Consider the following 57,671-nt stretch of genomic DNA (forward strand, 5'->3'; position numbering starts at 1 on the left):
GCACGTCATCCGCACGCTGGCGGCGAGCCCAAAGCAAATCGAGGCGTGGCCGGCGCGACTGACGGCAATCCCTGAAGCGCAGCGCGGGCTGGTGCGCCGCATCGAGTTTCGCCCCGGCATCTTTCTCTTCCCCGTCAAGACGCCGACGCTGCCGCCGGCAACGCACACCAACTGCTACATCATCGGCGGCGACGAAATCGTGATCATCGATCCGGCTTCACCGTATGAAGAAGAGCAGCGCGAGCTCGATCAGTTCATTGATGCGCTGATTGGCGAAGGTCGGCGAGTGCGCGAGATCATCCTGACACATCACCACCCGGATCATACGGGCGGGGTCGAGCATTTGCGGCGGCGGCTCGGCGCGCCGGTCGCCGCTCAGAGATTGACCGCAGACCGCATGGCGCGCTCGCTTGCGGTTGACCGGTTCATTGAAGACGACGAGATGATCGAGCTGCCGGGGGAGCCCGGCTGGCGGCTGCGCGCCCTGCACACGCCTGGGCACACCCGCGGCCATCTCTGCTTTTATGAAGAGAACAGCGGCGCGATCATCACCGGCGATCTGGTTGTCGGCTTTGGCACGGTGGTCATCGATCCGCCCGAAGGCAACATGCGGCAGTATTTCGATTCCCTTCACCGCTTGCTGGCGTTGCCGAAACTGTCATCGCTTTTCCCGGCGCATGGGCCGGCTATCGGCAATGCGCGTCACAAGCTCGAAGAATACGTCACGCACCGCACCGAGCGCGAAAACAAGATACTCGAAGCGGTGCGCGCCGGCGCTACGTCGCCTGAAGAGATTGTGCCGGTGGCGTACACAGACGTGACGCCGGCGATGTGGGGCCTGGCCGAGCGCTCGACGATGGCGCACCTTGAAAAGCTCGAAGAGGAAGGCCGCGTCACGCACGACTCGGGCGGCTACTGCGCGGTAGAATGAGGCAGGAGGCAGCAACATATGAGTCACACGATCAAAGCCGTCTATCACAACGGCGCTTTCATTCCGCAAGAGCCTTGTGACCTGCCCGAAGGCGTCCAGGTAGAAGTGGTGGTCAGTGATCCCTACACAATTCCGCCGCAGATTACCGATCCGAAAGAGCGGGAAAAAGTGATGGCAGAATTGCTAAAGAGAATGAGCGAGAATCCAATTCCAGAAAACGCGCCGCGTTTCACAAGAGATGAGCTACATGAACGCCGTTGATACGAACGTATTGATTTATGTTCATGATCCGCGTGACCCAGTGAAACAGGCCATTGCCAATTCCCTGGTACACTCACTCTCTGATGGCGTATTACTCTGGCAGGTCGCCTGTGAGTTCATTGCGGCAAGCAGAAAGCTCGCGCCTTATGGGTTCAGCCGAGACAAGGCATGGCAAGAACTAAATATGCTTCAAGCACTCTGGGCGACGAAGTTGCCCCGGTGGGCGGTGCTGCAAAGAGCCGAAACGCTGCAAAACAGATATAATCTTTCTATTTGGGATGCGATGATTGTCGCCGCGTGCCTGGAAGGCGGCGTGGCCTATCTTTATTCTAAAGACTTCGGTGCGTACTCGCAGATTGAAAGTTTGACGCTCATCAATCCTTTCAAGACACCATAACTGTTAAACGCCGTTGGACAGAATCACGATTCCGCGAAACACGCTCGTCTTGCTGGTCGGCCCGGCGGGGTGCGGCAAGTCGAGCTTTGCCGCCCGCCACTTCTGGCCGACACAGATTGTCTCTTCAGACCATTGCCGAGCGGTGATCTGCGATGATCCGGCCAATCAGAATGTCACGCCGCTCGCTTTCGATTTAATGCATTCGATTATCGAGATGCGCCTGCGACTCGGACGCCTGACCATTGCCGACGCGACCAGTCTCAAACGCGAAGACCGCCGCCCGCTGGTGCGCCTGGCGCGACGGGCCAGATTCAATAGCGCCGCCATTGTTTTCAATCTGCCGCTCGAAGTCTGCCTGGCGCGCAACCAGCGCCGCCAGCGCGTTGTCCCTGACGACGCCATCGCAGCTCAACATGAGTTATTGCTCGAAACGCTTCCGATGATCTCACGCGAAGGCTTCGGCTACGTCTGGGTATTGGACGAAGTCGCCGCGTCGAATGTGAGCGTGAAGGTCACGCGTTGGACTAATCGCCGGCCTGTGTTGCCGGCGCGGTCATAACCGCCGGGCCTCGCAGCGCCCGCCGCCAGCGCATCACTGAATCAATGATGACAATCACCACACAGGTCATCATGATGGCCGTCAGTGCCGTGTTCAGGTAGCCGCGAAAGGCGGTCTCCGGCTTCAAGGTCTCGCGCCAGAAGTTGTCGAAGATCGAGCGCCAGCCGGCGGTCAGCGTCGTTGTCGCGACGAAGACCAGCGGCGTGATCGTCACCCAGGCATAACGCGCCCGGCCCATATTGATAATCACCGTCGTGCCGACGCAGAGCGCAATCACCGCGAGCAACTGGTTGGCAATGCCAAACATCGGCCAGATGGTTGACACAGAGCCCGTGCGAATGAAGTAAGTCCAGCCAAAGACCACCAGCAACGAGGTGAAGATCGCGCCCGGCATCCAGTCGGGCCGCTCCAGTCGCTTATCCAGCCGGCCCATGAATTCGCCGACGCAGAAGCGTGCCACCCGTGTCCCCGCGTCAATCGTCGTCAAGATGAACAGCGCCTCGAACATGATGGCGAAGTGATACCAGTACTTCATCAGCCCGCGCATGCCCGGCAGAGCCGAGAAGATCTGCGCGATGCCGACCGCAAGCGTCACCGCGCCGCCTGTGCGACCGCGCAGGTTCTTTTCGCCGGTCTCCTGGGTCAGCTCTTCGAGCTTCTGTTCGTGCAGGTCGAAGCCTTCGACGCTGTGCGTTTCGACGAACGCCGAGTAATCGGTGCGGGCGCGGTCAATGTTGATCGAGAAGTAATCGCCGGGCAGCAGCGAGGTTGCCGCGACCAGCGCGACGACGCCGACCAGCCCTTCCAACAGCATCGAGCCGTAGCCGATCATGCGCGCGTCGGTCTCTTTATCCATCATCTTCGGCGTTGTCCCCGAGCTGATGAGCGAATGAAAACCGGAAATCGCGCCGCAGGCAATCGTGATGAAGACGAAGGGGAAGAGCTTGCCGGGAATGATTGGCCCGCCGCCGGCGACGAAGGGCGTGGCCGCCGGCATTTGCAAATGCGGCGCGACGAAGATGACGCCGATGATCAGAAACGCGACCGTGCCGAGCTTCATGAAAGAGCTAAGGTAATCGCGCGGCGCGAGCAACATCCACACCGGCAGCACCGAGGCGATGAAGCCATAAGCCGCCATCATGTAGGTGATCGTCGTCTCGGAAAAGGTGAACGACGAGGCAAGCGAGCTTTCGGCGATGCGTCCGCCGGCGATCACCGCAAAGAACAATCCGATGACGCCAATGATCGTCGCCTCGCGGATGCGCCCCTTGCGGAAGCGGTACATATACCATCCCATAAACAACGCCAACGGGATTGTGAAGCCGACAGTAAATGTCCCCCAGGGACTTTCGCCCAGCGCCTTGACGACGACCAGTCCCAGGCCGGCCAGCGCGATGACGACGATGAACAAGATAGCGATGCCCGTCAGCACGCCTGAAAGCGGGCTGATTTCGGTGCGGGCGATTTCGGCAAGCGACTTCCCTTTGCGGCGCACAGAGGCGACGAGAATCACAAAGTCATGGACGGCGCCGCCGAGTGTGACGCCGATCACCAGCCAGAGCAATCCCGGAAGGAAGCCGAACTGTGCCGCCAGCACCGGCCCGACCAGCGGCCCTGCGCCCGATATCGCCGCGAAGTGATGGCCAAACAACACCCACTTGTTCGTCGGAAAGTAGTTGTGCCCATCATTCATCGTGTGCGCGGGCATCTCCCGCGTATCGTCAAGCGCCAGCACCCGCGCCGCGATAAAGGCGCTGTAATAGCGGTAAGCGATAGCCAGCACACAGAGCACGCCGATCATTATGGGAAGTGCGCTCATCCGGGTCTCCTCAAGCGATTTTGGATTTTGGATTTTGGATTTTGGATTGGCAGATTGAGGCTTTGGCATTGTCCCTCAATCCAAAATCCAAAATCCAAAATCCAAAATTCCTCATGTTGCAATCCAATTTGAAATGGTGGCGTAGAGATGCGCAAGGATGCTAAGCGATGCCCGCGCCGACTGTCAACGCAAGCGTTCGCGCCAAAAAAATGAGGCTGACCGTCGGTGACGGCCAGCCTCGCTGGTTTATGCTGCTAGTGCCTTGCGAGCGTCAGGGTTTAGCCACTTTCGTAGCGACCGGACACACGCAGGTATTGTTTGCCATGTTCTGATCGGTGATGGTGCAGGTCGTCAAGTTGGCAATGATCACGGTCGCCGTGCCGCGCTTCACGGCCATATCGGCAGTGATCTTGACCCTGCGATTGCCCTTGCTGTGGTCGAAGGACACTATGCAGCCGCGCACCGTCAAAGTGGCCGTGCCGGTAGCGATGACCACGCCGTTGCAGCAGAACTGGTAATCGCCCGTCTGCGCATCGAATAGGCAGACATTGCCGGGGTTCGACTCATCCTGTAGACAGCCCGTCCAGACGCGCACCGCGAACGAGCAGGTCGCCGTGTTGCCCGAAGCGTCGGTCGCCGTGCAGGTCACGCTCGTCGTCCCTGTCGCGAAGACCGACCCTGAAGGCGGCACACACGCTACCGTCGCCCCCGGACAGTTATCCGAAATCGCCGGCGTCGCGTAGGTCACCGTCTGCGTCGTCGTGGTCGGGCAGGTGATCGGCGTCACCGTGCTGATCGCCGCCGGACAACCGTTGGTGAAGACTGGCGGTTGTGTGTCGTTGACCTTCACTGTGAAGCTGCACGTCGAGTCAGGCGCAACCCCATTGCTCGCCGTACACATCACCGTCGTCATGCCCACGGGGAAGCTCGACCCCGAAGGCGGCGTGCAGGTCACCGTCGGCGTCGGGACGCCGGTCGCCGTCACGTTAAAGGTGACATTGGCGGCGCACGAGCCGGCGGCGGCGCTGGCGACCACAGGGCTGGTCGGGCAGGTGATCGTCGGCGCAATGCCGATCTGAATCGTCACGTTGGCGAACGAGCTCGGACACGGCGGGTTCGAGATCGTCCAGCGCAGCACGATCTGGCCGGTGCCCGTCAGGTGTGTGAACGTCGCATTGGGCGTCGAAGCGTTCGGGTTGAACGTACCGGTGGCGCCCGCCGTCACAATCGTCCACTGGCCGGTGCCGCTGGTCGGCGTGTTACCGCCGAGGCCGGCAGTCGTGCCGCCCGGCGCGATGGTCTGATTCGGCCCGGCAGTCGCCGTCGTCGGCGGCTGCGTGATGGTAATCACCACATCAGCCGTGGCATTCGAACAAGGCGCGTTCGATACCGTCCAGCGCAGGGTGATCGGCCCGCTACCGCCCGTATGCGTAAACGTCGCGTTGGGCGTCGAAGCATTCGGGTTGAAGGTGCCGGTGCCGCCGCCCTGGATTGACCAAACGCCGGTCGCGCCACCCGCCGGCGTGTTGCCGCCGAGGCCCGTTGTCGTGCCGTTTGCGCAGACGGTCTGGTTCGAGCCGGCTGAAGCCGTCGGCTGCTGCTTGACGGTGATGGTCACCTCTGCGAATGAGTCAGGACACGACCCACTTGAGATGGTCCATCGCAGCACGAAAGTGCCTGCGCCGCTTGTCGAGGTGAAGGTCGCGCCCGGCGTGTTAGCGTTCGGGTTGAAGGTGCCGGTGCCGCCGCTCTGAATTGACCAAACGCCCATGCCGCTCGAAGGCGTGTTGCCGCCGAGACTCGCAGTTGCGCTGGTTTCACAGATCGTCTGCGGTCCACCCACCTTCGCCACGGTCGGCGACTGCGAGATGGTGATCGTCAATTCAGCGAACGAATCGGGACACGGCGCATTGGAGATCGTCCACCTCAACACGATTGGCCCGCTGCCGCCAGTGTGGGTGAAGGTCGCGCCCGGCGTGTTAGCATTCGGGTTGAAGATGCCGGTGCCGCCGCTCTGCACTGTCCACATGCCCGTGCCACTGGTCGGCGTGTTGCCGCCCAGGCTCGAAGTCGTGCTCAACGCGCAGATGCTCTGATTCGAGCCGACCGTCGCCGTCGTCGGTGACTGCGAGATGGTGATCGTCAATTCAGCGAACGAATCGGGACACGGCGCATTGGAGATCGTCCACCTCAACACGATTGGCCCGCTGCCGCCAGTGTGGGTGAAGGTCGCGCCCGGCGTCGCGGCGTTCGGGTTGAAGATGCCTGTGCCGCCGCTTTGCACTGTCCATATGCCCATGCCACTGGTCGGCGTATTGCCGCCCAGGCTCGAAGTCGTGCCCAGCGCGCAGACGCCCTGATTCGAGCCGACCTTTGCCGTTGTCGGCGGCTGCGTGACCGTAATAACCACATCAGCGGACGAGCTGGCGCAAGGCGAACTCGAAATCGTCCACCTGAGCGTGATCATGCCGGTCCCACCGGTGTGGGTGAAGGTCGCGCCCGGCGTGTTAGCATTCGGGTTGAAGGTGCCGGTCGCGCCTGCCGTGACAATCGTCCACATTCCCGTACCACTGGTCGGCGTGTTGCCGCCGAGCGCGGCCGTCGTGCTGCCGGCGCAAATCGTCTGCGGGCCGCCCGCGGTTGCCGGCGTCGGCGACTGCGAAATGGTGATCGTCAATTCAGCGAACGAATCAGGACACGGCGCGTTGGAGATCGTCCAGCGCAGCACGATCTGGCCGGTGCCCGTCAGGTGTGTGAAGGTCGCGCCCGGCGTGTTAGCATTCGGGTTGAAGGTGCCGGTGCCGCCGCTCTGCACTGTCCACATGCCCGTGCCACTGGTCGGCGTGTTGCCGCCCAGGCTCGAAGTCGTGCCCAGCGCGCAAACGCCTTGGTTCGGCCCGACCGTCGCCGTTGTCGGCGGCTGCGTGATGGTGATCGTCACATCCGCAGTCGAGTTCGGACACGGGGCGTTAGAGATCGTCCACCTCAACACGATTGGCCCGCTGCCGCCGGTGTGCGTGAAGGTCGCGCCCGGCGTGTTAGCATTCGGGTTGAAGGTGCCCGCGCCGCCACTGACCACCGACCACATTCCCGTACCACTGGTCGGCGTGTTGCCGCCGAGCGCGGCCGTCGTGCTGCCGGCGCAGATCGTCTGCGGGCCGCCCGCGGTCGCCGTTGTCGGCGGCTGCGAAACGGTGATCGTCAATTCAGCTGTGGCATCCGTGCAAGGCGCATTCGACACTGTCCATCTCAACACGATAGGCCCGCTGCCGGCCGTGTGCGTGAAGGTCGCGCCCGGCGTGTTAGCATTCGGGTTGAAGGTGCCCGCGCCGCCGCTCTGCACTGTCCACATTCCCGTAGCGCCGCCCGCTGGCGTGTTGCCGCCCAGGCTCGAAGTCGTGCCCAGCGCGCAGACGCCCTGATTCGACCCAACTGTTGCCGTTGGCTGTTGCTTCACCGTGATTACGGCGTCAGCCGTCGCGCTCGTGCTACAAGTCGAGTTGGTAACCGTCCACCTTAACGTGATTGTCCCTGCCCCGCTGGTCGGGGTGAAAGTCGCGTTCGGGGTGGTCGCATTCGGGGTGAAGGTGCCGGTCGCACCCCCGGTCACGATAGACCATGTGCCCGTCTCATTCGCCCCCGGCGTGTTGCCTCCGAGCCCGGTCGTCGTGCCGGTTTCACAGATCGTCTGCGGCCCGCCGGTACTCGCCGTCGGCGCCGGTTGAATCGTGATGCTGACGTCAGCCATGGCGCTCGTGCAAGGCGCGTTCGTCACCGTCCAGCGCAGCATAATCGTCGTGCCGATGCCGCCGCTGGTGTGCGTGAAGGTCGCGCCCGGCGTCGTGGCGTTCGGGTTAAACGTGCCCGTCACACCCGCCGTCACGATAGACCATGTACCGGTCGCCCCACCCGATGGCGTGTTGCCGCCGAGCGGAGCCGTCGTGCCGGTGGCGCAAATAGTTTGCGGCCCGCCGACGGTTGCCGTCGGCTGCCCCTTGACGGTAATCACGACATCGGCGGTCGCCGGCGAGCAAGGCGAATTGGAAACCGTCCACCGCAGGGTGATCGTCCCGGGGCCGCTGGTCGGCGTGAAGGTCGCGCCCGGCGTCGTGGCGTCGGGGTTAAAGGTGCCGGTCGCGCCACCGGTCACGATTGACCACATTCCCGTAGCGCCGCCCGATGGCGTGTTGCCGCCGAGCGAAGCCGTTGTGCTCCCGTCGCAGATCGTCTGCGGCCCGCCGGCGGTTGCCGTCGGCGCTGTCTTAATCGTGACGCTCACATCGGCTGTCGCAGCCGTGCAAGGCGCATTCGTCACCGTCCAACGCAGCGTTATGGTCGTGCCGACACCGCCGCTGGTGTGGGTGAAGGTCGCGCCCGGTGTGTTGGCATCGGGGTTAAAGGTGCCCGTCACACCCGCCGTCACGATAGACCATGTACCAGTCGCCCCACCCGACGGCGTGTTGCCGCCGAGCGCGGTCGTCGTGCCGAGCGCGCAGATCGTCTGCGGGCCACCGGCTGAAGCCGTGGGTTGCTCCTTGACAGTGATCGTCACGTCAGCCGTGGCATCCGTGCAAGGCGCATTCGACACTGTCCAGCGCAGGGTTATGGTCGAACCGATGCCGCCGCTGGCGTGTGTGAAGGTCGCGCCCGGCGTCGTGGCGTTCGGGTTAAAGGTGCCCGTCACACCCGCCGTCACGATAGACCATGTACCAGTCGCCCCACCCGACGGCGTGTTGCCGCCGAGCGCGGTCGTCGTGCCGAGCGCGCAGATCGTCTGCGGCCCGCCGACGGTTGCCGTCGGCTGCGCCTTGATGGTGATCGTCACTTCCGCAAACGAATCCGCGCAAGGCGAATTCGAAATCGTCCAGCGCAGCACGATTGGCCCGCTGCCGCCCGTGTGCGTGAAGGTCGCGCCCGGCGTCGTGGCGTTCGGGTTGAAGGTGCCGGTGCCGCCGCTCTGCACTGTCCACATTCCCGTGCCACTGGTCGGCGTGTTGCCGCCCAGGTCCGTCGTTGTGCCAAGCGCGCAGACGGTCTGGTTCGAGCCGACCGTCGCCGTCGTCGGCGGCGTCTTGACCGTCACCATCGTCGCTGGCGAGCTGGTGTTGTTGCTGGGGTTGGTGTCGGGCGTCGAGGAAGTGACGTTCGCGGTATTCGACAGCACCGTGCCGTCCGCGACACTGCCGCTAACGCCGACGACAACTGTGAAGACGGCGTTTTCACCATTGGCCGAAGACGCCCTGGTGAAGGTGATCGTCCCGTTGCCGCCGTTGGGAACGGAATCGGTGCGGTTCCAGTTGGCCGGCGGGGTGGCCGAGACCAGCGTCGTGCCCGTCGGCATCACGTCGCTGACAATCGGGTTGACCGCCGCGCCGGGGCCGGCGTTGTGGTAGGTGATCGTATAGGTAATGTTGCTGGTCGAGCAGACCGTCGCGGCGCCGGCCATCTTGGTGACGCTCAAGTCAGCCGCATCGAGCGTCAGGCAGGTCGGATCTGCCGTCCCGCCGACACTGGGATCATCGGTCTGAAGCCCGCCCGCTGGACCGCCTGTGTAGTTGACCGTGCCTTGATTGCAAACCTGCGTCGTGCCCGGCGGGAAGGTGTTGGCGGCGTTAACCACCACGCTGAACATGATCATGACCGATTCGCCCGCCGGCAAAGTGAACGGCCCAAGATCGGGCGGGCCGCCGGTTGGCGAGAATGCCGTCACGCGCCTTGCGCGATTCGCTCTGTAAGCGATTGCCGCGTTGGCGTTGCCGGACTTCAGCACCGCATTAGCGGCAGTCGGCTGATTCGCCGCCGGGTGGTACACCGCGTAACGAACGTCCGCGGGTATCTTCGCCGCATTGGCCCGGCTTGCAGTCGCATCACCCTCGATTTGCTTGCCAGCCGATGCGCCGTGGCGACGACCCGCGCTTTCCTGATTCGCCGCCAGTGAGCTGTCAAGCGCGCCCGTCGTCCGCGCCGGCGGCGTCCAGACCGGCAGTTGGGTAATGACGAATTGTATCTGAGAAGCATCCGGTAAGCGCCTGATGCCCGGCGCTAACGTGTTTTCCATCAGCGGGCGCAACACCTTAGGCGTCTTCGCACTGCCGTCAAGGTAGACCTTGCCAAGCTCGCGCATCAAGACCGTGAGCAAATCGATCTTGTCGTGGGCGTAGCTGATATCGATTGTCTGTAACTCTCTTCCGGGAACGCCGACGGTGAATTCGCTGTCGTCTTGCGGCGACTGGTCGATGTACCAGCCATAGCCGGCGGCGGTCGGGTCTATCTTGACGTGTGTGCCATTGGCCGACGCGACCTGCCCGGCGGGCAGATCGGCAAGCTCGAAGGTCACGGCCTGGAGTCGCGCCAGGGCGTCGGCGGATATCTCGGCCTGTCGCCACCGCTCCACCGCGGCCTGCGCCATCCATAATAATTCTGGCGTCGACAGCTTGATGGGGTCGCCGGCCTTCGGATCGCCGATGCTTAAAGCGTCCTCCATCGGTTGCGCGTCATCAGACGTGCCGACATTGGCCGCCGTAAGCTCTGACGGCACCGACGCAAAGCTCGGCAAAGTGCAACTGGCGACGCTGCCGATGCTACCGGCGCCGATGGTTTCAGTCCCGACGTTGCCGCCACCGTTGTGGCGGTTGAACGTGCCGGTGCTGTTGTGAACCAGATTGAACTCCTTCGAGGCGTCAGCGACATCGGCGCTGTTCTTCAAGGTGTTATTCGAGTAGTCGAGGCAGATATTTCCTGCGCTGACCCCCGAGCCAAGATTGATCGTCTCGGCGCGGAACCAGCCGCCGGTGCCCGCACTGGTATTGTTCTTGATCGTGTTGTTGGTGACGGTGGCGTTGATCGTTCCGTTGGCAGAGCCCTCACCGTTGTCGGTGCCGGCGCGGATCGCCAGCGCCGAGTTGCTATTGCTCGTGCCCTCATTGACGATGGTGTTGCCATTGATGGTGGCGTTGATGCTGCTGGCCGCCTGCGTTTCGATCTCGACGCCGCGGCGGTTCGACCTGCCGACGGCGGCGGCGAGCGTGCCGATGGTGTTGCCGAGCAGCTGGAGCTGGACGATGGATTTGCCGCGCGCGGAGACGTAGACGCCCCGCTGGAAGAAGTTCGTAATCGTGTTGTTCTGGATCAGAACCCGGTGCGTGACCGTGCTGACGCCGCAGGGTGCGGGGCTGCCGTCCAGGTTGCAGTTGTCCGGCGCGATGCGGATACCCATGTAGCCAATGAACGTATCATCAATTCCGCTATTCGAAAGGGTGTTGTTTTGTATGGTCGCGGCATTGTTCGGCGAGCCGATGCGCCCGCTGCCTGTCGCATTCACGTTGATAATGCCGGCAGCAAAGGTGGCGCCGTTCGGAGTGTCGAACGTGTTGTTGTGGATGTTGTAGTTGAGCACGGAGTTCTGCTGGGTAGTCATCTCCAGGTTATTGACGCCGTTCGCGGCAGGCGCGACGAACTTCGCGTTGGAGACGTCGACGGTGGCGGTGCCACTCGCGCCCGTGTTATCACCGGCAGCGACGATGACGCCGCTCCCGAACAGGTTCGTGAACTTCATGTCGAAGGTGTCGCCCGGGTTGCTGTCCTGTATGTTGAACGTGACGTTCGCGGTGTCCTGCAAGGAGACCGCGACCGCCGTACCGCCGTCCTTCTTGTTGTCAATGAGGCAGCCGTCGAGGGTCAGCGTCGCATTGCTGCTGTGATTCTCGAAGCGCACGGCAAACGAGTTCGTAATGTTTGCGTTGTTGTGATCGATGGTGGTCTTTTCGATCAACGTCGTGCCGGTGGTGTTTGTCACCATGAAGCCGTTGCCGCTCGGGGCAAGAACCTTCATGAACTTGAAGGTCGCGGTGAGGCTCTGCCCGCCCCTAATATCAACGGCGCCGGTGCCGTTTTGGGACAACGTGCCGGGCACGCTGGCGGTGTTCTGAATGATGCCGCCGGAGTTCGCGGTGCTGCCATCGCCGCTGACCACGAAACTGCCACTAATGTTATTAAGCTTGATGCCGTTCGCTCCACCGTTGTCCGCAACGCTGCCCAGAGCGATCTGTAATGGCGTGGCGCCGCTGCTCTTCGTAATCTCGACAGCGACCGCACCGCTCGCGGTGACCGAGCCGCTCGTGATCGTTATCGTGTTGGTATTGTCTTGTGCGAACAATCCCCGCTGATTCGCGTCAGGCGTGAGAGTGAACGAGCCGAAGGTGATCGTGCCGGTGTTGCCGGCCCCCGAGGTGCCCAGCACGACGCTCGTGCCTCCCGAACCACTGACCGTCGTGGTGCCATAGTTGACATTTGCGCTGGAACCGGTTTCCGAGATGCCCACCCCGCTTGAGTTCGAGATGCTTGTTGTGGTAATCGCCAGGCTGCCGGTGACGCTCACCAGGTTGATGCCCGTCGTGCTGCTGTTAGTAGAAGACACGGTCGTGAACGTCATTCCGAGGGTGGTCGCCGCGGTAATATTCAGGGCAGCCCCCGGAGACGCATTGGCATTGCCGTTTGAAGTAATCGAGCCGGTGGTGACATTGACCGTGCCGCCGCTTGCCGTCAGGCCAACTCCGGCGCTGGTGGTAACGGCGAGCGACGAGAAGGAGATCGTCCCGGAGTTCGTCGTCAGGTTCAAGCCGGTCCCTGATGTCGAGCCTTTGTTGACGGTCGTCCCCCCGAAACTGAAACTACTGCCAGCGGGCGCGCTCTGCACATCAATACCTGTGAGGGTTGGGTTGACAATGTTGGTCGTCGTCGAGGTAAACGACCCGCCGACCGTAGCCAGCTTTACACCTTCATTGCTGTCGCCGCCGGTCGTTTCGATCAAATCGAAGGTTGACCCGGAAGCGATGGTGCCGGTCGCGAGACTGAGCGCGCGGCCCGTGCCTTTGACCGATACGTCTTTGATCGTCACCGTGCCGAAGGTCGCGCCGGCAATGTCGGTGCCGGCAGCGCCCGTGTCGCCGACGGTGAAACCGTAAAGGCCATTGGTGCCGCTGGCGCCAGTATTGTTCAGCGTAATCGCGGTCGTGCCCGCCGTCGTAATGATCGGGTCACTGGCGTTGCCGGTCGCCGGCAGCAGGTTGCTGCCCGATGGCGCCGTGAACCCGGTTATCGTCAGAATGGATTGGCTCGCGCCCTGGCCAATGATGATCTCGCCGTTGTTCAGCGTGATGCCACCCGTGTAGTTCGTGCCGGATGTATAAAGGAAGATCACGTCGTTGGCGGCGTCAACCGTGTCGGCGCTGCCCGCACCGGTCAAGAACTTGAATGGCGTATTCAGCCGCCCGTCACCGTTAGTTGCCGCCGCGCTGTTGACGAACCATATCCTGCCAGCGATGTTGATGGTCACAGTCGCCGTGTCGGTTTTGCCCGTGCCGTTGCCGAGCGTGTAGATGAAGGTGTCATTGGCAGTCGAGCCGACGGCGGGCGTAAAGTCGAAGCTGCCGTCGCTGTGCATAGTGACGCTGCCGCCGTTGGTGGTCGCGCCCGTCGCCATGCCGCCGCTGGGGACATTGGTCGCGCCGATTTTCGTCACTTCGAGTGTGCCGCTGCCGTTCGGGTTGAGGTCGTTGGTCTGGATGACGCCCTGCGCGGCGGAAATTGTGATCGGCACGTTACCAATGGTGTTGTACGTGTCGTTTACGGCGATGGGCGAAGCCGCCAGCGAACCCGCCGTGTAGGTTGTGTTCGGATCGACCATGTCGGAGAAGACGACGTTGTTGAGCGCACTGCCCGAGTTGTTGGTGATGGTGACTGTGTACATGATGGTTTCGCCGGGGTCGGCCTTGCCATCGCCATCGTCGCCGACAATCGTCGCCGTCTTGGTCGCGGTGACTGTGGCAACCATCGGGCTGGCCAGCGAGGCTTTGATTGCCGCTCTCGCCCAGGGGGTGGACACACCGCCTCCTGGTCCGCTCGCTTTGCCCTTCATCAAGAGGCTCTCAGGCTGCCGGGAAAGGCTGCCATCGAGGGTCGCGTCGGCTGACGGCGCGGAGCGCGGGTTGCGCACGTCGGCGCGCGACGGGCCGGTCCAGCTCGACGAACTGGTCAAGGCGGAAATGTAAATCAGGCCCAACAGTCCCAGGAAGGAAAAGCGGATCGCGCGAGCGCAGGTTTTCAGCATGACGACACTCCTTGAAGGTAAAGCAAACGGGCTGCGGCCTGGCGGAAGCAGCCGACGGTTCGATTCCATAATTTAGCCGAATAGACGCATACACCTGAGACCACACCGGGCGCGACACATCATGCGGCTTGAACTTCTTAGATAGGGGCAGGCGGCGTCTGCCGGTTAAAGACATTGCTTAGCCTAGAGGCACAGAATTCTATCGGCTCGCGGCTATGAACCTTGACCATCGGATATTGAACCAGCACTGGGGGGACTTTCAACTGGTTCTCAACCTGCGAGCGGCACATCACGGCTAAAAGAGCAATCATCTTAAAAACGGTATCACTCGTAAGAGCGAGGGAACCAACCGGGCAACGTCGCCGACTCGGGCCCGACCTGAAAAGCGACGCGAAAACTATACTAGAAAATCGCGTGACTTGCCAAACTAAAATTCATGGTGCGCGCCAGCAAAGAAAGGGCATGGGCGTATTTTAAGCAACCTGGCTTGGTACAATGACCAACCAAGTTTGCCCGCCGCCATGCCCGCTAGCGGTAATCGGGCCGGTCGCGGCACACGACCGGCCCTACACCTTACAGCCTTCTACTGCTTGTGAATGAACAAGCCTTTCGACGATTCGTTCCGGGCCACTGATAAACGGTCTGTGAGGCCGCCTTAGCGGCCTCACAGACCATAGCTCAGCGAGTTAAGGGCACGTGCCGTTGACGGTGTAGCCCGGCCCGGGCCCGGCGATGGCCGCGCCGTGGCCCTGGTTGGCAGGCACGGTCACCGTCCGCGACGCCGTGGTGACGTTGCCGGCGGCGTCTTTCACCCTGAGGACGATGGTGTAGACGCGACCGTTGCCGCCGCCCTGGCGCTCGGCGCGCAGTTGCACAGACTTGCAGTTCCCAGCAATGACTATGTCGTTTACGGTGTTGCCATCGCCACCGCCATTCTCCGGCTCGTCGCTGCTGACGCTCGCAATGACAACGCTGTTGAAGAGGTTGCCGCTACAGTTGTCAGTCGCGCTGGCCAGGAGCTGGCTCATGGTGATGGTTTCATACTGGTGATTGGGTGGCCACAGCTCGATAGTCTGAGTCGTGACCGTAATGGTCGGTGCTTGCGTGTCTTGGACCGTCACGCTGAAGCTGCACGCCGGCCCAGCCTGCGTGGTGCAGGTTACGGTCACCGTGCCGACCGGGAAGAACGAGCCCGAAGCCGGCGAGCAGACGACCGTGCCGCAGCCGCCGCCGTTGACACTCGGCGCGAAGTTGACCACCGCGCCGCACTGGTTCGGGTCGTTGCCAACCGTGATGTTCGCCGGGCAACTGATGGTGCAAGGCACCACCGTCACCGTAAACGAACAGCTGGAATTGGGGCTGTCGGGGCTTGAGTCAGAAGCCACGCAGGTCACAGGGGTTGTTCCCGACGGGAAGCAGAAGCCCGACGGCGGCGTACAGGCGACCGAAGCTGAACCGCAGTTGTCCGAGGCCGTCGGCGGCGTGTAGTTGACCACCTGACAGGCACCGCCCGACACGACGCTGATGTTAGCCGGGCAGGCGCCGATGGTCGGCGCTTGCGTGTCCTTGACCGTCACGCTAAAGCTGCACGCCGGCCCGGTCTGCGTGGTGCAGGTTACGGTCATGGTGCCGACCGGGAAGAATGAACCTGAAGCCGGCGAACACGCGACCGTGCCGCAACCGGCACTGGTGGTCGGCGAGAAGCTGACCACCGCGCCGCATTGGTTCGGGTCGTTGCCAACCGTGATGTTCGCCGGGCAACTGATGGTGCAAGGCACCACCGTCACCGTAAACGAGCAGCTCGAATCCGGGCTGTCGGGGCTTGAGTCAGAGGCCGTGCAGGTCACGGTCGTCGTGCCTGCCGGGAAGCAGAAGCCCGAAGGCGGCGTGCAGGTGACGGTTGCGCTGCCGCAATTGTCGGTCGCCGTCGGCGAAGTGTAAGTGATGACCTCGCAGCCGCCGCTCGACACGGTGCTGATGTTGGCCGGGCACGCGCTGATGGTCGGCGCCTGCGTGTCCCTGACCGTTACGGTGAACGAGCAGCTAGCCGAATTACCCGACGCATCCGTCACCGAGCAATTCACTGTCGTGACGCCCCGCGGGAAGGAAGAGCCGGAGGCCGGAGAACAGGTCGGCGACCCCGCTCCCGGACAGTTATCGCTGACCGTCGGGGCTGCGTAGGTGACCACAGCCGTGCAGACATTCGGGTCGGTGTCGTGAACACTGCTCGCCGGACAAGTGATTGTCGGCGCTTGCGTGTCGTTGACAGTCACCGTGAACGAGCAGCTCCCGGCATTACCCGAAGCATCCGTCACCGAGCACGTCACGGTGCTGACGCCCTTCGGGAAAGCCGTGCCCGAAGCCGGCGTACAAGTCACCGCGCCGACCCCTGAGCAGTTGTCTGTCGCCGTCGGCGTCGCATAGGTGACGACCGCCGTGCAGGCGTTGGCGTCGGTGCTCTGACTGAAGCTGGCCGGGCAAGCGACCTGCGGCGCTTGATTGTCACTCACCGTCACCGTGAAGGTGCAGGTGGCGTCGGGAGAACTGCCGTTTGAGGCCGTGCAGGTCACGGTCGTCACGCCCTTCGAGAAGGCCGAGCCGGAGGCCGGGTTGCACGTTACCGTCGGCGCGGGGCAGCCCGATGCCGTCGGCACCGCGTAAGTCACCTGTGCCGTACATTGTCCGTTGTCGGCGTTCGTCGCAATGTCAGCCGGGCAGGCGCTGATGGCGACCGGCCTGTCAACGGGTGTCACCACGCTGTTGGTATCGACCGGGCTGAAATTGCTGCCGGTCACGTGGGCCTGATTGGTCACCGAGCAGACCCCGCTCGGCAGCGAATTATTAATCATCACCCGGAACATAATGGTGACGCTCTTGCCGGCAGGCAGGGTGCCGATGTTCAAGGAGACGGTTTCGCCGCTCGGCGCCAGTGTGCCGACGCGCAGCGCGCGACTCGCCAAGTAATCGCTCGCCGTGTAACCGTCCGCCGGATTCAGCGCGGCGTGCCTGAGTGATCGCCCCATCAAGAAGCCCTCGGCATTGGACTGCGCAATCGCCGGGCGGCTATTTTCAAAGGCGTAGCTTCGGACAGAGCCGCCCGCTTGAGCCAGTGATCCGCTATCGGTCGGCGACTTGATCACGCTTCCGGATAGAGGAACACTCACTCTGTAGAGGCTCAGCGGCAACCGCCTAACTGACGGGGAAAGGGTCGGCGCCATCAGCGAGCGCAGATTCTTCGGCACGCGCGTCTTGCCTTGCAAGTAGACGCGGCCAAGCTCACGCATGACGACGGTGAGCAAATCAACTCGCCCGTAGGCCGGACTAATATCCAAGGCTTCATAATGTGTGCCTTGAACCGGGACCGCGAATTCGCCGTCTTCCATCGGCGTCGTATCGTAGTACCAACCATGACCGGCTGCCGTCACATCGAGCCTTGCTCCGCTCGTGGTCGGCACGGCGACTTGGCCCTCTGGCAGGTCGCTGATCTCAAACCTCACGGCCTCCAGACGCGCCATGTCTTCAGCGGAAGAGCCCATCTCCCTCCACCTGGTGAGCGCCGCCTGCACGATGAACGCCACTTGAGTCTCCGACAGACGGTCGCCGTTATCAGGCATCTGGTTCATGATCAACGAGCCATCCAGGCTGACGGATTGATCCGTGACGCCCTGACCGGCGGCCGCAACATCCGCGGGCATAGACAGCAGGTTCGGGGCCGTGCAAGAGCCGGTGCTGCCGATGGTTCCTGAGCTGGTAATCGTCCCGGTGTTGCCGCTCTGGTTGAGGTTGAAGGTACTCCCGCCTAGACCATTGTTCAGCAGGTTGAATTCCTTCGTGCCGTCCGCGGCGTCCCCGGAGTTCCTGAGCACATTGTTGCGCAGGTCGAGGCACATATTGGCCGGCCCGGGCGCGAGGGCGACAGTCTCGGCTCTGAACCAGCCCCCGGTTCCGGCGCTGGCGCTATTTTTGATCGTGTTGTTGGTGACAGTGGCGTTGATCGCGGCGTTCGATGGGGTATCCGTACCCGAACGGAGGTGCAACGCGGAATTGGTGTTGCTTGTGCCCGCGCCGACGATGCTCGGATTGTCTTTTACCTCAAGGTTCATCGTCGAACTCTGCTGCGTCTCGACTTCGACGCCGCGCCGATTCGACCTGCCGACCGGTTCGGCCAGCGTGCCGATTGTGTTGTTATTGATGCGCGCGTTCACTACCGCCTGACTGCGCCCGGAGAGCAGGATGCCCTGCCGCCAGACGTTCTTGATGATGTTATTCGAGATGATCACTTTGTGGGTGACGGCGCTCGAATTGTCGGGCGCGATGCGGATACCGACGTAGCCCGGCGCAGCCGAGCTTATGCCGATATTTTGGATCGTGTTGCCATCGATTGTCGCCGGATTACCGACCGAGCCGATGCGCCCGCCCCCCGTGGCGTTGACGTTTATCACGCCGGTGATGAAGCTCGACCTCCCCACCGTGTCGAATGTATTGTTCGAGACGTTGTAATTAAGCACGGCGCTCTGCTGCACGATCATCTCAAGATTATTGACCCCGTTGGCCGCCGCGTTGATGAACTTGGCGTTCGACACAGCGACGTTGACGGTGGCGGTCGAGCCGGCGTCGTCACCGGCGCCAACGATGATGCCGCTGCCGAACAGGTTCGTTAATTTCATGTCGAAGGCATCGGCGGTATTGCTGTCCTGTACGTTGAAGGTGATCTGCGAGTTGCCCTTCGCCGAGATCGAGATAGCGGCCGTGCCGTCCGACTTATTCTGAATCGTCGAGGCGTCGAGCGTCAGGCTGCCGTTGGTGCTGGTGTTATCCATCCGCAGGGCGAAGGTGCTGGTGATCGCCGTGGCGCCGTACTCGATTGTGCTTTTCTCGACGAAGTTCGTCCCGGAGAGGTTGGTCGCCAGGATGCCGCTGGCGCCCACGTTGGCCGCATTGTTTGCGCCGGGCTGGAGTATTCTCATAAATTTCAGCGTCACGCCGCTGGCTCTGGTCAAGGTGACGGCGTGGCCGGTCGTGTTCTGGATGGTGCCGCCGGAATTCGCCGTCGCGCCGTCGCCAGTGACAGTGAAACTGCCGGAGGTGTCGTCCAGGATAAGGCCGTTTACCCCGCCGCTGGCCGACACGCTGGTCAGCGACATCACGAGCGGGATCGTTCCCGCGGACGTGCGGTCTATCTCGACCGCCGGCGCGCCGCTGGCGGTGATGGTTCCGCTCGTCGTCGTGATCGTGCCGCTGTTGGCCACGCCGTTCGTCGCATGCAAGGCGCGCTGGTTATTTTCGGGAGTGATATTGAGCTGGCCAAACGAGACATTGCCCGCGTTATCAATCAGCCGGACGCCTGTGTTGCCAATTGTATCCGCGTCGGGGTTGGTGATGCTGGTGTTTCCGAAATTGACCGACGCGCCCAGAGGCAGGTTCTGCGCCAGGATGCCGATGCCTGTGGCGTTCGTCACGGTCGTCGAAGCGATCATCAGGCTGCCGCCCACCGCGTCTAGCAGCACGCCCTGGTTGACGCTGCCAACTGATTCTACGGCGGCGAACGTCGACCCGGCAGCAATCGTGCCGTTTGCAAGATTGAGAGCCTGCCCCGTCCCGTTCACCGTCACATCTTTAACCGTCAAGGTGCCGAAGCCATTGCCTGAGATGTCGGTTCCCGCGGCAGTCGTATCACCGACGGTGAACCCGTGAAGCTGGTTGTCCTGACCGAGCGTGATCGCCGTCGTCCCTGAGGTGGTGATGACCGGGTCGGTGCCATTCGTCGCCGGCAACAGATTGTTGCCCGACGGCGTCGGCAAGCCGGTTATGGTCAATATCGAATCCGGCGCCCCCTGCCCGATCAGTCGCTGATTGTTGAGCAGTGTCAGCCCGCCCGTATAGTTGCCGCTGAATAAGAATATGTTATCGCCCGCCTGGTCATTGGCCGCGGGGTCGAAGCACCCCACGCCGACCAAACAATTGTAGGGGCTGGCCAAGGTGCCGTTGCCGCCCGCCGCCGCGTTGTCATCAACGAACCAGATCATTCCGCTGACGTTGATGGTGACGGTTGCCGTATCGGTCATGCCGCTGCCGTTGCCGAGCGTGTAAGTAAACGAATCGGTGGCGCCGGTGAAGCCGGCGTTCGGCGTGTAGGTAAAACTGCCGTCGCTGCTCATCGTGACGCTGCCGTTTGCGGTGCTCGCGCTGGCGCTGCCGCCGCCCGGGACCGCCGTCGCGTTGACCTGGGTGACGGCCAGTGTGCCGCCGCCCGGGTTGACATCGTTGGCAATGACGCCTTGCGCGACCGGGACCTGTATGTGGACATTGCCGATGGTTTGGTAGGCGTCGTTGGCGGCAACCGGAGAAGCCACCACCGAGCCGGGGACCAGCGTGGTGTTCGGATCAATCGTGTCAGAGAACATCACGTCCGTAGCCGGGTCAGACCCACTGTTGGTGATCGTCACGGTGTACTTCAGCGTGTCGCCGGGATCTGCTTTTGTATCGCCGTCAACGTCCGTGTCCAACTGGTAACTCTTGGTCGCTGACACGAGTGCCGCTAGTGGCGCGGTCGCCGCGGCTCGCAGCGCCCGGCTTGCCCGCAAATCGGCTAAGCTGCTTCGCATCGGGGCCGCGCCGTTGCGCGCTGTCGCAAAGGCTCCGGCGAGCTGACGCGGCTGCCGGGCTTGATCGGCGCGGAGCAAATCTGAGCGCGACGTGTCGCTCCGGCTCGACACGCCGGGCAGCACCCAAACGAATAAGAGACAGAGGAATCCACATATCAGAAGGCGGTTGAGAGAGGCGAAGTTTTTAGGCATGACGACACTCCTTGTGGGCAAAGTTACGAATAGCCGTTGGGTTGAAGCTGCACGCTTAAAGCCAAGGCATGGAGAAATTGAAGATGAATCATCTACCCGAAAGAGGCCGCACGTCGTGACAGAGCCGCTGCACGAAGGCTACGGAGGAGCCGGGTACGCTGGTCTTTCGGATTCGGCTACAAACTGAAAGAGCGACGCGGTGACTATACTGAAATCGAACCTACAGATGCAAGTGATACTGCTGTTACCGGAAGCCCTTGGCGGAAAGGCCAGAGATGGCCGTGGTTCGCCATGTCGGACAGGACTTCAGCGGCGCGTAGTAAAGTCAGCGGCGCAGCCTGCCCGGCGAGACATCGAGGTCGTTCACCCGCCCTGCTGAAGGGCGGGTGAACGCGTGGAGTCTGCCACTTTATGTACGCGGCGGGAATACCCCTTGCAGCGCAATACAGAAGTAGAACGTCAGGTAGGGCTGCATGTTGTTGTGCGGCTGGTCGCCGCCAGCCGGCGCCAACATCGCATCCGACATGTTCACCTGAGGGCTGCTGGCCGGGGCGAAATCGAGGCTCCTCGCTGGAGCGCGGCCCGCGGGCTGAGTATTGTTGGGGTCTTCATTCGAGGTGCTCAGCGAATGACTGTGAGAGGGGATTTCAGACTCCAGCAGGCTGACGGTTTCCGAGCCGCCCGTTTCCCCCAAATCATGCAGCGACAGGCCAGGCCCCTGGCCCGGATGCATCGGCGCGCGGCCTTGCAGGTCCGGTAGCGCAAAGTTGCTCTTGCCATTGCCGCCGTAGGTCGTGCCGAGCAGCGAAAACAAGGCGGTGTTCTGCGAAAGCGGCAACAACTGGCCGTCGCACCAGGCCCAGCCCTTCGGGGCGAAGTTGAAGGGGAAGATTCTGATTTCAGCAACAAAAGGATCCATTGTATGTTCTCCTTATTTTTTATCTGAGAAACCTCACGTCGGCAATGACCAACGCCTCGCAGCATCACGGCTGTGCCTCATTTCAAGTGGGGCTGGGGAAGAGCCCGAACAGCGAAATGATGAAGTCCACGCACAGGTAAGGCTGGAAGTTCGTGTGTGGCTGACTGCCACCGGTCGCACTTATCGACTGCGGGCTCAGGAGTATGGCGTCAAAAGCCTGCACATACGCGTCTCCCGAAGCCGTGCCGAACATATTGTTTCCCGGGTCTCTGGTCGTGGCGGCGGCTGTTGTGGCGAGGGGGGGGTGAGTGTGTGCGGGGATCTGAGAGACGGTGAGCGTAATCTCTTCAGCCCCCCCGGTCTCGGCCAGGATGAAGCCGTTGCCCTGATGCAGGGGCAGTCGCCCGCGCAGGTCGGGCAGCGCGAAGGTCGATTGCCCATCGCCGCCGTAGGTCGTGCCGATCAGTTGAAATAGCGTCTCGTACTCTGAAATGGGGAGCAACTGCCCTTCGCAGAACATCCACCCGGCAGGGGCGAAATTGCCTGCGAACATTCTGATTTCACCAACATATGGTTGTGCCATCGTTCTCTCCTTAGGTTGCTGATGGGAAGATCCCTTGCAGCGCGATGCAGAAACTCAATGTTAGAAACGGCTGCATATTCAAGTGCGCCTGGCTGCCGCCGGTGTTACCCACCATGGCGGGATTCATCGCCACCACGCCCGCAGGCGCGCCGAATTCATTGCCGCCGGCTTGCGCGATGATGTTACCCGTCCCGTCGTCTACCGTCGCGGCGTTATTCGTCGCCCTGACGATATGGGAGTGAGTCGGGAGCTCACTGATGGACAGGGTGTGCGCCTGCTCGCCGCCGCGCTCGCCCAGCGTGTGGCCGCTGCCAACATGAATGGGCACGCGGCCGCGCAAGTCGGGCAGCGCGAAATTCACCCGCCCGTCGCCGCCGAAGGTCGTCCCCAGCAACGAAAAGAGCCCCTGATTCTGATTAATCGGCAGCAACTGCCCATTGCAAAGCGCCCATCCCTTTGGCGCGAAGACAAACGACATGATGCGTATCTCTGAAAGGAAGGGTTCTGCCATTATTTCTCCTTTTTTTGAGCCACTGCTCCGCGGGGCCGGCCGTAGGCACACTCACGACAGATACTATCTTTCGACCCACTTGGAAGACCGAATGATCCCCTGAGGCCAGCCCAACGCCGAGGAAATGTGTTTACCCAACTACTGTAATGCTACTCGCGGTGGCAGCGATTGTATCCACAAGCAGGTACGAAGTCAACGTCACGACGAAAAAACTTGTATTGAATTCGATGCCGGGCGATCTTAGGCTAAAAGCCCCACACTGCCCCATCACACTCACCTGCCGCTGCGCGGCAAACGATAAGGCGGCGGCCTCTTTGTCGAGACTCCCGCGGGCCGGAAGCTTGCACATGGCCAATCTTATCTATACATTGTCCTCGTTCCTTTGCTTATCCGCAGCACCGGGTTATCTCCTTCGTTCGATTGTTTTACCGCTCAGTATGCCGTGGGCCGAGCTTCAGGGCGGGGCTCGTATAGGGCGCAGCACCGTTTGGTAGGGGTGTGCGCTCTCAGGCTCACAGACAAACCACTCAGGAGAAAAAACCAATGACGACATCACGACGCAGCTTTCTACGCGCAAGCAGTCTCGCAGGCATCGCCACCGCCATCGCGGCAACCTTTCCCAGTCTTGCTTTCGGCAGGCAGAAACGCTATGGCAGGCCGGTTATTGAATCGGTTCCTAAAGCGGTCTACGACAGCCCGCTTTATAACCTCTCGCGGGCAAATTTCTATAGCCATATCGGCACCACTTTCTCCTTTTCAGGGCCGGCGACCGGCAGGGGTAGCCTGAAGCTGGTCGAAGTCGCGGACTTGCGCCCGATGTGGGGTCCAGACCGCCCGGAGGAGAAGGAATGCTTCGCGCTATCATTTGTCGGGCCGCTCCAACGTCCGCTCAAGCAAGGGACCTATTCGCTGATGCACAACCGGCTTGGGCCGTTCGAGCTGTTCATCGTACCAAGTGACCAGGGCGATCCGCGCGGCCTGCGCTACGAAGCCAACATCAATCGCCTCTACCCGTAGTCGCGGCGGCGAGGCACAGGCGGCGCCCCTTAGAGATGAACCAGAGCGCGCCACAAAGGCACCAGGGCACCAGGGGTCACAGGTATTTTTGTGCTCCTTTGTGCCCTATGCCTTTGTGGCCACGGTAAACGCGCCCGCAAACCGTTTCCAGCATGAAGAGCGACTTGCTTCGTGGCCTCCGGCGGCGGCGTCCGCCGCTTCAATCAGTGCGGCGAGGTCGGCGGTCGCGCTTTTGTCAGCGAAGCCCGCGCATGTGACAGTCATCACAGACAGGCCCATTCTCACACTACTATCATGGCGGGCAATGCCTCGACGTTTATGGCAAGGGTGTGATAAAAAGCGTTCAGCATCTGAAAGGGACCTCGGGAATGAGTCGCAACGCTGTCGCATTCGCAAAGCCAGGGGGTTATAGAGTCGCCGCATTCTTCCTCCTGCTATGTCTGCTCTGCTCTGCTCTGCCCCAGCTCGGCGGCGTATCCGCGGCCTCTCGCGACAAGAAGTGGCGCAAGGACTTGAAAGTATTGAAGAAGAGCTTGCCTGGCACGCACCCGGACCTTTTCTTTAAGGTGACAGCCGACGAGTTCAACCGGGCGATTGATGACCTGGATAGCGCGATACCGTCCTTGCAAGACCACGAGATCATCGTCCGTATGACGCGCATCGTGGCGATGGTCGGAGACAGTCACACACGGCTAGACTGGGAGCAGACGGCCACCGGCTTCCGCACCTTCCCGCTGCGGCTCTGGTGGTTCAGCGACGGCCTCTATGTCATCGCGACGACGGCGGACTACCGGCGAGCCCTGGGGACAAAGCTCGTGCGGGTCGGTGATTCCGATATTGAACAGGCGTTTGCCGCGGTCAGCTCCTTGATCCCTCATGAAAATGAGCAGTGGCTGAAGGCGAGAAGTCCGGACTACCTGGTGGTGCCGGAGATTCTTAACGCGCTGAATATCTTGCCGGACATGGAGAGAGGCCGCTTCGTCTTTGAAGAGGCCGGCGGGGCTCAGTTCGCGGTTGATCTTTCGCCGCTGACGAGAGGCACGCCCGCCGCCTGGCTGCAATGGCCTGACCCGTCCGTGGTGCCGACTCCGTGGTATCGGAAAAAGCCTGATGATTACTACTGGTTCGACTATCTGGCAGACTCGCAGGCTTGCTATCTGAAGTACAATCAGTGCGCCGAAATGAATGCGCTGCCCGTCGAGGTATTCGCCCAACAACTGACTTCGTTCGTCAATTCGCACCCGGTCGCGCGGTTTATCATTGACATGCGAGACAACACGGGCGGCAGCACGGAGATACTATTCCGCATCGTCGCGGTGTTAAAGGATCGGCCCGATTTGACCCGGCGAGGTCACTTCTTTGTGATCGTCGGGCGCAGGACATTTTCTTCGGCGGTGCTCAATGCAATCACCATAAAGGGAAGCTCGGAGGCGCTCTTCTTCGGCGAGCCGACGGGTGGCAAGCCGAACAGTTATGGCGAGGTCCAAACCATCAGCTTGCCGCGATCCGGCCTCGCAGCGACTTGTTCTACCAGACTCTTCAAAGTCGTAGACGGTGATCCGCCTTCTTTCACCCCAGACATCACCGCGCAGATTTCGTCTACTGATTATCTTGCCGGGCGAGACACGGTGCTGGAGGAGATTCTGAATTACGGGAATCAATCCGTTATCGCCGCTGCGATCAGGCGATGAGATTTGATCTCGGTGGTTCAGCTTCGCTACGCCTGCTTGTCAGCCTGCCATTCCAATAGCAACAGGTAGCCTTCCGTCTTAATGACAGTGAAGCCCAGGCGCTCGAACAAGCGCAAGGACGGGTTGTAACTCTCAACAAAGATGCGCGCCGGCTTGCCCGAGGCGGCGGCCTGGTTGAGCAGCCGCTCGATCTGCGGCGTGCCGATCCCGCGGTTGCGGTACTCGGGAAGGATAGTGATGTCTAAGAAGTGCAGCTCATCTTTGAGATCAGCCCAGTAGACGCGCCCTACGGGAAGGCCATCGAGCAGGATGATCTGATGGACGCCCGTCGGGTAATGCGTGCGGTAATGCGTCTGCTGGGCGGCGAACTGCATGCGGATGAAGGCATCGCGCTGCGCCGCGTCCCAGCCCGTCAGGTCGAGTTCCTGCTGGCGCAGGCTGCCATACAGGCCCGCCAGAAATTCGTCGTCTTCCGGCGTCGCCTCGCGCAACGCGACTTGCGGCGTGTCGCTGGTCATTCGATTCACCGTTCGCGGTTCACAGGCCGACGCGGTTGAACAGAGCTTCGTATTGCAGGCCCTGCGGGTCGCGCCCCACCGGCACCAGAAAGATGCCGAAGGTGCCGAGCTGCGGATGCTCAAGTTGATAAACGCCCTGCGCCATGGGTGCGTTGAGTGGCGCGAGGAAGATCACCGAGAATTGATCTTGCCCCGGCGCGCTCGGCAGCTCGGTGACGCTGACCAGTTCCAGTTCCAGCGGCTCGGCATTCGCCGGGCGCATGAGAAACTTGCTGTTGAGCTGTTCGAGGAACGCTTCGCGTGTCAGGTCTTCAGTCATCTTCATGATCATTCCCTCGTTCTGGCGGGCCGCCATTCCATCTTAAAATGGCTGCCGATGTCGCCGGTGATAATAAAACCGAGCCGTTCATAAAGCCGCGCCGCACGGTTGTCGCGGGTGACGTGCAAGCGCAGCGGCAGGCCGGCGCGCTCGGCTTCCTCTTGCAACTCGCCGATCAGCGCCGCGCCGATTCCCCGCCCTCTTTGTTCTGGCAGCAAAGCAATATCAGCGAGGCGGATTTCGTCTGCCGTGCGGGCGACGAGCAAACGGCCTATCGGCCTGTCGTCGTGCAAAATGATCTGGTGGTCGCTGACCTCGCGCTCGGCGGCGTAACGCTGCTCAAGGGCACGATACTGCATGCGCAGAAACATGTCCTGCTGCGCCGCCGGCCAGCCCCACGCCGCCATCTCCTCGGCGCGCGTGCTGGCATAGAGCGCAAATAAGAAGTCTTCGTCTTCGACACGCGCCGGTCGCAATCTAACGCCGACGATTGCCCTCTGTGTGTTGCTCATCGCCGCAATCCCTGAAAAGCCGCCCAAGGCAAGCGATGAGTCTACTGATTCACGCGACCCCAGGCAAGCCCGCAACACCAAGATAATGATGAATGAATTGACACGCGCTGTTTGCGATAGTATGTTAGTACTTACTTACTTAACAAAGGCGGGAGAAGAGATGACATCAGCGACTTCGGAACGTACCCCGGCAGGACGGATGTCTGCCGAAGAGCGGCGCAATCAGATTGTCCAGATTGCCGCCGAGCTGTTCTCGCAGAAAGGCTTTCGCGGCACGACGACCAAAGAGGTTGCCGAGCGCGCAGGCATCAGCGAAGCCATCATCTTTCGCCACTTCGCCACCAAAGACGACCTCTACGCCGCCATCCTCGGCTTCAAGATACAGCAGGCGGGCGAGCGCTTGACCACGCAGCTCACCGAAGCCGCCAGCCGTAAAGATGACCGCGCCTTTTTTGGCTCGCTGGCCTTCGAGATGCTCGAATTCCATTGCAAAGACGAATCCTTCATCCGGCTGTTGTTGTACAGCGCGCTCGAAGGCCACGACCTGTCGGCCTTTGTCTTCCACTCGGCGGCGCGCGATTTCAAAGAACGGATTCACCGCTACATTCAACAGCGTATTGCCGACGGCGCTTTTCGGCAGATCAATCCGGCGGTGGCCGCGCGCGCCTTCGTCGGCATGGTGATACACCAAGCGGAGATGCGCACGATCTTTAAAGGCACGGACGACATCAAGCTGTCGAATAAACAGTGCGCCGACCGCTTCGTGGAAATCTTTCTTGGCGGCATGCTTCAGCCATCGCCCCGCTGATGGTCGCCGCTTCGCTCACAACGGCTGGAATCCTAACAAGGTGAATAGATCATGAACCCGGCAAGCATGAAGAAAACATTTATCACGCTCGCGCTCGTCTCGACTCTGGCCTTTGCCGCCTGCGGCAAGAAGGCGGTCGAGAGCGCCGAAGCGCAAAGCAACAGCAACCGCGCGCCCGAGCGCGTCGAGGTCGCGGTTGCGCCGGTCGTCGAGCGCACGGCGGCGCGCGGCATCGAAGTCGTCGGCTCGCTTTCAGCCGAAGACGAGGTCACGGTGTCGAGCCAGGCGTCTGGTAATCTGGACAACATAACCGTAGATGTCGGCTCAGCGGTGCAGCGCGGCCAGAGCATCGGGCGCATTGACCCGCGAGAATTGAATCTTAAAGTCGAGCAGGCCGAAGCGGCGTTGCGCCAGGCGGAAGCGCGGCTCGGACTCGCTCCGGGTCAGCGGCTTGACCCGGAGCGCACGCCTGACGTGCGGCAGGCGAAAGCCGGGCTTGAGCGGGCGCGCTACGATCTGAACGCCGCCCGCAATCTGGTGGACAACGGCGACATCTCGAAACAGCAAGTCGACGTTTATCAAAAGACCTTCGAGCAAGCCGAGGCGCGTCATCAGGCGGCGCTCGAAAACGTTCGCAACCTCGCGGCGCAGATCGAAGAGAAGCGCGCGGCGCTGGCGCTTGCGAAAAAACAGCTCGGCGACACGGCGATCATTTCGCCCATCAGCGGCGTCGTCAAAGAAAAGCTCGCCTCGCGCGGCGAGTATATGCAGCCGGGCAAAGCGATCATCACTATCGTGCAGATCAACCCGCTGCGCCTGAAGCTCGAAGTGCCCGAAGCTTTTGCCGCCAACATCAAATCCGGGCAAGAGGTGTCATTAAAAGTGGACACCTTCGGCGACCGGCAGTTCCGCGGAACGATTCGCCGCATCAATCCTTCGGTTGACGAAAAGAACCGCTCGCTGATCGCCGAGGCCGAAGTCCGCAACGACGGCGCGCTGCTCAGGCCGGGCATGTTCGCGCGCGCCGAGATTGTCTCGAACCGCCAGGGCACGGCGCTGATGGTTCCCGAAAAGGCGGTTGTATCGCTCGCCGGCATCAACAAAGTCTTCGTGCTGGACGGCGATCATGCCGCCGAGCGACAGGTGAAACTCGGCGCGCGCGACGGCTCGCTGGTTGAAATCATCGAAGGCGTTAAGCTCGGCGACCGCGTCGTTACAACCAACGCTGACCGTCTGCACGACGGCGCTATGGTTTCGGCATCCTGAGGTTCTCATGCAAAAGCTCGCAGAGATATGTATCAAGCGGCCTGTGTTTGCGACCATGATCGGCGTCGCTTTGATCGTCATCGGTCTGTTCGCTTACCTGAAGCTCGGCGTTGATCTCTTCCCGAAGGTCGAGTTCCCGACGGTCACGATAACCACCGTGCTGCCGGGCGCATCGCCCGAAGAGGTCGAGACGCAAATCACCAAGCGCGTCGAAGAAGCGGTGAACACCATCGAAGGCATTGACGAATTGCGCTCGGTCTCTGCCGAAGGCGTGTCGCAGGTCTTCATCACTTTCGTCTTGGAGCGCCCGGCAGACAGCGCCGCCTCGGATGTGCGCGACCGCGTCAACCGCATCCTCCGCGACCTGCCCGAAGACGTCGAGCCGCCGGTGATTGAAAAGCTAGACGTGGACGCCGCGCCGATCCTTTCCATCGCGGTGTCGGGCAAACGCAGCTTGCGCGAGATTACAGAGGTCGTTGATAAGCGCGTCAAGCAGAACATCGAATCTATGGGAGGCGTCGGTCAGGTGCGCTTCATCGGCGACCGCAAGCGCGAAGTGCAGGTCTACCTCGACCCCGACAAGCTGCGCGCCTACAACCTGAGCGTTGATCAGGTAAGGCAAGGGCTGGCCTCTCAGAACGTCGAGATTCCCGGTGGGCGCATCGATCAGGGCGCGAAGGAATTGACGCTGCGCACACTGGGTCGCATCGAACGCGTCGAAGATTTCAATAGCCTGATTATCGCCAATGTCGGCGCCGCGCCGATTCGCGTTCGCGAGATTGGTTATGTCGAAGACGGCGTCGAAGAGCCGCGCACCGTCGCCCGCCTGGACGGCGAACAGGCCGTTGTACTTGAAGTCCGTAAGCAATCGGGCACCAATACAGTCGAGGTCGTTGACGCCGTCAAGCAGCGTTTGCAAGAGATCAAAAAAGAATTGCCGGCGGATTTCCGCATCCAGATCGTTCGCGACCAATCGGTCTTCATCAAGGGCTCGTTCGAGGCGATTCAAGAACACTTAATTCTGGGGGCGCTGTTTGCCGCGCTGGTCGTGTTGGTCTTTATCCGCGATTTCCGCGCGACGCTGATTTCGAGCGTCGCCATCCCGACTTCGATCATCGCAACCTATGCGTTAATGCTCTATCTCAACCTGACGCTCAACAACATCACGATGCTGGCGCTCGTCTTGTGCGTCGGCATCGTCATTGATGACGCCATCGTCGTTCTGGAAAACATCTTCCACTTCATCGAAGAAGAAGGAATGCCGCCGATGCAAGCGGCCATCGCCGGCACCAAAGACGTGGGGTTGGCGGTCATGGCGACGACCTTTTCGCTGGTGATTATCTTCCTGCCGCTGGCCTTTATGACCGGCATTGTGGGCCGGTTCATGAGCGGCTTCGGCTGGACGTGCGCCTTTGCGATCATGGTGTCGCTGTTCGTCAGCTTCACGCTGACGCCGATGCTGGCTTCACGTTTCATCAAGCGCAAGCCCGGCGGTCACAAGACGAAAGAGTCTCGCCTCTACCGCTACATTGATGGCCCTTACTCAGCGATGCTCCGCTGGTCAATGGCGCACCGCAAGACGGTGATGCTCGGCGCGCTCATCGTCATGCTTTCGACCGGCTGGCTCTTCAAGCACATCGGCGTGGACTTTCTGCCGCAGGACGATCAGTCGCAGATGGAAGTGACGCTGAGACTGCCCGAAGGCACATCGCTGGAAGCAACCGACGCGATGGTGCGCGAGATCACCGACAAGATGCGCGGCGATTTGCCGCAAGGGCTCATCGATCACGTGTTGACCACAGTCGGCGGCGACCAGCAACAGCGCGTCAACCGCGCCTCGATCTTCTTCGAGTTCATCCCGATGGATAAGCGCAAGGTCACGCAAGCGCAACTGATCGAAGCAGCGCGCGGCTGGTTCGCCGGGCAAGGCAAGTACAAAGATTATCACCCGGCGGTGATGCCGCCGGCGGCGTTTTCCGGCGGCGGCAATCAGAACGTCGAGATCGTCTACGTCATTCGCGGCCCGGAGATCGCTAAGCTGAAAGAGTACTCGGCGCGCGTGACAGACTTGCTGCGCCGGACGCCGGGCGCGGTTGACGTCGACACCTCGCTCGAAGAAGGCAAGCCCGAAGTGCGCGTCAACATCAACCGCGACAAGGCGAGCGACCTCGGTGTATCGGTCGGCTCGATTGCTACGGCGTTGCGCACGATGGTCGGCGGCCAGGTGATTTCGTCATACCGCTCGGGCGATGACAGGTATGACGTGCGCCTGCGCGTCGACAAGACCTACCGCGACAGCCCCGAAGCGATTGCCAAGCTCTTCGTGCCTTCGATCAAGGCCGGCAATGTTCGGCTCGATAGCGTGGTCGCTCTCGACACAGGCATCGGCCCGGCGCAGATTGATCGCTACAACCGCCAGCGCCAGGCGATCATTACCTGCAACGTGGCGCGCGGCCATGCGTCGTCGGAAATCATCAACGCGCTGACCACGCAACTGCCGAGCATCGGCCTGGAAGCCGGGTACGACGCCGGCTTCAGCGGGCGCTCACGCGAGATGGGCCGCGCGATGGGCGCGTTTCTGCTGGCTTTCCTGCTGTCGCTGACGCTGATGTACATGATTCTGGCGGCGCAGTTCGAGAGCTTCATCCACCCGGTGACGATCCTTTTGAGCCTGCCGCTGTCTGTGCCGTTCGCCATCTTCTCGCTGATGGTCACGGGGCAGAATTTCTCGATCATCTATTCGTCCATCGGCGTGCTGATGTTGTTCGGCATCGTCAAGAAGAATTCGATCTTGCAGATCGATCACGCCAATAATCTGCGCCGGCTCAAAGGCATGCCGCGTTACGAAGCGATCATCAAAGCCTGCCGCGACCGCATGCGCCCCATCCTGATGACGACGTTTGCGCTCTGTGCAGGGATGACGCCGATGGCCTTTGGCACGGGGCCGGGCGCGATGTCGCGCCGCTCGGTGGCGATTATGATCATCGGCGGGCAGTTGCTCTGTCTGTTATTGACATTACTGGTGACGCCTGTGGCCTATTCACTGTTTGACGACGCGGCGACTTCACCGCGCTGGGCGCGCTTCGGCCGCGTCGTGAGCTGGCCATTTGCCTGGGCGCGCCGCAAAGCGGCGTCGGTGACGTCTTCGTTTCTCGGCCTGTTCAGGTAAGCACTCAGAGGTTGACTTTATGGTGAATCCTAAACGGTTCTTCTCTCATCGTGTCGCGTGTGGATTGCTATCGCTGACGCTCGCCGTTGCGACCCCGATGGCAACCGCCGCACAGATCGTCAAACTGCCGCAGGCGGCGGCGCAAGAGCCGAAGCCTGCGACCGTCGAAACGCCCGCCATACCGCGCGTCGGCGTAGACGAATCGCAGGCGCTGGCGCTCACCTTATTCGATGTCGTCAAGCTCGCCTTGCAGAACAACCGCGAGATGGAAGTCGAGCGCGTCAACGTGCAACAGGCCGAATACGACTTGTTTGCGGCGCGCGGCGCGCGTGACCTGACGGTTAGCAACGCGACTTATTACGAGAACCGCACCGTGCCGGTCGGCTCGATTCTTTCCGGCGGCCCGAACGGCAGCCTGACGACAAAAACGCTGAACTTTGATTTCAACGCGCAGCAGCTTTTGCCGACCGGCGCGACCTGGCAGGCGCAGTTGACGAACGCCCGCGGCGAGTCGAATAGTCAGTTCGTCTCGCTCAATCCGCAGTACAACACGGCGCTGACGTTTCAGATTCGCCAGCCGCTGCTGCGCAGCTTTTCCATTGATGACGCGCGCCGCCGCATTCGCATCGCCAGCCGCCGCCTCGATATGACCGACAGCCAGTTCCGCCAGAAAGCCATTGACATCGTTGCCCGCGCCCAGCGGTCATACTGGGACCTGGTCTTCGCGCTGCGCGACGTGCAGATTCGCCGCGAGTCGGTCGAGCTGGCGCGCACACAGCTTGAGCGCAACCGCCGCATGGTCAACGAAGGCACGCTGGCGCCTATCGATCTGGTCTCGGTCGAAGTCGAGCTTGAGCGTCGCAATGAAACCTTGCTCACGGCGACCGAAGCCGTAACCCGCGCTGAAAACGCTTTGAAGCAGTTGATGCTCGGTGACCGCACGGCGGCGGAGTGGAACAAAGCCCTGATCCCGACCGACGCGCCAGAGATGCGTGAGGAGCATTACAGCTTGAGCGACGCCGTCACCGCGGCCTTCGCCAACCGCCCGGAGCTGGCGCAGAACAGCCTGCAACAGGAGATCAACAAAGTTGACGTGCGGTTTTTCGAGAATCAGACGAAACCGCAGGTTGACCTGATTGCGCAGTACACGACGACGGGCTTGAGCGGCACGGTCACTTCAACCGCCAACCCGTTCGCCGGCTCGACGCTCTTGCTGGTTGATCGGCTCAATCAAATCAGCGACACGCTCGGATTGCCGCCGGTGGTATTGCCGCCGAGCGGCGCGCTGCCCGGCTTTCTGGTCGGCGGTTACGGGCAGAGCTTATCGAATCTGTTCAGCAATGATTTTCGCGCCGTGCGCTTCGGCGTCTCGTTCAGCTTTCCGCTGAAGAACCGCACCGCCGAAGGGCAGCTCGGTCATGCCCTTGCCGAAAGCCGCAAGATCGATGCGCAGCGCAAGACGATTGAGCAGGCCATCGAGGTCGAAGTGCGCAACGCCCTGCAATCGGTCGAAACGACGCGGCTGCGGGTCGAGACGGCGCGCGCTTCACGGGTGGCGGCGCAGAAACAGCTAGACAGTGAACAGCGCCGCTTTCAGGCGGGAATCTCGACGACCTACTTTGTGCTTGAGCGCCAGAATGCTTTAAGCGAAGCGCAGGGCCGCGAGCTGCGCGCGACGACCGATTATAACAAGTCGCTATCGGAGCTTCAGCGGGTGATGGGCACAACCTTGACGACGGCGAACGTCGAATTGAAACCCGCGACAACGGCGCAAAAATAATTTTGATTGGATTAAGCCGAGAAGCGACCGCCGCGCCGCTGCTTGATCAGCTCGCGGAAATCGTCGCCTTCAATCAGGATAGAGCGGCACATTTCGTGCAGCCGCGAGCGCAGGCGCACGCCGACGCGATCCGTCAGCGTTTCGTCGTACGACGAGCCGATGGGTATGTCGAGATAGTTGGAAGTGAAGAGCGTGACTTTCTTTTCGTTGTATCGCTTGTTGATGATGTGGGTCATCGTCTCCTGCACCCACTCGGTCGGCTTGCTGGCCCCCATCTCGTCGAGCACCAGGACTTCGGCCTCGAAGACCGGCGCGAGAATCTTCAGCTCCGAATTGTGGGTGTTCGGGTTGTAGCTGTCTTGAATCTCTTTGAGCAGGTCGCGGAAATCGTAGAACAGTCCGGGTATGCCTTTGTTGATTAGCTCTTTCAGCGCGGCCACCGCCAGGTGAGTCTTACCAACGCCGCAGCGCCCAAGATAAAGCAGGCCGACGTCAACGACCGGGTACTCTTCGACGAACTTGCGCGTCGTCATCAACGCGCGCGCCAGCGACGGCTGCAACACTTCGAAGTTATCGAAGTTGCAATGCAGGAAGCGGCTCGGGATACGCGAATGTTGCAACAGCACATCGGCGCGCCCCGTCTTCTTGCATTTGCATGGGCGCACGCCTTTGCCTTCGACAAATTCCCAGCCCGTGCCGCCACAAGAGGCACACGGCACCGGATTCAAATTTGCCGCTTCTGGTAACATTCGTCTTCTCTTCGACTACCTGCGCTGTGATGACCTGCCGGAGAGGGGGGTCTCTCTGCTAGCAATCGTGCGGCATTATATGGCCACGCTCATGAAAAATCAATGGCAATCTCACATGCCGACGATCAAAACTATGTTGTTTTTTTGATGCGCGCTCTTGTTGCGCTTATCAACGCGACATGCGGCGCAGCGCGCGCTTCAGCACCGCTTCAATCGAGCCTTCGCCCGCCTCTCCCAGCGCGCGCTCGACGGCCTTTTCAGCGACCGCCTTCGGATAACCGAGCGCCAGCAGCGCGGCGACCGTGTCATCGCGCACCGCCTCTCGGCTGACGCCCGCGCCTTGCGCCCCCGCGGGCTCGACCTCGCCGGCTTCAAAAGTCATCTTCGCCAGTTTCTCGCGCAGCTCGACGACCAGTCGCTCGGCGGTCTTGCGCCCGACGCCCGGAATGCCTGTGAGCCGCGCCAGATCATTATTCCTGATCGCCGCAATCAAATCGTTGGCCGCTAGCCCTGACAACATCGTGACGGCGAGCTTCGGGCCGATGCCGGTGACGCTGGTGAGCTTTAAGAACAGTTCTTTTTCGTTGAACGTGCGAAAGCCGAATAGTTGAATCGCATCTTCGCGCACGTTGGTATGGATGCGCAGCGAAATGTCCGAGCCGGGCTCGCCCAGCTCATAAAACGTCGAAAGCGGCACGGTCACTTCATAGCCGACGCCGCCGACATCGATGATAATGCTGTTGGGTTGTTTGTGAGCCAGCTTGCCGGTCAGTTGCGCGATCAATTCCCTGCCCCCGTTTTCTTGAAGCTTGAGTTTAAGCAAGCGCGGCGGCACTGTCAAACTACGGCGCGGACGGCTATCTGCGAGCAGATGAGCGTCTGCTGAGAATCACGGCCTCGCCGCTCTTTCATTCCTCATTCAACTATGTATAATGGCTCCGCCGTAGGATGAGCGATTTCACCTCCTAAACAGCATCCTTTTCAGGGGCGTTCAGGCAGCCCTGTGATTGCGTGAGGCTCCATGGTTTCCCGTAGCATCTCGCATTACCGCGTCCTGAGAAAGCTCGGCGAGGGCGGCATGGGCGAAGTCTATCTCGCCGAAGACACGCGCCTTGCGCGGCAAGTGGCGCTGAAGGTTTTGCCGCCCCATGTCGCCGCAGATGAAGATCGCGTGCGCCGCTTTGTCCTGGAAGCGAAGGCGGCATCGGCGCTCAATCATCCGAACATCCTGACCGTTTACGACATTGGCGACAGTGAGAATTCACGATTCATCGCCACCGAATTAGTCAATGGCGAAACCTTGCGCAGCCGCCTGAGACGAGCGCCATTCTCTTTGCGCGAATCCGTTGACGTCGCCATGCAAGTCGCTTCGGCGCTCACCGCGGCGCACGGCGCAGGCATCATCCATCGCGACATCAAGCCGGAAAACATCATGGTCAGGCCCGATGGTCTGGTCAAAGTCCTCGATTTCGGCCTCGCCAAACTGCTCGCGCCGATTCGTGGCGCGGCTGACTCGGAAGCTGAAACGCTCGCTAAGGGAATGACACGGCCCGGCAGCATTCTGGGGACGCTGCAATATATGTCGCCTGAGCAGGTGCGCGGGCAATCGCTTGATGCGCGCTCAGACCTCTTCAGCCTTGGGGCTGTGCTTTACGAGATGCTCAATGGCAAGGGGCTTTTCGACAAACCGACACAAAGCGACGTGATCGCTGCCATTTTGATGGAAGCGCCAATATTGAGCGACCTTCCGCCCCAGTTGCAGAGTATCGTCGCCAAGTCGTTGCAGAAGGATAAAGCGAAGCGCTACCAGACCAGTCAGGAACTGCTGCTCGACCTCAAGCGCCTCAATCGCGAGCTGGAACTGAGCGACCAGCCAGTGGCGGTCTCGCCGCAAACCGGAGAAGTCGCGGCCTTCGCCACCAGCATAATGACGGCGCGGCGTTTTTCGCTGCGTCAGACGCTAGCCATTCTACTGCTGGCGTGCCTGGCTCTGATCGCGGTGTGGTGGTTTGCCGTGCGGCGTCCGGCGACGACTCCGGCACCGCTGAAAATAACCGAGGTCGCTACCTGGCGTAGCGCGCCTGGCGAAGGCTACAGCGTCGGCTCCTTATCGCCCGACGGCTCACGGGTCGCTTTTGTTACCAATATCGGTGGCGCTCGTAACATTAGTGTCAAACAAACCGCCGTCAATGACTCACGCGTGCAGACGATCAAAGACGGGCCCTACACGGATCAGCCGATCTGGTCGCCTGACGGCCAGGAGATCGCCTATTTTTCGACGCGGGGCAATCAACATGGCCTCTGGCGCGTGGCTTATTTGGGCGGCTCGCCGTCACTGATTCAAAGTGTCCCGGCCGCCGATACTAAACCGCGCTACTGGTCAAAGAGCGGCGAGCTTTACTACGAAGCCAAGCAAAACCTATTTGCGCTCAACGTCAAATTGGGACAGACGTCACAATTGACGAGCTTCGATTCGGCAAGCACTTCGGCTTACTCTCTCAACATCTCGCCCGACGAAAAGCAGATTGTTTATATCGCCGTAGAGGGCGAACAGTGGGGCGTTTGGACGATGCCGGCGCGCGGCGGCGCGGCGCGGCAAGTCGTCAACAGCGCGGCGGAAATCCGCAACGCCGTCTGGCATTCCGACAGCCGGCGGATTTTATACAGCGCGCTGGTGGACGGAGTATTTCAAATCTTCGTGACCGACACCGATGCCAGTCAGCCCGCGCAAATCACCTTCGGCGATAGTGACTGCTTTGTGCTCGACGTGGCGACCGATGGCGCGAAGATTCTTTACGGGTCATCGAAAGAAGAATCCGACGTCTGGAGTGTCAGCATCACCGGCGAAGAGACGGCGCTCACCTCTGACCTCAACTCTGAGTTGTGGCCGAGCATTGCGCCCGACTGCAAAACGGTGGCCTACTTGTCGGTCAAGAACCTGAGCCAGGGCGATAAGCTTGCCAGCGGCGCGATACTGCTCAAGCCAACCTATTCCGATGCGTCGCCGACGCAGCTCGCCGCCGATGCTTTTATGCCCACATGGTCGCCTGACGGCAAACAGGTGGCCTTCATGCGAGAGGCGGACGGGGTATATAACATCTGGGCCATTCAAGCGGTGGGGGGCGAAGCCAGGCAACTGACCAATGGGGGCGTACTGGCTGTTCCCCTCTCGGTTATGCCCTATAATCGCACGCAAACCAGTGATTTTGGCTGGTCGCCGGATGGCAGGAGAATCGTTTATCGCTCGAAAAAGTCGGGAGCGCCAAACCTCTGGCTGGTCTCGGCAGACGGCGCAAACGACACCCAAGTCACTGACAACCGCGATTCCAACCTGCGTTATTACAGCCCATTGTGGTCGTCGGATGGCAAGCGTCTGGCTTATACCTCAAAGCCAGATAACGCGGTTGATGGCAAGACGATCAATCGTGTCTGGGTGGTCGACGTCGAAACCCGGACGGCGCAAACGGTCTTTCAGTCAGAGAACTTTTTGCGCCTGCTCGGGTGGTCAGAGGATGGCAAGAGGCTAATTTTTGCTACTCTTAATGCCAAGCCGAGTGCGGCGTCTTTACCTGACATCAGCATCGCCGAAACCTCTGTCGCTCCTGGCGAGTCGCATACGCTGGCCAAGCTTCAGTCAGCTTATCTGTACAACATTCACCTGTCGGCAGACGGACGAATGATCGCCTATGTCGGGCAACCGGATGGCAAAGACAATCTCTATACAATGCCGACGGGCGGCGGCGCGCCCAAAAAGCTGACAGCGAACACCGATGCGAGGCTGTACTTCTCCAGCCTCGCCTGGTCGCCCGACGGCAAGGCGATCTATTTCGGCAAGCAGTGGCGTCACAGCTTGCTTTCGATGATCTCCAACTTCAAATGAGAGGCAAACACATGGCTAGACGAAATCTCTTGATAACCCTGATGGCACTTTCTCTACTGCTCGGTGGCACGGTCGCAACCACCGACACCGGCCTGGCCAAAACGCCACGGCAGACGGCAGTCTCCAGCCGGGCGCAGAACCCTTGCGCCACCAAAACGGATGCCGAAATCGTCGCCGAAATTAATGGAAAGATTAAGGCCGATAAACGCTTCAATGGCCAATGGAGGCATTTCAATGTCAGCTCAATTAACCACGTTGTTACGATCAATGGTTGGGTCAATGGGCGGGTTCAATACAACGACTTCCTTAAGTATGCCCGAACCAAGTGTGTCAAGAAGCTAAGAATAAAGGAGGGAAAAGACGTTTTCTTCTTTCCCTACCTCCATGTGGGATGCCCAACCGGGATGAAATTCTGTGGCGACATCTGCATTGAGCGGAATCAGGACTGTAACCTGATTCAATAGCTCGACACGCAACCGCCATGTCACCGTCAAGATGCATGCTGCCAGCGCGCGGCGGGCGTGATCGAGGCGCGTACGCGATAGTGAAAAGAATGGTACAGAAAAACAGGGAGGGATTGTCATGATGGTCAAGAGATTGTCCTACGCACTCGCCGCAGCAGTGATCGCGGGCGTCTTGAGCGCGCCATCACATGTTCACTCACAGCAAAACCCGCCTTGCGACAACCTGCCGACCGCAGGCAAGACCAATAAGCAAAAGAAGATGGACGCTTGCAACTGCGAGCAAGCGTCTGCCCAGGAGAAGCCGACCTATCGCGTCGGCGCAGCGCCTTTCGGTGGCAATGCCAAACCGCCTGCGGTCCGGTCGGCGCGGGTCGGGACGCGGCGCGACCAGGAAGAGGAGGATGAGAATCTTTATCACGGGCTGGAAGTCCCCGACCTCAAGGACAGGCGATCACCGGAAGTCGTCGGCTTGCTCGAACAAGTGGGGCGCGCCAGAAAAGCCGCGCGGCAGGAGGTGGAGGACACCCTTGAGAAGGCCCGCAAAATCCTGCAACTGAATCCCCAAAATTGGTACGCCAATATGGTACTGAAATCCCCCAAAGTGAAGAAAGCCTATGAAAACTTTATCGCTTTGCAAAACAGCGGCTCGTGGGTGAGCCGGCCCCGTTTTGATTGGCGCGAGCAAGGTATCGATGTCGGCCCGGTGCTGAATCAGGGCCAATGTCAGAGTTGCTGGGCGTTCGCGGCGATGTCGGTCTATCAAAGCAGTTGGGACCTGGAGCAGCACCGGCTCGGCGTCGGGTTTTTGGAGGTGACGGTGCCGGAGTATTCCACTTACCAGCGCATCCCCTCTGTCCAGCAGTTGCTCAACTGCATTGGCAAAGAGAAAGGCAACTGTAAGGGCGGCGGCTGGCACGGGACGGCCTTCGCTTTTATGGTCAGCACCCATGTCCCGCACATCCCCGACGATGTCGTCTGGAAGAAAGGCGAGCGCTCGCCAATCGAAGAATACACGGGCCGGGTGTCACGTTGCGAAGACACGCTACAGCATCGCAGAGTAGAACGCGGCGGCAAAACCTTTATAGAGCTCGAAGGGCCTGATTCTCATCCCCACTTGCCCGACGACAGCGAGCGCATACTGACGGCCTATGACCGCGCCCTCGCGTGGGGCTACGTCAACGAAAAAACACCCGATCAATTGCCCACGGTGGCCCAACTCAAGAAAGCCCTGATTGAGCATGGGCCGCTGGCCATGCCCATCCGCGGCGACAATTGTTTCAAAGTCTATCAGGGCGGCGTCTTCAACGGCCATAACATGGGCTTTCCCAATCACGTCATGGTCTTGATCGGCTGGGATGACGCGAAACAGGCGTGGCTGATCAAGAATTCGTGGGGCGTAAGGTGGGGCGAGAAGGGATTCGCCTGGGTCGCCTACGGCAGCAACAGCATTGGACTGGGCGCGGCCTGGATTCAGCCGACGCCTTCGACAAAGGACCAATAACGCCTGCCGAGGTTGCCGATAAAGACTCTTGAAAAGCGCCGCGCCTGCGGTATACTCGCCGGGAGTGATCCATAACTCCGGCGCATCTCTGCCCTATGCGTTGCCCCTGTTGGTTCACCTGCCCCGCTGGGTCTAGTTTTATGCTCATCTCGAAAAAGCACCGTGTGCTGTTCAAGCGCATCTTCTGGGTCTTCGTGCCCGCAGTCCTCGTGCTGGTGGTCGGCGTCGGCGCGCTCGGATTCTACATGATCCATCGCCTCAGCCACCCGGCGCGCACGGCACTATATGGCTCGCCGCGCGACTTCCAGCTCATCCTGCAAAAGCCGATGTGGTACGAGGAGAAATGGAAGAATTCCGACGGCACACAGGCAGTCGGCTGGCTCTTGCTGCGCGAGCGGCCCGCGCCCGTCATCATCCTCAGTCACGGATACGGCTCGAACCGCTCGGACCTGTTGACCATGAGCTTCGAGCTATGGAAGTCGGGCTATCACGTCCTGCTCTCCGACCTGCGCGGGCATGGCGAAAGCCCTGTGAAGTGGTGTGGGCTCGGCACCTATGAGCGCGATGATCTGCTGTCGGCGATCAAGTTCCTGAAAGAGCGCAAGAATGAGAGGGGCGAGCTGGTGCTGGATGGGCGCGTCGGCCTGTATGGCATTGACCTCGGCGGCTATGCTTCGCTGGCGGCGTCGGCTGAAGACCCCATCATCAAGGCGGTCGCCGTTGATTCGGTCTTCCCCGACGTCAATCATTTCGTCAACGCCCAGCTCAAGAGCGGCGTCGGAACCAATGAGATGGGCAACAAGCTGGTAGATTCGCAATGGACAAAGCGACTGGCGCAACTGTCCATGCAGATGTACCTGCTGCGCCGTGAAGACGGCGAGCCGGCGCTCGAAGCCGTGTCGACTGCCACGGGCCGCAGTCTGCTCTTTATCACCGCCAGCGACACAGGCGTTTACGACCTCATGACCCGCGAGCTTTATAATGCCGCGCGCGGCCAGAAAGAACTGGTCGAAGTCCCGCATTCACATATGAGCCGGCTCTACGAGAAAGAGGCCGCCGCTTACGATGCGCGCATCACCGCCTTCTTCCAGCAAGCAATGCCGGTCGCAACGGATAAGAAGAAGTGATGAGTGGTGAGTGATGAGTAAAACCCGGATGAATGCTTATCACGTCTCCCTTTCTACTCATCACTCATCACTTCAGACTGACTCGCATGGCCAGGGTGTCGCGTTGCCGCGCCAGCACCTCGGTTGTAAAGCGGCCGTCGCGCTCCAACCCACCGCGCCACTTCTCCAGGGTAATAACGACAAAGCTCGGCTCTGCTCGCAACGCCTCGGCGAGCTGGTCCTCCGACATCGCCATGAACACATCGTTTTCCCCGATGCCGCAGGCGACGCGGCCCTCTGAGTAAAAGACCGGCCCGTACTCTTTAAGCAGGATGAAAAAGGCGATGCGCTCGCCCGGCCTGAGCGCCGCCGCGGCTTCGAGTGATAATTGTTTCCGCGTCTGTTCCTCGTTCAACTGCGGCACCAGCGCAATCGCCGCGGAAGCAATGACGCTCAGTATCACGCCAGTCGCAGCCGTGATGAACAGGCCGCGCTTGCTGGCCAGGAGTGCCGCAATCGCCGCCAGCGCAAGGGCCACAGGTATTCCGTAAGCCATCGCGGATAAGCCGTCTATGCTGATGCCTTCGCGGCGCAGATAGTAGGCAAAGCCGCCGGCGATTGAAGCGATGAGCAGGGCCGTGATCCATGTCGCGCAAGCGGTTAACTTGCGCGAGATGTCGCGCAAGTTAACCGCTTGCGCGACATCTCGACTTGGGCGAGCGTCGGCGATGAAGGCTTCGATTTCAAATCCGACGATGATGGCCAACGCCGGGAACGCCGGCAGGATATAGCCCGGCAGTTTTGAGCCGGAGAACGAAAAGAAAAAAATCACGACCGCCGCCCACACCCAGGCAAAGGCCAAAAGCGCATGGCGCGGCTCGCGGCGCGGGCGCAAGCTTTTGAGCCGAGCGATGGCCGGCAGCAGAAACGCCGGCCACGGCGCTAACCCCGCAAGGGCAACCGGCAAGAAAAAGTAGAAGGGCTGCGGATGTCCGAACTCGTTCGACGTGAAGCGCTGAAAGTGGTGACGGACAAAGAACTCGTAAATGAACCCCCTGCCATGGCGCAGCATCACCGGCGCATACCAGGTTGCGGCGATCAGCAAGAAGACCGCCGAGCCCATCAACACTTCGCGCCAGCCGATTAAATCGCGCCGCCCCATCCAGGTGAAGTAGAGCAGAAAAATCAGAACGACGAGCGCCACCCCCGGCAAGCCTTTGGCCAGCACGGCCAGGGCCATTGCCGCAAACGACGCGAGCCACAGCAGCAGGCGCTTGCGTCCGCCGGCCTGCGTCGCCATAAAGCCTGCGAGCAGGGCCGCAGTCATCGCCGCCGTCAGCGGCATGTCAGGTGAAGTCACCCGCCCGTAGCCAATGAACATCCCGCAGGTCGCCAACACCAGCGCCATAATGAATGCCGCTCGCGGCGAGACCAGGCGTCGAGTGACGAAGTAAACCAGCAAGAGGGTCAAGGTTGCGGCGGTAGCGATAGGCAAACGCGCCGCCAGCTCGCTGACCCCAAACAGGCGGTAGCCGAGCCCCGCCAGCCAGTAGACGAGCGCCGGTTTTTCAAACCACAGGCAGCCGCAAAGGCGCGGCGAAATCCAGTCGCCGCTCATAAACATTTCGCGGGCGATCTCGGCATAGCGCGGCTCGTCCGGCCCCAAGAGCGCCATTCGACCAAGTCCGAAAAAGAAAGTGACCAGCGCAACCGCGATCAAGGCGAGCGGCGCAAGGAGTGATTGCTTGGCAGTCGGCAAGGGTTCATCTAAACTAATGGCTTCGTCCGCGGCGGGCCGCGCCGATGAATTCTCGGAAGGGTTCATGATGTTTCGTCGCTTGCGGCGATGGATTACTCAGTCTAGGCAGCCGCGCCCGCCCGGTCAAGCATCGCCACCGCGAAAGGCAGCCTATCGAGCTTATGATTCGAGCCGGAGTCATCGGCGTCGGCAGTTTCGGGCGTGAGCATGCGCGCGTCTACGCGCAGGCCGCCGACGCTCAACTCGTCAGCGTTTGCGACATCAACGAGACCAGCGGCCAGCGGGTCGCCGCAGCATTCGGCTCGGCATTCTGCGCCGATTACCGTGAGTTGATCGGCAAAGTGGACGCGGTAAGTCTCGCCGTGCCGACCGTCGCTCATGCCGAGATTGCCTGTGCGCTGCTCGACGCCGGCATTCACGTCCTCGTCGAAAAACCGGTCGCGCGCACGCTCGACGAAGCCGACGCAATGATCCGCGCGGCACGGCGCGGCGGCGCGGTGTTGCAGGTCGGCCACCTCGAACGCTTCAACCCGGCAGTCATCGCCGCCCGACAGATTGTTACCACGCCGCGCTTTTTCGAGGCGCACCGCCTGAGCCTGTTTACGCCGCGCAGTCTCGACGTGGACGTGGTGATGGACTTGATGATTCACGATATTGACGTGGTGCTTTCGCTCGTCGGCAGCCCTGTGCGCGAGGCGCGCGCCGCCGGCATCCCAATCCTGACGCCGCGCATTGACATTGCCAACGCCCGCGTCGAATTCGAGAACGGGTGTGTAGCCAATCTTACAGCGAGCCGCGTGTCGCTGGAGAAGGTCCGCAAAGTGCGCTTCTTTCAACCGCATGAATATGTTTCGATTGATTACGCGGCGCAGGAAGCCACCACGGTGTCGGTCAAGCCTGACGCCCAAGGCAGGATGCAGTTCGATGCGCGCTTGCTGGCAGTCGAGCGCGGTGAGCCATTGCGACTGGAGATTGACGCCTTCCTGGCGGCCGTTCGCGGCGGCGAGCTTCGCGTCAGCGGCGATGAAGGCCGCCGCGCCCTGGCGCTGGCCTTAGAGATTGTCGCCAGAATTCGCGAGCACGCCGAGCGCGCCGGCGTGCCATTTGCCGGTTGACCGAGTCGCGCCTGATGGATTGCTTGTGCCCAAAGATTTTCAAGGTCGAAAGGTTGGCCTGTGCCAATGAGAGAGAGAAAGACTTTCCGTCGCCTCATCACCGTTTTGCTCTTCATCCTGACCGCCATTGTGCCCGCTGCGCGCGCGCAAGACAAAGCGTTCCGCATTGACTATACGGTCGCCATTGCCAATCAGGAACAGCATCTCTTTCACGTCACTGCTGACGTGCAGAACATCCATGAAGATCAGTTGAGCCTGCAACTGCCGACCTGGGCGCCCGGCTGGTACACGGTCGAAAATTACGCCAAGAACATTCTGCGGTTCGCGGTCACAGACGCAAAGGGGGCGCGGCTGCAACCCGTGATGACTCGCAAGCAGACCTGGCGCGTTGACACAAAAGGCATGGACCGGATCAAGGCCGAGTTCGATTATCGCGCTGACATTCTGGCGCTCAATCAGGCGAAGATCGCTAACGATTATGCCTTCTTCACCGGCATTGAGCTGTTCTTGATGGCCGAAGGCCACCGCGACCGCCCAAGCACGGTGCGCTTCCAGGTGCCGGGCGGCTGGAAGATCGTTTCCGCGTTGAAAGAGACCGCCGAGCCGAATACGTTCACGGCGGCGGACTATGACACGCTGGTTGACGCGCCGACCGAGATGGGCCGTTTCGACCTGTTGCCGTTCGATGTCGCGGGCCACCCGCATTACCTGGTGATGACGCCCGCGGGCGCTTTCGCCAAAGATAAGGCCGAGCGATTCAGCGACATGATACGCAAGGTAGCGATTGCCGAAGCGGCGATCTTTGGCGAGATTCCTTACGAAAAGTACGTCCACTTCTATTTCTTCTCGCGGCCTGAATCGAACGCCGGCGGCGCGCTCGAACACCTGAACTCGTTCGTCGCTTTCGCTTATTCGAATGAGCCCGATTACTTGATCGGCACCGCGGCGCATGAGTTCTTCCATCTCTGGAACGTCAAGCGCCTGCGCCCCGCAGAGATGTGGCCTTACGATTATTCGCGCGAAAACGAGACGCCGCTATTGTGGGTTTCGGAAGGCTTCACGAACTATTACAGCAACGTCGCGCAACTGCGCACAGGCTTGCGTAACCGCGAGCAGTTCTTGCAAGCCGCCGCGCAAGCGATTAGCGGCGTTGAAAGCAACGAGGCGCGGCATTATGTCTCGCCGGCCAATTCTTCGGCCTCGACGTGGCTTGGCTACGACACGCCTGTGGCATTCGGCATCTCGTACTACACGCAGGGGCAGAACCTCGGCGCGCTGCTCGACCTGTCAATCATCCATGACACGGCGGGCGCTGTGGGCCTCGACGAAGTCATGCGGGCGCTTTATAACGAGCACTACAAACGCGGCAAAGGCTTTACGACCGAAGACATGATCTCGACCATCAACCGCCTGACGAAGCGCGACTACCATGATTTTTATAAGCGATATGTCTGGGGCGTCGAAGTACCGCCTTATGACGAGATTTTCGGCTACGCCGGCTATCAGGCGGGAAGAAGCTCGCAGCAAACGCCGCGCCTCGATTTTGAAGCCACGGCGACCCCCGAAGGCGACATACAACTGACGCGGGTGCGGCCCGGCACGACGGCGGCGGCGGCAGGCTTGCAGGCGGGCGACGTGCTGGTCTCCTTTGATGGCGTCGAAGCGCGGCGCGGTTTTACCGCTGCCTACCAACTGCTGTCGCAGCGGGTCGGCAAGCCCGTCAAGGTCACTATCCGTCGCGGCGGCGAAAGCAAGACCGTCGAGATGATGGTGGCTGCGGACGAGCAGGCCGCTTATCGTCTGGCCGAAGTGTCCAACCCGACGCCGCAACAGTTGAAAGTCCGCGACCGCTGGCTGACGGCCGGCAAGTGAGCCGCGGCTTCGCGATTCTTTTTGAAAAGAGGTCTCCGGGGATTCGCGGCCGTACCGTCGCGCCGCAAATATTTACCGTGACTTTTTTTGGAAAGTGGCGTATTACTGAGACCGTCATTGCTAGATCGCCCTAAGTTGAAAGGAGACACCTTATGCCTATCTCTCGACGAATGGCTGCCGAGTTTATCGGCACGTTCTGGCTGGTGCTTGGCGGTTGCGGCAGTGCCGTGCTGGCCGCGGCGTTTCCCGGCGTCGGCATCGGCCTGCACGGGGTTTCGCTAGCGTTTGGACTGACGGTGCTGACAATGGCCTACGCCATCGGCCACATTTCCGGTTGTCACTTGAACCCCGCGGTGACGGTTGGCCTGGTCACGGCGAAACGCTTTCCCCTCTCTGAGCTACCGCACTACGTCATTGCTCAGGTTGCCGGCGCAGTGGCCGGCGCGGGCGTCCTCTATATGATCGCCAGCGGCAAGGCGGGCTTTTCATTGACCAATGGGTTCGCTGCAAACGGCTACGCCGAGCATTCGCCCGGTGGCTATACGCTGGCGGCGGCGCTGGTGGCTGAAGTCGTCATGACGCTCATGTTCTTGATGGTCATTCTCGGCGTTACCGACAAGCGCGCGCTGCATGGCTTTGCTCCCATGGCTATCGGCCTGGCCCTGACGCTGATTCATCTCATTAGCATCCCTGTAACCAACACGTCGGTCAACCCTGCGCGCAGCACCGGCCCGGCCCTCTTTGTCGGCGGCTGGGCGCTCAACCAGCTCTGGCTCTTCTGGGTCGCGCCTTTGGTCGGCGCGGTAATCGCCGGTCTGATTTACCCGATGGTCTTCGGCGAAGAGACTGTGGAAGAAGCGGTTGCCACCAAGCAGGTCGCCGCCTAGAAAAGTAAGCAGTAGGCAGTCCCGTAGGGACGCCGTGTTTATAGCAACCGGTGTGGAAAAAAATCGAAGCTCCGTAGGAGCGCGATGTCAACATTGCGCTCCTACGGAGCTTCGATTTTTTCAACGTCTCGACTATAAACATCACGTCCCTACGGGACTTGCTAACTGACAACTGACAACTGGCTACATCACCGCGAAATCGTATTGCTCCTGGTGCAGGTTCGGATCGGGCTCCAAAGTGATCGGCGAGTTGAAGTAAGCTTCAATCTCTTCAAACACGGCGCGCTCGCTTGCGCGCAGCGCCTCGGCCACCTGCGGCGACACCCGCAGCATGACTTCGTTGTTGCCGCTGACCTGTTTGGAGATGGCCTTGGCTTGCTCCAGTATCTCGAAGCACATGGTCTGCGCCGATTTGACCATGCCCGCTCCGGTGCAATAAGGGCATGGCGAGCAGAGCGTTCGCTCAAGCGATTGCTTGACGCGCTTGCGAGTGATCGCCACTAATCCGAAATCGTTGATCGATAGAATCTTCGACGGCGCGCGGTCGTGCGCCAGCTCTTGCTGCAAGGCAGTCATTACGCGCTGGCGGTTCTTGCGCTCCTCCATGTCAATCAAGTCGAGAACGATGATGCCGCCGAGGTCGCGCAAGCGTATCTGCCGGACGATCTCTTTGACGGCTTCGAGGTTCGTGCGCGTAATCGTGTCTTCGAGCTTGTCGGATTTGCCGACGAACTTGCCGGTGTTGACGTCTATGGCCACCAGTGCTTCCGTCTGGTTGATGACGATATAGCCGCCCGACTTCAGCCAGACGCGCGGGCGCACCGCTTTGTCAATCTCCGGCTGCACGGTGTACTTCTCGAAGATCGGCTGGTTACCGGTGTAGAGCTTGACGCGGTTGACGAGCCGCGGCTGTACGCGATGCACGAACTCGACGATGCGCGCGTATTCGACTTCGTTATCGATGCGAATCACCGAGAACTCTTCGGAAATCTGGTCGCGCAGGATGCGCTGCACCAGGTCGAGGTCCTGATGCACCATCGAAGGCGCCTTCGCGCGGTCGGTCTTCTTGCGAACATCGGTCCAGGTTCGCAGCAAGTAACGCATATCGTCGTGCAACTCCTGCTCGGTGTGGCCGGCGCAGGCGGTGCGCGCGATGAAGCCGCCCGTGCCACCCTCACGCTCGCGCAAACTGCTGACGATGCGCTTCAGGCGAATGCGCTCCTGATCGCTGGGAATCTTGCGTGACACGCCGACGTGATTGACTGTCGGCATGTAAACCAGGTAGCGGCCCGGCAGGGCGATGTGCGAGGTGATGCGCGCGCCTTTCTTGGCAATCGGCTCTTTGGCGATCTGCACGAGAATCTCCTGGCCTTCGTGCAGAAGCTCGCTGATGGTGGGCGGGCCGCTGCGCTCCGGGCGACGTGAAGGCGGGCGCTGCTCCTGGCGCTGATCTGTGCGTTGATCGCTACGCTGATCGCTGCGTTGATCGCTACGCTGATCGCTACGGTGGTCCGGGCGCGAATCGGGACGACGTTGATCGCCGCGACGGTCAAAGCGCTGGCGTCCAGCCTCTGCGCGCGGCGCGTTGGAGCGCAGTGCGCCGCTTGAGCGCGGCACTTCACTGGAGCGCGGCACTTCACTGGAGCGCGTGGCTTCGCTGGAGCGCGGCACCTCATCTTTTGGAGGCGCGCTTGCGCGCACAGTTTCTTCTTTCTGTGGCTCCGGGCCTTCTGCGTCAGCGTCGCCATCCGTCGCTTCGTCGCCCGTGCCGCCTGCGGCGTTTGGCGGCGGCCCTTGATGGCGGCGGCGACGCCCGCGCCCACCGCGACGCTGCGAGAATTCACCGCGCGGGCCGCGATCACGCACCCCGGCTTCGCGGTCTTCGTCAGCCTCGCCGTCGTTAGCGGTCGCCTCACCCTCGGCCCCGGCACCCTGAGAAGTTTCGTTCAGGCCGACGGCATCCAGGCGCTCGCGCAGCCAGCCGGGCAGCACTTCGCCGATGTGGCGGAAAGGCGTGCCGCTCGCGTCTTCTGACTCCTGAACATCTGACGGCTCGCCGGTAGAGCTTTGAATGGCCTCATCGCGGCTTCCCGCCGTCGGTGCAGACTCGTCAACGACGCGTTGAAAGCCTTCGTCTTCGTCAATCGCGCGAAAGCTGCCGACGCGCCATTCAGGCTCCGGCTCGCGCACGACTGACGGCGTCGCGTACTCGGCCTGGTGAACCCGCTCGATGATCTTCTCCTGCACCATCGCGTCTTTCAACAGGTCGCCGGCATCACTGCTCATGTCTTCATCGGTGATCCGCTCGAAGTTCTCTTCGATGGCGGGCGGGGCATCCGTAGCGGCGTCGGCTGAAGCGCTGCGCCGTGATTTCTTAGCCGTCGTCTTACTGCTCGACTTGCGGGCGCTGGCTTTTGCGGGCGCGGCTTCCGGCGGTGCCTCGGCTTTGCTCGCCTCGACTTTGCCCGTCTCGGCCTTGGCGCTCTTGCGGCGAGTTTTCGGCTCAGGCTTTTCGGTAGGCTTCTTGCGCGAACGGCGGCGAGACTTTCCTTCCTCGGCTTCGGCGGCAACTGGCTCGGCGGCTGCTTCGACCGGCGCGGCGGCGGCTTCGCTTACCGCTTTGGCTCCCGGCTCGGCGGGCGCGGCAGGGGCTGCCTCAACAGGCTCGTCGGTGATTCGCTCGATGTAGAATTCTTCAACCTGAGCGTCTGCCGCCTGGACCATCGGCTCTTCAGTCTGCGCCGCGATCTCGTCTTCGGTCGGCGGCGGCGGGATGAGACTCTCGTCGGCGATCTCGGCCAACTGCTCGACGATGTCGTCATAGCGCACATCGGATTCGGCAGGCTCTTCCTCGCGAGCGGCTGCCGGGGCTGATCTCCCAGTCGAGACAGGCCGCCGCGGCTCCTGACGGCGAGTGCGGTCATCGGCGCGTACCGGCTTCTCGTCGGCGCGCGCCAGCTTCTCGTCGGGGCGGGCCAGCTTCTCGTCGCCGGTCTCGCGGAAATCGATTTCGTCCTCTTCTTCCATGAACTCGGTGAAGTCCGAGACGTAGAGAAAGGCATCGCGCTCAAGGCCAATGTCAACGAAGGCCGACTGCATGCCGGGCAGCACTTTCATCACGCGGCCTTTGTAGAGGTTGCCGACGACGCCCTGGTTCTCGTCGCGGCGCTCGACATAAAACTCCGTCACTACGCCATCTTCGAGGATGGCGACTTTCTTTTCATGCACGTTCGCACTAATGATCAATTCTTTTGCCATGAATTCTCCTGGTCGTGAGTCGTGCGGGCAGGCGGGCGAGCGGTGAAGAGCGGTTTTGCGGTCGTCGCCTGAGCGACGAAAAGACCGTCACGCGAAGTCTGCGGGTGAGCTGCTCAGTCGATTCCTGAAACCTTAGGTTCTCGATGGAGTCGCGCCGAGGCCGACTCGAAATCGGAAACGCGGTGAATCAAAAAGCCTGTGCGGCGGGCGGCGTCTTTCAGCGACTGAAACCGGCTCCGCCTCTATTTGTCCCTAGGAAACCGACGCGCTCTAGCGCGCTCGCGGTCGCTTCGCTGGTCAAGAACTCATCGCGGCCCGTAGGCGCCGCGCGCGAAGCGCATTTCAAAACTTACCCGTGCTGCTATGTCGCACAAATTGTATTCAGTGATGAGTGGTGAGTGATGAGTGGAAAGTCGCAATGAACGCTAAACTCATTACGCATCACTCATCACTCATCACTTTTATTGCATGCTCGCAAAGGCGGCGGCATCAGTTGTGCCGGGCGTTTCGGCCAGGGCCGGCGTCTCCAGGTACAAGCGCAAGCGCCGCACGCGCGAGCTGATAGAAACCTTTTCTTCCTCCGTTAAGTCGTAAATCGCGGCAACGATTTCAACCGGCTTCGCGCCCCCCTGAGGCGTGATCTCGGTAGTGATCGTCAAGCCGCCGGTGGCCGCGTCGTGACGCAACGCCCGGGTATAGCGGCGCACGTCAACCCGTTGCCGCTTGTCCTTGCGCACGCGCTCGATGACAAACGATTCGCGCGCCATGAATTCGTCGGCCAGCAATTGATGAAGCTCGCCGGCATCCACATCCCGCAGCGTTGCGCGCTCGGCCAGCAATCGCGTTATTGCCGATTGCATCTCGGGCGCGTCGAGGGCGACCAGCCAGTCGGCGCGGTTCACTTCTTTGATGAGCGATGCAGAGGTTGTCTGCAACCGCTCAAGCCGTTTGAAGCGAAAGCCGGGAGGCAGGCTGGCATTGATGCGTTCGAGAAACTCCGCCTCTCGAAGCTCGTCGAACGAATCGAAGTCAATCAACTCATTGTGGCCCACGGTGCCGACGCCGAGCGCCGGACCATACTGAATGAGCGGCATCGGATGAAAGCCCTGCGAGTAACCGAGCCGCACACGAGCCCGCCGAAAGGCACGCGGCAGGGCGCGCGTCATATCGAGATGCGAGAGATACTTGACCTGCTCGCCTTTCTCGAAGGTGGCACGATAGCGATGCAAGGGCGTCGGCTGCTGGGTGCCGGGGGTTGGGGAAGCGTTCTCTTCTTCACCCAACACCTGCCCCCCACCCCCCTGCACCCGCGTAAGCTGGACCAGCGGCTGCGACGCTTCGGCGGCGACCGCCGCGATGCGCTGTTCGTAGGTGCGAACCTCTGTGTGCATCGCATGCGCTTTCATCAGATGTTCGCGTGACACTGTCAGGTCACACTCCAGGCCGCAGACGTAACAGAGCAAAGGTTGACCGGCGACGCGCTCAAATTCTTCGTGCGAAGGCGCAATCGCTGTCGGTCGCCCGTCAATGCGTTTGACCGGCAGCTCGCACGGCGGCGAAATCTTTGCCTTGATGCCTTTGATGTACTCGCGGGCGTTGAACTCCGGCTTCACCAGGGTGTCGAGGTGATCCCAGACCATCTGCACCAGCGGCGCGCGCGGTTTGTCGAATTCGCGCACCGGCAATTCTTTCAGATACTCAGCCGGGTCAATCCCTTCGAGCGCGAAGGCTTCCATCCAGCGCGTGAAGCTGAAATGCTCTGACCAGCCATCGAAGCGGCAGCCCAACCGCCAGGCGCGCTCGATGACGCCAGCGAGCCTGCGGTCACCTCGCGAAATGATGCCTTCCAGCACAGAGGTCTCGGCGTGATGCACCTTGACCTCGATGCGGTAGCGGCGTCCCAGATCGCGCAGCATGCGCTGTTTCTCTTTGATCGTTTCGATGCCTTCCTGCTGGCACCATTGAAATGGCGTGTGGGGCTTGGGCACAAAGTATGAAGCCGAACAGGTGACCTTGACGTTCTTGTTGAACCGCGCGCGGCCCATCTCGCGCACTCGCCGGCCTAGCTCGGCGATGCCGCGCACATCCTCTTCGGTTTCGGTCGGCAGGCCGATCATGAAATACAGCTTCATGGCCGACCAGCCCTCTTCAAAGGCCACGGCGCACGAATTCATCACGTCGTCTTCGGTGACGTTCTTGTTGATGACATCGCGCATGCGCTGGGTGCCGGCTTCGGGCGCAATCGTAAACCCGGTTTTGCGCACGCGGGCGATCTCGCGCGCTAAGGATTCCTTCACTCCCGAAGCGCGCAGGGATGAAACGGAAAAGCTCACCTTGCGCCGCTCAAGCTCGCTGCCGAGCATCTTCACTAACGGCTCAAGACAGGTGTAGTCCGCCGTTGAAAGCGACGTTAAGCTGGTCTCGTCGTAACCGCCTTTTTCGATGCCGTCAATCAACGTGTTGACGATGGCTTTCGGATCGCGCTCGCGCACAGGGCGATAGATCGTTCCCGCCTGACAGAAGCGACAGCCATCTACGCAGCCGCGCGCAATCTCAAGCGACATGCGGTCGTGAACCGCCTCGATATTGGGCACAGGCGACGCGGTCGGGAAAGGGTAGTCATTGATGTCCTGGACGACGCGGCGGCGGATGGGGAACGGGATCGCTTCGTCCGTGGGCCGGTTGACGATCAGCAAGCCATGCCGCGGGCTCGGCGATACTTCGTAAAGCGACGGCACGTACATGCCTTCGATGCCGGCCAGCTCTTTCAAGACCTGCCGACGGGTCAGCTCCATGTCCGAGTCGCGCAGTTCCATGTAGCGCGTGATCAGCTCGGGGAAAGCCTCTTCGCCGTCGCCGATAACGAACACATCAACGAAGTCGGCAATGGGCTCGCTCGAATACACGCACGGGCCGCCGGCGATGATCAGCGGATCATTCAACGTGCGCTCTTTACTGCGCAGCGGGATGCCGCCGAGGTCGAGCATCGTCAGCACGTTGGTATAGGTCAGCTCGTATTGCAGCGAAAAGCCGACGATGTCGAAGTCGGCGAGCGGCGTGTAGCTTTCAAGCGATAGCAGCGGCACACGGCGGTCGCGCAGCCGCGCTTCCATGTCAGGCCACGGCGCGTAGACGCGCTCGGCCTGCCACCCCTGTCGCTGATTGAGCAGGCTGTAAAGAATCTTCAAGCCGAGATGGCTCATGCCGATCTCGTAGGTGTCCGGGAAGCAGAGCGCGACGCGCGTCGTGATCTCGTCAGCCGTTTTGCGGATGGCGTTCCATTCGCCGCCGGTATAGCGCGCCGGCTTTTCCACTGTAGGCAGGATCGAATCTAAGACGGGTTTATATTTTTCGTAATTGGTCATTGGTAATCAATTCACAAATCTCCGCAAGCGCACGCTGAGCGCCAGGCCGACGCCAATGAACATCGAAATGACGGCGGTGCCGCCCGAGCTCATCAGCGGTAGCGGGATTCCCATAATCGGCATGATGCCGACCACCATGCCGAGATTGCAAAGGATGTGAAAGCCGATCAAGGCGACAAAGCCCATGATCATTAAGGCCCCGGCGCGGTCGCGTGCCCCGACCGCGACCGCCACCAGCCGCCAGATAAAAATCAAATACAGGACCATCATCAACAGGATGCCGGCAAAGCCCATCTCTTCGGCAATCACCGCGGCGATGAAGTCCGTCCAGGCGAACGGCAGAAAGCCGAGCTTGCCCTGCGTGCTTTGACCAACGCCTTTGCCCAGCACGCCGCCCGAGCCGACGGCAATCACCGACTGAATCGTCTGATAGGCGTAACCCTTGGGGTCGGCCTTCTCCGGGTGAATGATGACGTCTATGCGCTCTTTCTGGTAACCCTTCAGGTGCGGATAGACCGCAAACAAGCCGACGACGACGGCGGCCAGGGCGGCGGCGACCAGCACCTTGCGCATGCCGCCGAGGAAATAAAAGGCGCCGAGGATGGCTCCGAACGTCAGCATCGTGCCGGTGTCGTGTTCGAGGGCGATCAAGATGACCGGCGGCATGGTGATCGCGCCCATAATGATCATGTCTTTGAGCGACAGTGAGCCGATGCGCGGCTGCGCCATGTGACGCGACAGCATCAAGATGGTGGCCGCCTTGGCGAACTCGCTCGGCTGCAAGCTGAAGCCGGCGATATGCAGCCAGGCTTTGTTGCCGTTGATCTCTTTGCCGACAAACAGCACGAGGATCAGCATCACCATGACGGCGGCGTAGAAGAAGGGCGCGACGTTGACGATGATCTTGCGGTAATCGTTGAGCATCAGGACGATGGCAAAGACCAGGCCGATGCCGAGCGCGATGACCTGCTTCTTCATCTCGCTGCCGGGCGCGGTGCTGTGAATGCCGACGCAGCCCATCACGGTCAGCGCGATGGGCGTCAACAGCAACAGCCAGTCTATGTCCCTGAATATCTTCCGATTAAAATCTACCATGACTGAAAGCGTAGCTCGCGACCACAGAAGGCGAATCATTGTCAGTGAACCGATTCCGCCTCTTCAATCTTACCACGTAGGCCGCCGCGCACGGCAACGACAACTACTGCCGGGCCGGCGCGCGGCGGCGGTCAACATCTTTAACCGGCGGCGCCATCACGGCGGCCAGCGTCGGATTGCTGTCGCGTTTCTGCACGGCGACCATGTCGAGATCGGGCAGAACCTGCCGGTTCAGCTTCTTCGAGTAGTAAGCCGCCATGATGTAGTTGACCGTCGGCGCCGAAGCCGACGCGCCCCAGCCGCCGTTCTCCGTGATGCAGACGACGCCGATCTCAGGCTTCTCGGCGGTCTTCATCGGCGCGAAGCCGATGAACCACGAATGATCCTTATGCTCCTTGCCGCGCACCTTCTCTTTAGCAATGACCTGCGCCGTGCCGGTCTTGCCGCCAACGCTGAGGTCGCGCGGGAACGGGATGCGCCCGGCAGTGCCGCCGCCATTGACGACGCCCCACATCCCTGCCGTCACCAAATCAATGGTCACCTTCGAGAGCTTCAGCTCAGTCGGCTTATCGTCGTAATACTTCGCCTCAACCAATTGCGTCGCCCTGGCCTCTTTGAAGATGTGCGGCGTGTGATACTCACCGCCCATGACGATGCCCGCTTCGGCGCGCAGCAATTGCATGGGCGGCACCGCCACCGATCCCTGACCGATGGCACAGATGGCCGTGTCGAAATCTTTCCACACCGGGTCGCGCGGGTTGACGCGGCGCTTCCACTCGCGGCTCGGAATGATGCCGCGCGTTTCACTCGGCAGATCGATGCCGGTCTTCCTGCCCATGCCGAAGCGATCCACCCACTCGTGAATCTTATCGACGCCCATCTTCAGGCCGAGGCGATAGAAGTAGCCGTCGCAAGAATGGACGATGGCCGCGACGATGTCAGGCGCGCCGTGATTGCCGCCGCTGTCGTGCAGGAAGCGGTTGCCGACCGACAACCCGCCGCCGCAGATGATCTTGGAGTTGGTCGGCGTGATCGTGCCTTCTTCGAGGGCCGCGGTCGCCATCATGATCTTCCAGGTCGAGCCGGTCGGATAGATGCTCTGCAAGGCTTTGTTGAAGAGCGGGTGCGCCGGGTCGTTGATGATGGCGCGCAGCTCCTTGCGATTGTCCGACGAGATGACGTTGCGCGCGAAGACGTTCGGATCGAAGCTCGGCACCGAGACCATCGCCAGGACCTCGCCGTTGCGCGGGTCTATGGCGACCGCCGCGCCTGTGGCATGCTTCTGCTCGAACTGGTCTTCGGCGACGCGCTGAATGTCGAGGTCAATCGTCGTGATGATGTCCTGGCCGCGGATCGGTTCAATCTTCTCCAGTTCCGCGATGGGCCGCCCGCGACTGTCGACGATGACGCGGCGTTTGCCGTCGCGGCCGCGCAGAATCTGATCATAAACCGCCTCGATGCCGCCCTGGCCGATGATGTCGCCCGACTTGTAACCGGCGTTCTGATACTTCTCCATTTCGAGCTGCTTGGGGCTGATCTCGCCGATGTAGCCGAGAACGTGCGCCGCGGTCTTGCCATACTTGTAGAGCCGCTGCGGCTGCGTCTCGACGCTGATTTCGGGATGCTCCAGCTCGTGTCCAGACACCCAGGCGCGGTCGGCATTCGAGGCGTTCTGCTTGACCAGGATGGGCTGCGATTTCGGGCGGAAGGGGTCGTTGAGGTGTGCGACGATCTCGTCGCGCTCAACCCCGAGGTTTTCAACCAGCACGCGAATCGTCTCGTTTTTGTCAGTGATGTCTTCCGGGTAAATGACGACGTTATAGGCCGGCGTGTTATCCACGAGCACGGTCTGGCCGCTGCGGTCGAGAATCAGGCCGCGCGACGCGAGGATGGGAATCTCGCGGATGCGGTTGTTCTCGGCCCGCGTCACGTAGACGTCATGCTGCGAGACTTGCAAGAAGTAGAAGCGGATGCCGAGCGCTACGAAGATCACCAGGATCAGGTATTGCAACGCATGCAGGCGCAGCTCGAAATTCTGCGTCTCTTCTCTGGACCGGTTCTTTTTGCTACTCATAGAACCTCTTCTTAATCGCCATGCGCCGGGCCGCCGCCTGTTCGGAGAAGACCCGGTCAAGGACAATGAACAAGACGACCGCCGCGGCGGTGTCGCCAAGCGTTTTCCAACCGACCAGCCGCCCCAGCGCCCCGTAGGTCGCCACCTCTGGCAGCGGCTGCTCAAGCATCAAGTACAAACCGATGAACAGCACGGTGTTGGCCGCGGAACTTACCGCCATGATCGCCAGTCGCGCCAGCGGGTTTTCAAGGGCAAAGCGGACGCTCGCGACCGCCACCAAATAGCCTATCAGCGTCTTGGCAAAGCCGCCAACGCCGAGGATGCCCCCGGCCACCCGGTCGCCGCCAAGCCCGAGTGCTGTGCCGGTCAGCATTCCGAGCATCGGCGCGCGCTGCAAGCCGAAATAGACGGTCACCACCAGCGGCAGGTCGACATACTTGAAAAACGACAGATAAGTGGGAAGCAACATCTGGAGCAAGAGCACGATGAAGATGGTCAAGATAATCTTGAATGTCTGCACGCTTCCGGCTACCTCTACGGATTGCGGATTGCGGATTGCGGATTGCGGTTTGGCGAACCGA

At 61.0% G+C, this 57,671-nt stretch carries 34 protein-coding genes (1 of these 34 cut by a window edge); 17 read left to right on the forward strand and 17 right to left on the reverse strand.

Annotated features, from left to right (window positions below; translation table 11 throughout):
• The 4 genes in view from VJ464_18490 to VJ464_18505 are tightly spaced (at most 18 nt apart) and all read left to right on the forward strand, a layout consistent with a single transcriptional unit that may run on beyond the window.
• Window positions 1-931 carry the 3' portion of an MBL fold metallo-hydrolase gene (locus tag VJ464_18490; protein ID HKQ07123.1) on the forward strand. The gene continues 560 nt to the left of window position 1, outside the view, so 931 of the gene's 1,491 nt are visible here — the last part of the coding sequence; its start codon lies beyond the left edge, outside the window; the stop codon is at window positions 929-931.
• Window positions 932-949: 18 nt separating this feature from the next.
• Entirely contained in the window at window positions 950-1,192 is a 243-nt protein-coding gene (locus VJ464_18495; GenBank protein ID HKQ07124.1) for an antitoxin family protein, read from the forward strand.
• Window positions 1,179-1,589: a PIN domain-containing protein gene (locus VJ464_18500; GenBank protein ID HKQ07125.1), complete on the forward strand. Its 411-nt coding sequence runs from the start codon at window positions 1,179-1,181 to the stop codon at window positions 1,587-1,589. The genes VJ464_18495 and VJ464_18500 overlap by 14 nt, the downstream gene beginning before the upstream one ends.
• 13 nt (window positions 1,590-1,602) lie before the next feature.
• Entirely contained in the window at window positions 1,603-2,148 is a 546-nt protein-coding gene (locus VJ464_18505; protein HKQ07126.1) for an AAA family ATPase, read from the forward strand.
• Here the strand turns inward: VJ464_18505 and VJ464_18510 are convergent.
• The 6 genes from VJ464_18510 to VJ464_18535 all read right to left on the reverse strand — a co-directional run bounded on the left by VJ464_18510 (window position 2,114) and on the right by VJ464_18535 (window position 22,885).
• Window positions 2,114-3,967 carry a carbon starvation CstA family protein gene (locus VJ464_18510; GenBank protein HKQ07127.1) on the reverse strand — a complete coding sequence of 618 codons (1,854 nt, stop codon included), beginning with the start codon at window positions 3,965-3,967 and terminating at the stop codon, window positions 2,114-2,116. The two genes, VJ464_18505 and VJ464_18510, sit on opposite strands and share 35 nt — an antisense overlap.
• A 271-nt stretch (window positions 3,968-4,238) precedes the next feature.
• Complete coding sequence (locus VJ464_18515) at window positions 4,239-14,075, reverse strand: HYR domain-containing protein (protein HKQ07128.1); 9,837 nt, start codon at window positions 14,073-14,075, stop codon at window positions 4,239-4,241.
• Window positions 14,076-14,761: 686 nt separating this feature from the next.
• The gene (locus tag VJ464_18520) at window positions 14,762-20,872 is read right to left on the reverse strand and encodes an HYR domain-containing protein (protein HKQ07129.1); all 6,111 of its coding nucleotides are present in this window, start codon (window positions 20,870-20,872) and stop codon (window positions 14,762-14,764) included.
• Between the two features lie 409 nt (window positions 20,873-21,281).
• Window positions 21,282-21,791 carry a tail fiber protein gene (locus VJ464_18525; protein ID HKQ07130.1) on the reverse strand — a complete coding sequence of 170 codons (510 nt, stop codon included), beginning with the start codon at window positions 21,789-21,791 and terminating at the stop codon, window positions 21,282-21,284.
• Window positions 21,792-21,873: 82 nt separating this feature from the next.
• A complete protein-coding gene (locus VJ464_18530; protein HKQ07131.1) occupies window positions 21,874-22,374 on the reverse strand; it encodes a tail fiber protein in 501 nt (166 codons plus the stop codon).
• A 10-nt stretch (window positions 22,375-22,384) separates the two neighbouring features.
• Window positions 22,385-22,885 (reverse strand): tail fiber protein, encoded by a 501-nt coding sequence (locus tag VJ464_18535; protein HKQ07132.1) that lies wholly within the window; start codon window positions 22,883-22,885, stop codon window positions 22,385-22,387.
• Window positions 22,886-23,428: 543 nt separating this feature from the next.
• Here VJ464_18535 and VJ464_18540 point away from each other — a divergent pair.
• Together VJ464_18540 and VJ464_18545 are read left to right on the forward strand one after the other, a co-directional pair.
• Entirely contained in the window at window positions 23,429-23,902 is a 474-nt protein-coding gene (locus VJ464_18540; protein ID HKQ07133.1) for a twin-arginine translocation signal domain-containing protein, read from the forward strand.
• A 521-nt stretch (window positions 23,903-24,423) separates the two neighbouring features.
• Window positions 24,424-25,593, forward strand: a complete 1,170-nt coding sequence (locus VJ464_18545) for a hypothetical protein (GenBank protein ID HKQ07134.1) — start codon at window positions 24,424-24,426, stop codon at window positions 25,591-25,593.
• Between the two features lie 26 nt (window positions 25,594-25,619).
• Here the strand turns inward: VJ464_18545 and VJ464_18550 are convergent, their stop codons facing one another.
• Genes VJ464_18550 through VJ464_18560 form a run of 3 tightly spaced genes read right to left on the reverse strand, consistent with a single transcriptional unit; the run spans window position 25,620 to window position 26,942 of the window.
• The gene (locus VJ464_18550; protein ID HKQ07135.1) at window positions 25,620-26,111 is read right to left on the reverse strand and encodes a GNAT family N-acetyltransferase; all 492 of its coding nucleotides are present in this window, start codon (window positions 26,109-26,111) and stop codon (window positions 25,620-25,622) included.
• 19 nt (window positions 26,112-26,130) lie between these two features.
• Complete coding sequence (locus VJ464_18555) at window positions 26,131-26,436, reverse strand: hypothetical protein (protein HKQ07136.1); 306 nt, start codon at window positions 26,434-26,436, stop codon at window positions 26,131-26,133.
• Window positions 26,437-26,438: 2 nt separating this feature from the next.
• Entirely contained in the window at window positions 26,439-26,942 is a 504-nt protein-coding gene (locus VJ464_18560) for a GNAT family N-acetyltransferase (protein HKQ07137.1), read from the reverse strand.
• Window positions 26,943-27,102: 160 nt separating this feature from the next.
• Between VJ464_18560 and VJ464_18565 the strand changes: the two genes are divergently transcribed.
• The 4 genes from VJ464_18565 to VJ464_18580 all read left to right on the forward strand — a co-directional run bounded on the left by VJ464_18565 (window position 27,103) and on the right by VJ464_18580 (window position 33,965).
• Window positions 27,103-27,750 (forward strand): TetR/AcrR family transcriptional regulator, encoded by a 648-nt coding sequence (locus tag VJ464_18565; GenBank protein ID HKQ07138.1) that lies wholly within the window; start codon window positions 27,103-27,105, stop codon window positions 27,748-27,750.
• Window positions 27,751-27,816: 66 nt separating this feature from the next.
• On the forward strand, window positions 27,817-29,016 hold the full coding sequence (locus VJ464_18570) for an efflux RND transporter periplasmic adaptor subunit (protein ID HKQ07139.1): 1,200 nt from the start codon (window positions 27,817-27,819) through the stop codon (window positions 29,014-29,016).
• Window positions 29,017-29,023: 7 nt separating this feature from the next.
• Window positions 29,024-32,185 carry an efflux RND transporter permease subunit gene (locus VJ464_18575; protein ID HKQ07140.1) on the forward strand — a complete coding sequence of 1,054 codons (3,162 nt, stop codon included), beginning with the start codon at window positions 29,024-29,026 and terminating at the stop codon, window positions 32,183-32,185.
• A gap of 19 nt (window positions 32,186-32,204) precedes the next feature.
• Entirely contained in the window at window positions 32,205-33,965 is a 1,761-nt protein-coding gene (locus tag VJ464_18580; protein ID HKQ07141.1) for a TolC family protein, read from the forward strand.
• A gap of 11 nt (window positions 33,966-33,976) precedes the next feature.
• Here VJ464_18580 and VJ464_18585 read toward each other — a convergent pair whose 3' ends face one another.
• On the reverse strand, window positions 33,977-34,714 hold the full coding sequence (locus VJ464_18585) for an ATP-binding protein (GenBank protein HKQ07142.1): 738 nt from the start codon (window positions 34,712-34,714) through the stop codon (window positions 33,977-33,979).
• A gap of 169 nt (window positions 34,715-34,883) precedes the next feature.
• Entirely contained in the window at window positions 34,884-35,498 is a 615-nt protein-coding gene (ruvA, locus tag VJ464_18590) for a Holliday junction branch migration protein RuvA (GenBank protein ID HKQ07143.1), read from the reverse strand.
• Window positions 35,499-35,735: 237 nt separating this feature from the next.
• Between ruvA and VJ464_18595 the strand changes: the two genes are divergently transcribed.
• From VJ464_18595 to VJ464_18610, 4 genes are all read left to right on the forward strand, one after another.
• Entirely contained in the window at window positions 35,736-38,594 is a 2,859-nt protein-coding gene (locus VJ464_18595) for a protein kinase (protein HKQ07144.1), read from the forward strand.
• An 11-nt stretch (window positions 38,595-38,605) separates the two neighbouring features.
• The gene (locus VJ464_18600) at window positions 38,606-39,058 is read left to right on the forward strand and encodes a BON domain-containing protein (GenBank protein HKQ07145.1); all 453 of its coding nucleotides are present in this window, start codon (window positions 38,606-38,608) and stop codon (window positions 39,056-39,058) included.
• A gap of 118 nt (window positions 39,059-39,176) precedes the next feature.
• Window positions 39,177-40,559 (forward strand): C1 family peptidase, encoded by a 1,383-nt coding sequence (locus tag VJ464_18605; protein ID HKQ07146.1) that lies wholly within the window; start codon window positions 39,177-39,179, stop codon window positions 40,557-40,559.
• A 140-nt stretch (window positions 40,560-40,699) separates the two neighbouring features.
• The gene (locus VJ464_18610) at window positions 40,700-41,686 is read left to right on the forward strand and encodes an alpha/beta fold hydrolase (GenBank protein HKQ07147.1); all 987 of its coding nucleotides are present in this window, start codon (window positions 40,700-40,702) and stop codon (window positions 41,684-41,686) included.
• Window positions 41,687-41,753: 67 nt separating this feature from the next.
• Here the strand turns inward: VJ464_18610 and VJ464_18615 are convergent, their stop codons facing one another.
• Window positions 41,754-43,490, reverse strand: a complete 1,737-nt coding sequence (locus tag VJ464_18615; GenBank protein HKQ07148.1) for a glycosyltransferase family 39 protein — start codon at window positions 43,488-43,490, stop codon at window positions 41,754-41,756.
• A gap of 95 nt (window positions 43,491-43,585) precedes the next feature.
• Between VJ464_18615 and VJ464_18620 the strand changes: the two genes are divergently transcribed.
• The 3 genes from VJ464_18620 (at window position 43,586) to aqpZ (ending at window position 47,298) form a co-directional block, all read left to right on the forward strand.
• Window positions 43,586-44,539, forward strand: a complete 954-nt coding sequence (locus VJ464_18620; protein ID HKQ07149.1) for a Gfo/Idh/MocA family oxidoreductase — start codon at window positions 43,586-43,588, stop codon at window positions 44,537-44,539.
• A gap of 66 nt (window positions 44,540-44,605) precedes the next feature.
• The gene (locus VJ464_18625; GenBank protein HKQ07150.1) at window positions 44,606-46,411 is read left to right on the forward strand and encodes a PDZ domain-containing protein; all 1,806 of its coding nucleotides are present in this window, start codon (window positions 44,606-44,608) and stop codon (window positions 46,409-46,411) included.
• Window positions 46,412-46,563: 152 nt separating this feature from the next.
• Window positions 46,564-47,298 carry an aquaporin Z gene (gene aqpZ, locus VJ464_18630; GenBank protein ID HKQ07151.1) on the forward strand — a complete coding sequence of 245 codons (735 nt, stop codon included), beginning with the start codon at window positions 46,564-46,566 and terminating at the stop codon, window positions 47,296-47,298.
• A gap of 183 nt (window positions 47,299-47,481) precedes the next feature.
• On the opposite strand, the gene VJ464_18635 is transcribed toward aqpZ, so the two are convergent.
• The 5 genes from VJ464_18635 to mreD form a co-directional block, all read right to left on the reverse strand.
• Complete coding sequence (locus VJ464_18635) at window positions 47,482-50,556, reverse strand: Rne/Rng family ribonuclease (GenBank protein HKQ07152.1); 3,075 nt, start codon at window positions 50,554-50,556, stop codon at window positions 47,482-47,484.
• A 461-nt stretch (window positions 50,557-51,017) separates the two neighbouring features.
• Window positions 51,018-53,921: a TIGR03960 family B12-binding radical SAM protein gene (locus VJ464_18640; protein ID HKQ07153.1), complete on the reverse strand. Its 2,904-nt coding sequence runs from the start codon at window positions 53,919-53,921 to the stop codon at window positions 51,018-51,020.
• A gap of 6 nt (window positions 53,922-53,927) precedes the next feature.
• Complete coding sequence (locus VJ464_18645; protein ID HKQ07154.1) at window positions 53,928-55,016, reverse strand: FtsW/RodA/SpoVE family cell cycle protein; 1,089 nt, start codon at window positions 55,014-55,016, stop codon at window positions 53,928-53,930.
• 103 nt (window positions 55,017-55,119) lie between these two features.
• Window positions 55,120-57,090 carry a penicillin-binding protein 2 gene (gene mrdA, locus VJ464_18650; GenBank protein HKQ07155.1) on the reverse strand — a complete coding sequence of 657 codons (1,971 nt, stop codon included), beginning with the start codon at window positions 57,088-57,090 and terminating at the stop codon, window positions 55,120-55,122.
• On the reverse strand, window positions 57,083-57,610 hold the full coding sequence (gene mreD / locus VJ464_18655; GenBank protein ID HKQ07156.1) for a rod shape-determining protein MreD: 528 nt from the start codon (window positions 57,608-57,610) through the stop codon (window positions 57,083-57,085). Before mreD ends, mrdA begins: the two co-directional genes overlap by 8 nt.
• Window positions 57,611-57,671 lie beyond the last annotated feature (61 nt).

This window comes from Blastocatellia bacterium (assembly GCA_035275065.1).
In the GTDB taxonomy this organism is placed as follows: domain Bacteria; phylum Acidobacteriota; class Blastocatellia; order UBA7656; family UBA7656; genus DATENM01.

Excerpts from the sequence above, each read along its gene's own strand:
- VJ464_18495 (HKQ07124.1), top strand. The coding sequence starts at position 950 with ATGAGTCACACGATCAAAGCCGTCTATCACAACGGCGCTTTCATTCCG.
- VJ464_18500 (HKQ07125.1), top strand. The coding sequence starts at position 1,179 with ATGAACGCCGTTGATACGAACGTATTGATTTATGTTCATGATCCGCGT.
- VJ464_18510 (HKQ07127.1), bottom strand. The coding sequence starts at position 3,967 with ATGAGCGCACTTCCCATAATGATCGGCGTGCTCTGTGTGCTGGCTATC.
- VJ464_18515 (HKQ07128.1), bottom strand. The coding sequence starts at position 14,075 with ATGCTGAAAACCTGCGCTCGCGCGATCCGCTTTTCCTTCCTGGGACTG.
- VJ464_18520 (HKQ07129.1), bottom strand. The coding sequence starts at position 20,872 with ATGCCTAAAAACTTCGCCTCTCTCAACCGCCTTCTGATATGTGGATTC.
- VJ464_18525 (HKQ07130.1), bottom strand. The coding sequence starts at position 21,791 with ATGGATCCTTTTGTTGCTGAAATCAGAATCTTCCCCTTCAACTTCGCC.
- VJ464_18530 (HKQ07131.1), bottom strand. The coding sequence starts at position 22,374 with ATGGCACAACCATATGTTGGTGAAATCAGAATGTTCGCAGGCAATTTC.
- VJ464_18535 (HKQ07132.1), bottom strand. The coding sequence starts at position 22,885 with ATGGCAGAACCCTTCCTTTCAGAGATACGCATCATGTCGTTTGTCTTC.
- VJ464_18540 (HKQ07133.1), top strand. The coding sequence starts at position 23,429 with ATGACGACATCACGACGCAGCTTTCTACGCGCAAGCAGTCTCGCAGGC.
- VJ464_18550 (HKQ07135.1), bottom strand. The coding sequence starts at position 26,111 with ATGACCAGCGACACGCCGCAAGTCGCGTTGCGCGAGGCGACGCCGGAA.
- VJ464_18555 (HKQ07136.1), bottom strand. The coding sequence starts at position 26,436 with ATGAAGATGACTGAAGACCTGACACGCGAAGCGTTCCTCGAACAGCTC.
- VJ464_18560 (HKQ07137.1), bottom strand. The coding sequence starts at position 26,942 with ATGAGCAACACACAGAGGGCAATCGTCGGCGTTAGATTGCGACCGGCG.
- VJ464_18565 (HKQ07138.1), top strand. The coding sequence starts at position 27,103 with ATGACATCAGCGACTTCGGAACGTACCCCGGCAGGACGGATGTCTGCC.
- VJ464_18570 (HKQ07139.1), top strand. The coding sequence starts at position 27,817 with ATGAAGAAAACATTTATCACGCTCGCGCTCGTCTCGACTCTGGCCTTT.
- VJ464_18575 (HKQ07140.1), top strand. The coding sequence starts at position 29,024 with ATGCAAAAGCTCGCAGAGATATGTATCAAGCGGCCTGTGTTTGCGACC.
- VJ464_18580 (HKQ07141.1), top strand. The coding sequence starts at position 32,205 with ATGGTGAATCCTAAACGGTTCTTCTCTCATCGTGTCGCGTGTGGATTG.
- VJ464_18585 (HKQ07142.1), bottom strand. The coding sequence starts at position 34,714 with ATGTTACCAGAAGCGGCAAATTTGAATCCGGTGCCGTGTGCCTCTTGT.
- VJ464_18595 (HKQ07144.1), top strand. The coding sequence starts at position 35,736 with ATGGTTTCCCGTAGCATCTCGCATTACCGCGTCCTGAGAAAGCTCGGC.
- VJ464_18600 (HKQ07145.1), top strand. The coding sequence starts at position 38,606 with ATGGCTAGACGAAATCTCTTGATAACCCTGATGGCACTTTCTCTACTG.
- VJ464_18605 (HKQ07146.1), top strand. The coding sequence starts at position 39,177 with ATGATGGTCAAGAGATTGTCCTACGCACTCGCCGCAGCAGTGATCGCG.
- VJ464_18610 (HKQ07147.1), top strand. The coding sequence starts at position 40,700 with ATGCTCATCTCGAAAAAGCACCGTGTGCTGTTCAAGCGCATCTTCTGG.
- VJ464_18615 (HKQ07148.1), bottom strand. The coding sequence starts at position 43,490 with ATGAACCCTTCCGAGAATTCATCGGCGCGGCCCGCCGCGGACGAAGCC.
- VJ464_18620 (HKQ07149.1), top strand. The coding sequence starts at position 43,586 with ATGATTCGAGCCGGAGTCATCGGCGTCGGCAGTTTCGGGCGTGAGCAT.
- VJ464_18625 (HKQ07150.1), top strand. The coding sequence starts at position 44,606 with ATGAGAGAGAGAAAGACTTTCCGTCGCCTCATCACCGTTTTGCTCTTC.
- aqpZ (HKQ07151.1), top strand. The coding sequence starts at position 46,564 with ATGCCTATCTCTCGACGAATGGCTGCCGAGTTTATCGGCACGTTCTGG.
- VJ464_18635 (HKQ07152.1), bottom strand. The coding sequence starts at position 50,556 with ATGGCAAAAGAATTGATCATTAGTGCGAACGTGCATGAAAAGAAAGTC.
- VJ464_18640 (HKQ07153.1), bottom strand. The coding sequence starts at position 53,921 with ATGACCAATTACGAAAAATATAAACCCGTCTTAGATTCGATCCTGCCT.
- VJ464_18645 (HKQ07154.1), bottom strand. The coding sequence starts at position 55,016 with ATGGTAGATTTTAATCGGAAGATATTCAGGGACATAGACTGGCTGTTG.
- mrdA (HKQ07155.1), bottom strand. The coding sequence starts at position 57,090 with ATGAGTAGCAAAAAGAACCGGTCCAGAGAAGAGACGCAGAATTTCGAG.